Raw genomic sequence first — 51649 nt, forward strand, 5'->3', positions numbered from 1 at the left:
ACGACTTGCTCTTTGAATTCTTCGCTGTAATGCTGTCTTTGCTCCCCCATACCGGACACCTCATTTTCTTGTTGTATTCATTATCTGTCTGCTCTTATGAGGTGTCCACTTTTTATTCTAGCTCCAGACAGACCGTTATTCGCCCGCTCTGGGCGAAGCCCCTCGGTTATACGGTCTGGCAGACCGCTATTCGCCCGCTTTGGGCGAAGCCCCTCGGTTTTGCGGTCTGGCAGACCGCTATTCGCCCGCTTTGGGCGAAGCCCCTCGGTTTTACGGTCTGACAGAGCCCATAATCCGCTCCATCGGAAAAAAGCGCTCCATTTACGACAGAAATGTGTCAAACGGGCTTTTAATATAAGAATAGTTCGTCACAATGTGATTTATTTCACAAGAGAAATATGATCGTAGGATTATACTGGGATCATGAAGAGGAAAGGGATGTGATTCCATGGTGAAACTACACGTCGCTATCAATAATATCGAACCGAACGAGGAGATGCGCGATTGGTTGCTCGAATCCTCCGTCGCCCGCGCAAGACAAGAACATGAAGCGTTGAAGGAAGAGCTCAGGAGCATTTACGATCAAGCGTGCAACGTCCGCAACGACCGCGAAGAGAAGAGGCTGAACCGTGAAATCCGGCAACTCCACGATTGCGTCAAGCTGTTCATGAAGCATTGGGCCGCGCACACCAAGTGGGAAGATTCCGAGCTGTACCCGCAAGCGGCTACCTATCTCGGAGCCGAGCCCGACCTGTTCATGCTGATGGAGCAGGAGTACGAGCTGGCCGACCAGTATTTGCGAACGTTCATGCGGTCGCTGGAGAAGGCCGAATACCCGATCGTACGGGAAGAAGCGTGCAAGATGACTTCCTACCTGATCCAGGCTTACGCGGTGCTGAACAATCGCTTTCGGGAAGAGGACGAGATCATGCTGGATTTGACGGACCGTTCCAACGCTTACGGATTCTAGCCTAAGCGGGCAATCCCCATTACGAAGGGAGAGATTTCGATGCCTCATGCGGTCAATTCTCCGCTGTATGCACTGTATATGAGGTACGACCAGTGGAAGGAAGAGCACGACGCGCTGTACGGCAGGCTTCTCGAATTGTGCAAGCTGATGCGGTGGAACCCCGGCAACTTCGACTATCCGTTCTGGGGAACGCACCATCGCAACGTGCATGAGAAGTTCATCCCGTTCATGAACGACTGGCAAGCCCATCTGGCGAAAGAAAAGGAGATCATCTACCCGATCGCCAAGTCCGCCATCTGCGGAGGAAGAATGGGACCGGCGGCGGTGCTCGAGCAAGAGGACGCCATCGCGGGCCAGTTCTACGAAGCGTACTTGGCGGCGGTAAAGGCCGAGGAGTCGCCCGAAGATTGCTTGTCCAGGCTGCTTCAGGTGCTCATGATTATCGCCGAGCATTTCCGGGTAGAGAACGAGACGGTAGTCCCCGCGGCCGAACGCTTGCTGGAAGAAATCGAATACATCGGATCTTAACCAATTTAAGGAGGCAAATGCCATGGCAGCCAAGGAACAAGTTCAGGAAACTTTCGTCGCCGCGCAGAAAGAAGTCAATCTGTTGACGGAGAGAGCTAGGCAGGCCCAGGAGCAATTCATGCAGCTGGATCAGGACGCCGTAGATCGGATCGTTCAGAAAATGGCGCTGGCCGGGCTCGATAAGCATATGCCGCTGGCGAAAATGGCGGTCGAGGAAACCGGGCGCGGCGTATACGAGGACAAAATCACGAAAAACATTTTCGCCACCGAATACATCTACCACAGCATCAAAAAAGAGAAGACGGTCGGCGTCGTCGAAGACAACCCTTACGAGAACTACCGCGTCGTCGCCGAACCGGTCGGCGTCATCGCCGGCATTACGCCGGTGACCAATCCGACGTCCACGACGATGTTCAAGGCGCTGATCGCGGCCAAGACGCGCAACCCGATCATCTTCGCCTTCCACCCGTCGGCGCAGAAATCCAGCCGCGAAGCGGCGAAGACGCTGCTCGAAGCGGCGGTGGCCGAGGGGGCTCCGGAGCACTGCATCCAGTGGATCGATCATCCGTCCGTCGAGGCGACGCAGCAGCTGATGAACCATAAGGACGTGGCGCTCGTGCTTGCGACCGGCGGCTCGGCGATGGTCAAGGCGGCGTACAGCACCGGCAAGCCGGCGCTCGGCGTCGGTCCCGGCAACGTGCCGTGCTTCATCGAGCGGACGGCGGATCTGGATCAGGCGGTCACGGACCTCATCTTATCGAAAACGTTCGACAACGGCATGATCTGCGCTTCGGAGCAGGCGGTCATTCTCGACGAACCGATCTATGCGGCGGCGAAAAAGAAAATGATCCAGCTCGGCTGCTACTTCTTGAACAAGGAAGAGACGGAGAAAGTATCGGGACTGGTTATCAATTCCGAGAAATGCGCGGTGAACGCGGTCATCGTCGGCCAGCCGGCGGCGAAAATCGCGGAGATGGCCGGGGTCGCGGTGCCAGCAGGAACAAAGATACTGGTCGCGGAGTTGGCCGGAGTCGGAGACAAGTACCCGCTGTCGGCGGAGAAGCTGAGCCCCGTGCTCGCCTGCTATAAGGTCAAGAACGCGGAGCAGGGCATCGAGCGGGCTGCGCAGGTCGTCGCCTTCGGCGGCATGGGGCACTCGTCGGTCATCCACTCGAACGATCAGGACGTCATCGCGGCGTTCTCGGCCCGTCTGCAAACCGGCCGCATCATCGTTAACGCTCCTTCGACGCACGGCGCGATCGGCGACATCTACAACACGAACCTGCCGTCGCTGACGCTCGGCTGCGGCTCGTACGGCCACAACTCGACGACGTCGAACGTCACCGCGGTCAACTTGATCAACCTGAAGCGGGTCGCTTACCGCACGCTGAACATGCAGTGGTTCAAGGTGCCGCCGAAAGTGTACTTCGAACGCGGATCGACGCAATATTTGGAGAAAATGCCGGACATTACGCGGGTGATGATCGTCACCGACGCCGCGATGGTCAGCCTCGGCTACGTGGAGAAGGTCGAATACTACTTGCGGAAACGGGCGACGCCGGTCGCGATCGAGGTGTTCTCCGAGGTCGAGCCCGATCCGTCGACGGATACGGTGGAGCGCGGCACGCGGATGATGGCGCAGTTCAAGCCGGACTGCATCATCGCCCTCGGCGGCGGCTCGCCGATGGACGCGGCGAAGGCGATGTGGCTGTTCTACGAATATCCGGACACGAGCTTCGACTCGCTGAAGATGAAGTTCCTCGACATCCGCAAGCGGATCTACAAATATCCGCGGCTCGGCCGCAAAGCGAAGTTCGTCGCCATCCCGACGACTTCGGGCACCGGATCGGAAGTGACGTCGTTCGCCGTCATCACCGACAAGAACAAGGGCAATACGAAATATCCGCTCGCGGACTACGAGCTGACTCCGGACGTCGCGATCATCGACCCGGACTACGTCTACAGCCTGCCGAAGACGGCGGTCGCCGACACCGGCATGGACGTGCTGACGCACGCGATCGAATCGTACGTGTCGGTCATGGCCAACGACTATACGGACGGCTTGGCGCTCAAGGCGATCCAGCTCGTGTTCGAGAACCTGGAGGCCTCGTACCATAAGGCCGATCCGAGAGCGCGCGAGAAAATGCACAACGCCTCGACGATCGCGGGCATGGCGTTCGCCAACGCGTTCCTCGGCATCAACCACAGCTTGGCGCACAAGTGGGGCGGACAATACCATACGGCTCATGGACGCACGAACGCGATTCTGATGCCGCACGTCATCCGCTACAACGCGGAGAAACCGTCGAAGTTCGCTTCGTTCCCGAAATACGACCACTTCGTCGCCGACAAGCGCTACGCCGACATCGCCAGAGTGCTAGGACTGCCGTGCGGCACGACCGAGGAAGGCGTGGCCAGCCTGATCGACGCGATCCGCAGGCTGAACCGCTCCCTCGATATTCCGGAATCGTTCCAGGCGCTCGGCTTCGAACCGAACGACTTCGAGAGCAGAGTCGACTACTTGGCCGACCGGGCGTTCGAGGACCAATGCACGACGGCTAATCCGCGCATGCCGCTCGTTACCGAGCTGGCCGACGTATACCGCAACGCGTTTTACGGAAAATTCGCTTTGTAGACGTCCGACCTTCTCGGTGCCGAAAACCGAACTTTCTGAACACTCACTTTAATCTACTGGGAGGGAACGAACATGGCGATTACGGAGAAGAACTTGAACAGAGCGGCGGCTGCCGCCGCTCCTGCCGACGGCTGGAGAGGATTCCGCTCCGGGCGCTGGCAGCGGCATGTCGACGTGAACGACTTTATCGGGCTGAACCTGACGCCGTATGAAGGAGACGAGTCTTTCCTGGCCGAGCCGACGGAAGCGACGCTTGAGCTGTGGGACACGGTGCTGGAGCTGATGAAGCGGGAGCGGCAGAACGGCGGCGTGCTCGACGTGGATACCGAGACGGTGTCCACGATCGTCTCGCACGGTCCCGGCTACATCAAGCGCGAACTGGAAAAGGTTGTCGGCCTGCAGACGGACGCTCCGCTTAAGCGATCGATTCAGCCGTTCGGCGGCATCCGCATGGTCGACGACGCCTGCAAAGCCTATGGCTACGAGCTGCCGGAAGCGACGCGCAGGCTGTTCACCGACATTCGCAAGACGCACAACCAGGGCGTATTCGACGCCTACACGACCGAGATGAAACTGGCGCGCAAAGCCGGCATCATTACCGGACTGCCGGACGCGTACGGACGCGGACGCATTATCGGGGATTACCGGAGAGTCGCTTTGTACGGCGTTGACCGGCTGATCGAAGCGAAGAAGGAGGACCTGCTGCAGCTCGAGACGGATGTCATCGCCGAAGACGTCATCCGCGCGAGGGAGGAGCTGTCCGAGCAAATCCGCTCCCTCGCCGAACTGAAGACGATGGCCGCTTCCTACGGCTTTGACGTCTCCCGTCCGGCGGCCAACGCCCTTGAAGCGGTGCAGTGGCTGTACTTCGCTTACCTGGCGGCGATTAAGGAGCAGAACGGGGCGGCGATGAGCCTGGGCCGCGTATCCAGCTTCCTCGACGTCTACATCGAGCGGGACAAACGGGAAGGCACGCTGACCGAGGCGGAGGCGCAGGAGCTGATCGACCACCTCGTCATGAAGCTGCGGATGGTCAAGTTCCTCCGCACACCCGACTACAACGAGCTGTTCAGCGGCGACCCGACCTGGGTGACCGAGTCGATCGGCGGCATGGGCAACGACGGGCGCACGCGGGTGACGCGCAACTCGTTCCGCTTCCTGCACACGCTGTACAACCTCGGGCCGGCGCCCGAACCGAACTTGACGGTACTCTGGTCGACGCGTCTGCCGGAAGGCTTCAAAAACTACTGCGCCAAAGTGTCCGTGGACACGAGCTCGATCCAGTACGAGAACGACGACCTGATGCGGCCGGAATTCGGCGACGACTACGGCATCGCCTGCTGCGTGTCCGCGATGCGGATCGGCAAGCAAATGCAGTTTTTCGGAGCCCGCGCCAATCTGGGCAAGACGCTTCTGTATGCGATCAACGGCGGAAAGGACGAGAAGCTCGGCATCCAGGTCGGCCCCGCGCTTGCCCCGATGTCGGGAGATACGCTCGAATACGGGGAAGTGATGGAACGCTTCGACCGCGTGATGGATTGGCTGGCGAGATTGTACATGAATACGCTGAACGTCATTCACTACATGCACGACAAATACTGCTACGAACGCATCGAGATGGCGCTGCACGACCGCGAGATTTTGCGGACGATGGCTTGCGGCATCGCCGGATTGTCGGTCGTCGCCGATTCGCTTAGCGCCATCAAGCACGCCAAGGTAAAGCCGATCCGTAACGAGCAGGGGCTGGCCGTCGACTTCGAGATCGAAGGCGAATACCCGCAATACGGCAACAACGACGCCCGGGTGGACGACATCGCCGTCGCGGTGACCGAGTCGTTCATGAACAAGCTGCGCAAGCATCCCACTTACCGGAACGCGCTGCCGACGATGTCGGTGCTGACGATTACGTCGAACGTCGTCTACGGCAAGAAGACGGGCAGCACGCCGGACGGGCGCAAGGCGGGAGAGCCGTTCGCTCCGGGCGCCAACCCGATGCACGGACGGGATCGCAAAGGCGCGCTCGCCTCGCTCGGCTCGGTAGCCAAGCTGCCTTACGCCAGCTGCCTCGACGGCATCTCGAACACGTTCTCGATCGTTCCGAAGGCGCTCGGCCGCGAGGCCGACACGAGAGTGCGCAACCTCGTCTCGATGCTGGACGGCTACGCCGCAAGCAAAGGGCATCATCTGAACGTCAACGTGTTCAACCGGGAGCAGCTGCTGGACGCAATGGAGCATCCGGAGAACTATCCGCAGCTGACGATCCGCGTCTCGGGCTACGCGGTCAACTTCATCAAGCTGACCCGCGAGCAGCAGCTCGACGTGCTGAACCGCACGTTCCACGGATCGGTGTAACATCGGTCAGTCGTCGGTCGGTCGACAAGCAAGAGAGAGGGAGGCGGAGAACATGATGCATACGGGGAGAATCCACTCTCTTGAAACGTTCGGGACGGTGGACGGGCCGGGAATCCGGTTCGTCCTGTTCCTCCAAGGCTGCGCGCTGCAGTGCCGCTACTGCCACAATCCGGATTCGTGGGATACGCAGGCCGGCGAGCTGCGGAGCGTGGACGATATTTTGCGGGAGATCGAGCCTTACGTCGAGTATTATCGCCTTTCCGGCGGGGGCATTACGGTGACGGGAGGCGAGCCGACGCTGCAGGCGCCGTTCGTGGCCGAGCTGTTCCGGGCTTGCAAGGAAAGATGGGGGCTGCATACCGCTCTCGATTCTTCCGGCTTCTGCGAGCCGAGCCATGCCCAGGCTTTGCTGGACGCAACCGATCTCGTCCTGCTCGACCTGAAGCGCATGGACCGCGACGCGCATCGCGAGCTGACGAGTCAGCCCAACGATCGCATTCTGAGATTCGCCAAGCATTTGTCCGCCCGGGGGACGAAAATGTGGATCAGAAGAGTGCTCATTCCCGGATGGACCGACGGCGCGGACGAATTGCTGGAGCTGGGCCGCTTCATCGGCGGGCTGGAAGGCGTGGAGAAGGTCGAGGTGTTGCCGTACCACCGGATGGGCGTGTACAAGTGGCATCAGCTCGGCAAAGCGTATCCGCTGGAAGGCGTAATGGAGCCGGGGCCCGAGGAAGTGGCTCGCGCCGGGCGGCTGATCGGACAGGGAGTAGAGGAGGGGAAGCGGGAATTAACTCTCATGGTTAATACGTAAAAGCGCCCAAAAACCGTCGTGCCAGCGAATCGCGCTGTCCGACGGTTTTGCGCTTATCATCCGCCGCAAGCGGGTTACACCGTGATCACGACGTTTCCTTTTTTTCGGCCTTTATCCACGTACGCATGCGCCTCTGCCATACGTTCGAGCGGATAACGCCGATCGATCACCGCTTTTATTTTCCCCGACTCATAGAGCTCCTTCAGCAGCAGCAAATCCTCCGGAAGCTCCTTGGCGACGCCTTGGCCTTCGACCGTAATGAATTTGCCGTTCTTGGCCAGCACCTTCTTGCAAGCCGACCTGGTCGTTTTTCCGACCGCGTCGAAAACCACGTCGTACCGTTCCCGCGTCCCGGTGAAATCCTCTTGGGTATAATCGACGACCTTATCGGCTCCGAGAGACTTCACGAGTTCCGCGTTAGCGCCGCTGCATACGCCCGTAACCTCTGCTCCGAGCGCTTTGGCCAGCAGTACCGCAGACGTCCCTACGGATCCGGAAGCTCCGTAGACGAGCGCTTTCTGCCCGCCTCGAAGACGCGCTTTCCGGAAAAAGTGCAGCGCCGTCGTCCCTCCGAACGAAAGGGCGACAGCCTCCTCGTAAGTCGCGTTGGACGGCATGGGGGCGACGACTCCGGTTTCTCTCACGCACGCGTACTCTGCATATGCGCCCATCTTGAACCCCGTCATCGCGAACACCGAATCCCCCGGCTTGAATCGCTTGACGTTTCGACCGACCGCTTCGACCTCCCCAGCCAGCTCGACGCCGAGAATCGGATTTCTCGGTTTTCGCACGCCGAGAACGAGCCGCATGGGAAGCCAAAAGAGAAGCGGGCTTCTGAAGCCGCGAATGCGGCAATCTCCCGATGTGACCGTGGTCGCGCGAACCCTGATCAGCAGCTCGTCGGGCTTGGGCGCCGGCTTAGGGGCTTCTTTAAGCTCCAGAACATCCGGAGATCCGTATTTTCCGCATATGATCGCTCTCACGAAAAAGCCTCCTAAACGATGCTTATGCGATCATCATACAGGGAGAGCTCCCGGCCGAACAGATACTTAAGTACGGTTATTCGAAGAGGCGAATGCGTCTACGTCAACAAGCTGGACGACATCGATCTGAATTGTAAAAAGGAGCCCGAAGAAGCATGGCGGCGAAAGCCGCCCGGCTCTTTCGGGCTTTTGTCTTTACAGCTTAAACGCGATCTCCAGGTCGCGGATTTGCTCTGTACCGATATGCGCGATGTCTCCGAGGCAGCCGGCTGACAGGATCGCTTTGGCGCTGTATTCGGCGACTTCGAGCCGGTCGAAGGCGTTGAGCAGGTTCTGGCCGGTGACGATGACGCAGTTGTTCTCCACGATGGCAATCGGGGTATCTTTCGTGAAACGGGCCGCGGTGCCTTCCGTGTCGCGATAGACGGCGTCGAAGGGCAGCTTGGGCGTCTGCCGCATCAAAATGTAGCTTTCCGGAATCGTCCGCGAGTCCAACGAGCGATCGGTCACGGCGAAAGCCATCACGTTGGGCGGATGGGCGATAATGACGCTGTCGATGTGCGGGTGCAGCTCGTAGATGCGCCGGTGCAGATGAACGGAACGGCTCGGCGTCTTGCCGGCTTCGGCGGCTCCGCCTTCGACGCGCACGAGATCTTCCGGCTCCAGGTATTTGCGGTCGGCCCCGTATGGCGTGATGACGAACGAACCGTCGGCGAGCCTGTGGGAGAAGGTGCCCTGCGTGCTCGTGAACAGGCGCTGGTCGTAGGAGCGCTTGATGAGCGTGCACATGTCCCGGCGAATGGCAAGCTCTTCCGTTCCATACGATCCCGGGACGAACTCGCCAAGCTCCGGTTCGCCGCCGCCTTCGACGGCGCGGAATTGTTCGTCCGACAGCAGCGCCGGAGCGCCGATTCTGCGGGCGTTGATCTCCAGACGCGCGCAGAAATCGAGCGTCTCGAAGCGTTGGAACGCTTGGAACAAGTCCGTTCCCCCGACGACGACGCCGTGGTTTTCCAGCATCACCGAATCGATGCCGCGCTTGAATACGGCCGCGATGTTCTCGCCCAGCTCGCGGCTGCCCGGGAGCGCGTATTCCGCCATGCCGATTTCGCCGCAAATTTGCCGCTCATTAGGGAGCAGCCGCGTATCGGGAATGCGTCTGACGATGCTGAAGGAGACGAGAGCGGGAGGGTGCGCGTGCACGACCGCGCGCAGGTCCGGCCGCGCATCGTAGATGAGCCGGTGGAACGGAAACTCGCTCGAAGGGCGATGATGACCGACGACCGTTCCATCCGGTTTAACGCATACGATGTCGCTTCGCGTCAGAGCGCCTTTATCGATGCCTGCCGGCGTAATCCATATTTGATTTTGTTCGTCCAGGATCGACAGATTGCCCCCGGAGGTCGTCGTCATGCCGTACCCGTATATCCGGTCCATCATAAGAAGTATTTGATCCGCGGGATGAAGCAGATCGCATCGCATGCCAAGCTCCTCCTTGTGTAACGTGTGTTTTCTTCCCTAATGTACCATACAATCGGATTTCCGACTGTTAAGAAAGTCATAATCCCGCGCATCGTTCGAAAATTCGCCCAAAAGTGAGCAACACTACAGAAATCCGGACAAAGCGGGAATATACTATAAGCAACAAAGAGGAGGGGATCCGCATGACCTACCATCACGTACTGGCCGCTTACGATGGATCCAAGGCGTCGAACAAGGCGCTCAGCCACGCCGTCAAGCTCGTCGAAAGCCGTCCGGGCAGCAAGCTTACCGTCGCCCACGTCTCCGCGAGACCGCCGTACGCTTTCGCGGGATTCGGGATGGTGATGCCGAGCGGTTACGAGGAACGGATGAAGGAATACCAGGACGGCATGGTTCGTCAAGCAGAGGAGGCGATTAAGGGGCTGCCTTATGCGAAAGCGGTCGTTCTCGATGGCGCGCCGTCCGCGGCCATCCTGGAGTATGCCAAGGAATACTGCTGCGATCTGATCGTCATCGGCAACAGGGGGCTTGGACCGATCCGGGAGTGGATGCTCGGCAGCGTCAGCCACTCCGTCGTCCAGCAAGCCCAAATTCCGGTGCTGGTCGTGAAATGACGGCGCGGCATAGGAAAAAGAGTCCGTAACGAGTACGGACTCCGGGACGGCGTCTGTTCGGCTCACCGCCAGGATCTCGGATAGTAGCAGCAGAAGCTTTCTCCGGAGAATACTAGAGTATATGAGGGACCCGTCCGCATCGCTTGTACCCTAGGCCGACCCGGAGAAAAATGGAGGAATGCATAGCTGCGTCATGCGATTGAGGTCGGAGGCGGAGATGATCCGTTCCGCGACAAAGCCGCCCGGAGGCGGCTGAGAAACTTGCGTCTATCTCTTTCGTTCGATCAGAATCGTTAGACTGACTAGAGTGACGAATACAGTCGCGCCCATATCGGACAGGATGGCGAACCACAGCGTAAGCCATCCGGGCAGGGTGAGCAGCAGCGCGGCCAGCTTTAACCCGAGCGAGACCGCGATGTTGAACCGGATCGTCCGATTGACGCGCTTGGCCGTGCGGATCGCCTCCGGCAGTTTCCCGAGATGGTCCTGCATGAGCACGACGTCGGCGGTTTCGATGGCGCTGTCCGTTCCTTTGCCCATTGCGATGCCCAGACTCGCGGACGCGAGCGCCGGAGCGTCGTTGATGCCGTCCCCGATCATGCCCACGATCCCTTCCTCGGAGAGGCGTTTGACCTTCGCGACTTTCTCCTCCGGCAGCAGATTGCCGTATGCTTCGTCTACCCCGACCGCCTTGGCGACTTTCTCCGCGGTCTTCGCATGGTCGCCGGTCAGCATGACGGCGCGCCGGATGCCTTGGCGTCGCAGAGCGGAGAGGACGGAGGCGCTCTCCTCGCGGATTTCGTCGGCGATGCCGAACAGACCCAAGACGGAGGCGCGGTCGGCGACGAGCACAATAGTGAGTCCGTCTTGCTTGTAACTATCGATCTCCTCGCGTACAGGCGCGGGAATGTCGAAATGCTCGACGATATTCTCGTTGCCGAGCCAGTACGTCTCGCCTTCGCATTCGGCGACGGCTCCGCGGCCGGGAACCGCCCGCGCATCGGCCGCTTCGGGAATCGCCGCGCCGGCCCGTTCGACCTCTTTCATGATCGCCTTGGCCAGCGGATGGGAGGACGACTTCTCGATGGCTCCGGCGACGGAGAGGAAGCGCTCCTGGTCGTACGCGGTCATTCTCTCGACATGCGGCTCGCCCTTGGTCAGCGTTCCGGTCTTGTCGAACGCCAGCGTATCCAGCTTGCCGAGCTGCTCGAGATGAACGCCACCTTTGACGAGAATGCCGTTGCGGGCGCTGCGCGCGATGCCGGACAGGATGGCGATCGGGGAAGAGAGAATAAGGGCGCAAGGACAGCCTACGATCAAGACGGCCAACCCTTGATACAGCCATTTCGTCCAATCCCCGTCCAGCAGCAGCGGAGGAACGAGGACGACAAGCGCTGCAACGATCATGATGAGCGGCGTATAATATTTGGCGAAACGGTCGATGAACAGCTCGGTCGGCGTTTTCGTCTCCTGCGCTTCCTCGACGAGGTGCAGAATGCGGGCGAGAGAGGAATCTTTGTACGCCTTGCCGATGCGCACGCGAATGACGCCTTCGTTGTTGATGCTTCCTCCGAACACATGATCGCCTTCGGCTTTCTCCAACGGCAGCGATTCGCCGGTAATGGCCGCCTCGTTCACCGAGCTTCTCCCGAAGACGACCGCACCGTCCGAGGGGATCTTCTCGCCGGGCTTGACGACGACCGTATCGCCGGCCTGCAGCGCCGCGATCGGCACGATCGTCTCCGCGCCGTCTTCCAGCTTGGTCGCCTGTTTCGGCGCGACGCTGAGAAGACGTTCCATGGATCGCCGGGCTTTCTCCATGCCGAGCCCTTCGAGCAGCTCGTTGACGCCGAACAGAATGGCGACGAGCGTCGCTTCCTTCCATTCGCCGATCGAGACGGCGCCGACGAGCGCGACCGTCATCAGCGTATCGATGTTGAATTTGAGCCGGAGCAGGTTTCTGGCGCCTTTGATGAAAGTGGCGTATCCGCTGAGCGCCGCGGCGATCAAATAGAACGAGACGGCGACGAAGAATGGGACCCGGCCGTCCATGACCAGCGCGGCGACGTAGATCGCGGCGGAAACGGCCAATTGGACGATCATCCGCTTGTTGCCGTGAGCGTGGGAATGATCGTGTTCGTGAGCTTCGGCGCGGTTATGTTCATTAGCATCGCTTGCCTCATGTTCGCGGCTATGCCCGTGTCCGTGACTAGGGTTATGACCGTGCTCGTCGCTATGTCCATGAGAATGCGCGTGGCTATTCTCGCCGGCCATTCCGCTTACGGATTGCGCCGCGTCAGCCGCAGCTTCGACAAGATAAGCCCGGTCGCTCTTCAGAATCTGCCTCACGCGATCGAGCTGCACCCGTTCGTCGAGCTTAAGCTTGCCGCTTGCGAAGCTCAGCGTGGCCGACTTTCCGTGATCCAACCGCCTTATTTCCTCTTCAAGCGTCCGGGCGCAATTCCCGCACGACAGCCCCTGAACCCGGTATTCGATCATGGCGATCCTCTCCCGCTGATAAATGAATACTTGCTCATATAATAATCAAATGCAAGCGACAAAACAAGTCGAATCGCCCAAAATGTTCAAGAACGTTTGCCGTCGGATCGGAACGCGCCCGTTGCCAGACAACGAGCGGAATCGCGATGCCGAACGTCATGCCATAGTAATACGCCGATCGACAGCAAGGTCATGAACAGGAACATGCTTCCGCTGACGATGGCGCTTCCGGCCAGCAGCGATTTCCACTTTCGCACATTGCCGGCGTAAGGCGCGAGGAAGAGCAGAAAAGCGGTCTCGACGTAAGGAAATGCGAGCAAGGTTATCGAAGCATGCACCGGCGGCTTGACGACATCGGCCATCATGAGGAAGTATGGTATTTCGACAGGCGTCTCGGGCAATTCATGGAGAAACGACCCGGCATTCGTGATAGGATAGGGAGGATAACATTGACGAGGTGATGGCGGTGACGTCCGTTCGATGGATTACGGTATGATGCAGCCTATAGCGGAAGTCAGATCTCCGCACAACGACATTGCAATCTATGAAACGACGCAATTGGACGGGGAGACGGGCAAGTTCAGATGCATGCGCTTCGCCGACGAAGATGTGCAAGGAGCAATGGATTTAAGAAACCGGCAGCGCATCGTGCTGGGCTACCAGCAAGCGCTCGTTCGCTTGCTGGAGCGTCGCGATCCCTCGTTCCGGAGTCTGTTCGTGATCGGGCACGGCATCGGTTCGATTGCGGGGTATTTTCGCTGCAAAACGGTCAAGGTGGCGGAGATCGACGAGATGGTCGTGGAGCTGAGCAAACGTTACTTCGATTACGGGGACGACAACGTCGCGATCGGAGACGGGCGCCGTCTGCTCGGGGAGGAGCCTGCCCGGTCCCTGGATTATATTGTTCTGGACGCTTTTACGAGCAAGGGCACGCCTGCGCATTTTACGACGGAGCAGTTTTTTCGGCTTGCTGCCGATAAGCTCCGCCCGGAAGGAGCGCTCGTTATGAACATGATGGGAAGGCCGCGAGACGACAGGCTGACGGAAGCGATCGGCACGACTCTTCGGCGGGCGTTCGCCGACGTGCGCTGTTATTCGCTCCCCGCGGAACGGAATCGGGACAGGCGGAACATGATCTTCTGCGCCAGCGACGCCGCAGCCGAATTCGGGGACGCGGGGGCCGGCCTCGCCGAAGTCGAATTGGCGGAAGGGCAAGTCATCCGGGACGGCTTGGCCGGGTGAACGTGATACTTTCGCACGATTTGTGATAATTAGCCACCCAATGCGCCGCGGGTCGTAGACCGCCTCTATCCGGATTGGATACAATGTTTCCATTGTTTTCAACTTATAGAGGGATACGGGGGATGAAGATGGAGTCGACGCCAGCGGGATGGATTAAGCAGGAGGGGGCCGTGCATGCGGCACCGGAAGAGGTAGGGCTCGATTCGAGGCAGTTGCGCAAGCTGGACGCGCATTACGAGGAACTGATCGGGCAGGGCTTGCTTCAGGGAGGCGGCCACTTGGTGGCGCGCAACGGCAAGATCGCCGCATGGTCGACGGCAGGACGATTAAACGGGGTGACGGGCGAAGGGGACTTGCTGCCCGATTCGATCCGGAAGCTGAGCTCGCTGACGAAGGCTTTTACGACGGTCGCCGTCGTCAAGCTGATCGAGGACGGCAAGCTGGACCTGGATCAGCCGGTCGCGGCGGTGCTCGAAGAATTCAACAACGGCACCCACCGGGATATCTCGCTGTTTCACCTGCTTACGCATACTTCCGGCATTCAGCCGGTTCCGGGCTACTACAATGAGCCGTATCCGCGCGGCTGGTACGATCCCGGAAGCTCCAAGAGCTGGATCGTCCAGGCGTTGACGGGGCTGCCCACGTGCAAGCCCGGCGAAGCTTACAACTACACGTCGACCGGTTACGCGCTGCTCGGAGAAATCGTATCCCGCGTATCCGGCGAGCCGTTCGAGGATTACGTGATGAACCGGATCGCGCAGCCGCTCGGCCTGGAGCGCACCTGGTTCGACGTTCCGGCGGAGCTGCGCTCCCAAGTATGCGTCGTCGATCAATACGACGCCGATTCGCTCGACCGTCCGGCCGACTATTCGCAGGGCATTCCCCGAGCGGCCAGCGGCCTGCATTCGACGCTGTACGACCTGTGGAAATTCGGCCAGATGCTGCTGAACGGAGGCACGTTCGAAGGCCGGAGAATTCTCGGGCGCAAGTCGGTCGAGCTTCTCACGCGCAGACAGCTGTTCCAGGTGCCCGCTTATCACTGGGGCGGCCAGATCAAAGACAAGGGCCACGCGCTCGGCTTCGACTTGGCGATTCACTCGGCCTCCTATGAATCGCAAGGCACCTATCAGCTGGAAGGCGCGGGTCGGATCGGACTGTTCGTCGATCCCGCGGAGAACATGGTCGTCGTTCTGCTGGTGCCGTCGGTGCATTCCTGGGTTCCGCGGTCGGTTCTCGGCACGCGGCAGATCATCTGGTCCAGCCTGATTTGAAAATTTTGCGTTCGCTATGGAAGGGAGGGGATTCGGTTTTAGAAATGCAGCCAATCGGTTGACCGGGCGCGCCTTTCCGCCTTTGTCGTGGTGAAGCGGCAACGAATGCGACAAACGACGAAAGGCGAGTGAACGGATATGCGCATTGCAACGGATAGATTGATCGTGCGCCCCTTCGAGCCGGCGGATTGGCTGGAAGTGCTGGGGTATGCTTCGGACGAAGAGACGATGTTTTATATGCCGGAAGGAGTGTTCGACGAAGCGGCGGCCAAACGTTTCGTTCGCGACAACGAAGGGCCGGAAGCCCGCAACTTCGCGATGGAGCTGAAGGACGGGGGAAGGCTCGCGGGACATCTCGTCTTCCATCCCTGGTTCGGGGATCACACCTACGAGATCGGATGGGTGACGGCGCCCGGCTTGCAGCGCCGGGGTCTTGCGACGGAAGCGGCGCGGGCCGCGCTGCGGTTCGGCTTCGAGGAATTGAGGCTGCATCGCGTCATCGCGACGTGCCAGCCCGAGAACGCGCCGTCGAGCCGGGTCATGGAGAAGCTCGGAATGCGGCGGGAGGGCTTGTTCAAGCAGTGCATCCCGAGGGGCGGCGGCGTATGGTGGGACGAATACGTCTACGCCGTCCTGGCCGAAGAATGGAAGTAACCTGAATAACGTCGGAGAGCGCCCGGATTCCCGGGACCGCTTTCCGACGTTTATTGTCGTTGCCGTTACGAACCGGCATGCTTCTTGAGGGCGATGACGGCGTTATGGCCGCCGAAGCCGAACGAGTTGGAGAGACCGACGCTCAGCTCGGCCCGTCTGGCTTCGTTCGGCACGCAGTCCAGATCGCAATCGGGATCGGGCGTCTCGTAGTTGATCGTCGGCGGAATGAGGCCGATCTCCAGGCTCTTGACGAGCGCGATCGCCTCGACCGCGCTGGAAGCTCCGAGCAGATGGCCGGTCATCGATTTGTTCGCGGTCACCGGAACGCGGTAGGCTTGCTCGCCGAACAGCCGCTTGATCGCCAGCGTCTCCGAGCGGTCTCCGATCTCCGTGCTCGTCGCGTGGGCGCTGATGACGTCGACCTGTTCCGGCCGCAGATCGGCTTCCGCAAGCGCCGCTCTCATCGCCCGGTAAGCCCCGTCGCCTTCGGGATGCGTCGCCACCATATGGTACGCGTCCGAGCTGGCGCCGTAGCCGAGCACTTCGGCATAAATCCGTGCGCCGCGCTTCCTTGCATGTGTCAACGATTCCAGAATGACGATGCCCGCTCCCTCGGCCATGACGAAGCCGTCTCTGTCCGCGTCGAACGGGCGGCTGGCCCGGGCCGGTTCGTCGTTGCGCGAGGAGAGGGCGGTCGCGTTGCCGAAGCTGGCGAGCGCGATGTCGGTCAGGGCCGCTTCCGCTCCGCCGGCGATGACAACGTCGGCGCCTCCGCCGCGGATAAGCCGGAACGCTTCTCCGATCGACGTATTGCCGATCGAGCAGGCTGTCACCGGCGACACGGTCGGGCCGAGCGCGCCGAACTTCATGCTGATCAGGGCCGCGGCCATGTTGGAGATGATCATTGGCACGAGCGTAGGGCTGATTCGTTCCGGGCCGCGGTCGCGCAGCACCGCGGCCTGGTCCAGCAGCGTCTGCAATCCGCCTACTCCGGAGCCTACGTAGACGCCGAGCCGTTCCCCGTCGATCTGCCCCGAATGCAGCCCCGCATCCTCCCATGCCTCGCCGGCCGCGGCCATCGCGAACTGGCAGAAGCGGTCCATCCGTCGCGCCTCCTTGCGCCCGAACAGCGCTTCCGCGTCGAAGCCGCGAACCGATCCCGCGATCTTGGTCTTGAACCGGGCGGTGTCGAACGCTTCGATGCGGGACACCCCGGATTCCCCGCGGGCCAACCGTTCCCAGAAGCTTTCCACCGAATTGCCCAGCGGCGAAATGACGCCCATTCCGGTAATGACGACTTGTTCCATGCCGACTCCACTCCTTGTTCGTTACGAAGTACGTCCAGCATCTCATTTCACATATCCTATTACAAGTTGTCATTTATACTCGTATAATGAATACTACGATAACGGGTATCGAGATTACAGTTACCGCGGTAAGATTATATCGCATAGCGAACCGGGGGGAATGAGCGATGAATCATGAAGCGAGGTTGCTCGCTTTGTCGGCCTTTCTTAAGGCGAAAAGGGCGAAGATCTCGCCGGAATCGGCGGGGTTCGGCACGGGAAGCCGGAGAAGAACGCCGGGACTGCGCAGGGAGGAGGTCGCCCAGCTGGCGGGAGTCAGCCTGACCTGGTATACGTGGTTGGAGCAAGGAAGGGATATTCGCGTGTCGGCCTCCGTGCTGGAGTGCATCGCGTCGGCGCTGCAGCTTAGCGTGGACGAGCGCAAGTACTTGTATTCCCTGGCGCTGGAATCGGCTCCGGCAACGGCGCTGAAGGAGGAACTGCCTGAGATCAGCCCGTCGCTCAGGCGGATATTGCAAGAGCTGACCTACTGCCCGACGATTATAACGGACAGGCGGCATGCGATCGTCGGCTGGAACGAAGCCGCTGCTCATGTTTTCCTCGACTTCGAGCGGATTCCGCCCGAAGAGCGCAACATGATCCGGCTGCTGTTCGCCAGGAAGGAGCTGCGCAGGCTCGCCGTGAACTGGGAGCATTTTACGAAAGGTTTTCTGGCCATCTTCCGCGCTTATTACGGACAGTACGTCGAAGATCATTGGTACGACCGTTTTCTTGGAGAAATGAAGGCGGCACATCCCGAATTCGAAGCGCTGTGGGAGGACAGCGAAGTCCAGTCCGCCCCGGAGGTGCTGATCGAGTTCCGGCACGCCAAAGTCGGCAAGATGCTGTTCCACCTGACGTCGCTGCAGGTTCAGGGCAGCGTCGACCTGCGATGCAGCATCTACACGCCGGCTCCGGAATCGACGACCGAAAACAAGCTGAAGCGACTGATCGGAGGCGGAGCGACCGCCGGGGAGTAACGGGAGCCGGGATGCCCCGCAAGCAGAGTCGTGCAAGATTATCGAAGAAGAGAGAAGTACACAACGCTCCCTCATCGATAATCACGTCCCAATTCTGAATCGTTGCGCAACCTCATAGGGTAGAGAAGGACAGGCGAAGCCGCCGAATCTTCCGACAGGATGGGATGCCGCATGGATACGCTGCGTTTACAAGTGACGGGAATGACGTGCGCCGCATGCTCGGCCCGCATCGAGAAAGGGCTTGGCCGGATGGGCGGCGTTCGCAGCGCGACCGTCAACATGGCAACGGCGCAAGCGTTCTTACAGTACGATCCCGCGGTGACGAGCGAGGCGGATATCCGGCGGAAAATCGAGCAGCTCGGCTACGGCGCCGCGGAGCATGTCGATTCCCCCCAGAAGGCGCACGAAGCGGAAGTACGTCTCCTCCGGGGCAAGCTGCTAGTCGCCGTTGCCGTGTCGCTTCCTCTTTTCTGGGCGATGTTTGCCCATCTTCCGTTCATATCGTCTTTCGTATGGATACCCGAACTGCTCTTCCAGCCTTATTTGCAATGGGGACTCGCGACGGTGCTGCAATTTTACGTGGGCTACTCCTTCTACAGAGGCGCTTACCAAGCGTTAAAGCAAAGAAGCTCCAATATGGACACGCTTGTCGTGCTGAGCACTTCCGTCGCTTACTTTTACAGTCATTACAAGCTGATGCGTTACCCGGGGACGGTCTCGCACGACCAGCTCTATTTCGACGCGATCGCGATGATCTTGACCGTCGTTCTGCTCGGGAAGCTGTTGGAGGCCAAAGCCAAGGGGCGGGCGCTCAAGGACCTGAACGAGCTGTACGGCTTGCAAATCCGTTTCGTGCGCGTCGTCCGGGACCAGGGGGAGGAATGGATTCCGGCAAGCGAGCTGCGCCGGGGAGAGCAGGTCGTCGTGGCGGCCGGGGAATGGATTTCGACCGACGGGCGCATCGCTTCGGGCGCGGCCGAGATCGACGAGTCGCTGCTGACGGGAGAGAGCGTCCCCGCTCTGAGGCAGGCGGGCGACTACGCCTATAGCGGAACGCGCTGCCTGAACGGCTCCTTGCGGATTCGGGCAGAGTGCGACGCCGGGGAGACGCGATTGTCGCGCATGATCGCGATGGTGGAGGAGGCGCAGAGTCTTAAACCGACGATCGCGCGCAAGGTGGACAGGGCGGCCGCGGTGTTCGTGCCGGTCATGGCGCTGTGCGCGACGGCGACGTATGCGGGCTGGGCCTGGGCGGGCGGCGCTTCGTCATCGGACGAGGCGATCCGGTACGCGCTGGCCGTGCTGCTCATCGCCTGCCCGTGCGCGCTTGGCCTTGCGGCGCCGGTATCGATCGTGATCGCCACGGCGCAAGCCGCCAAACGGGGTATTCTGTTCAAGCACGGGAGCGCGATGGAGACGCTGGCGAAGGCGGACCGGATTTTGTTCGACAAAACCGGCACGCTGACCGAAGGCAAGCCGCGGCTGATCTCGGTGCGCTCCGTTCGTCATCCGAACGCCTATCTGCTGAAAATGGCCGCCGCCGTCGAGCGGAATTCCGCGCATCCGCTCGCCCAGGCGATCGTCCGGGAGGCGGAACGTCTGCGCGTGCTTGTTCCAGGCGCGTCGGACGTGCGGGAAGTGCCTGGCGGAGGGGTAGAAGGGCGGGCGGAAGACCGGCATGTCCGCATCGGCCATCCCGCATGGACGCTGGAGGGCGAGCGCAAGCTCGAACGCCCGGCGGCTCCGAAGCATGGGGCGGCCAGACCGGGCGAGACGGTGCTGTACGCGATGATCGACGGCCGCTTCGAAGGCGCGTTCACGTTCGCCGACGCGCTCCGGGACGAGGCGCCGGAAGTCGTGCGCCGGCTGGGAGCGACAGCTTCTCTCGGCATGGTAACCGGCGACCAGCCGGAGCCCGCGAACGCGATCGCCCGCCAAGCGGGCATCGGCGACGTCCGGGCCGCGTGTTCGCCGGATCGCAAGGCGGCGATCGTCGAGGAGGCGCGCCGCGGCGGCAAAGTCGTCGCCTTCGTCGGCGACGGCAACAATGACGCGGCCGCGCTCACGACGGCGGACATCGGAGTCGCGATGGGCGGCGGGGCGGGTGCCGCGATGCAGACCGGCGACGTCGTGCTGACGCGCGACCGGCTGTCGGGCCTTGCGGACGCGATCTCCATCAGCAGGGCGGCCTTGCGGAACATCCGCCAAAACATCGGCTTCGCGATCGCTTACAATACGGCGGCCGTGCCGCTTGCCGCGCTCGGCTATCTCGACCCGCGGATCGCCTGCGCGGGGATGGCCGCGAGCTCGCTGCTCGTCGTCGCCAACGCGCTGCGGCTCCAGCGCTCGGCGAGCTTCGGAGGGCGCGCGTGATGTTCGCGCAGAGCCTGCTGCTCGCGGCCGCAGCCGGACTGATGGGCGCGCCGCATTGCCTGATCATGTGCGGCGGCATTACGTCCTCGTTCGCGCTGAATGCGCCCGGGAATCCGCTGAAAGCCGCGGCTGCCTACCATGCGGGCAGAATTACGACGTACGCCGTCGCGGGCGCGTTCATGGGGCTGGCCGGCTCTTTCCTGAACGCGGCCGGAACGTTCGTCGGCCTGCAAAGCATCGCGAGCATGGCCGGCGGGGCGCTGATCATCGCCTGGACGTACTGGCGGTATACGCTGCCTTTCCCGCACGGCTTGGCCCCGTTCGGCAAGAAGGCGAACCGGATGCATGCGGCGGGCCAACGGGGAGACCGGTGGCTGGGAACTTACGCCTCGGGCCTGCTGCTCGGTTTTCTTCCGTGCGGCTTAACCTACGCGATGCTGATGAACGCCGCCGCTTCCGGGGCCTGGGCGGAGGGGGCGGCGCTGCTGCTCGCATTCGGATGGGCAACTTTGCCGGTGTTCGTCCTGCTTGCGCTGTTCTCCGGCAAGCTGGGCAGAGGCCGCAAGAGGGCGATGCGAGTCGCCGGAACCGCTCTGGCCTATACGATGGGGGCACTGGCGATCCTCAAAGGAATGGCCGCCAACGGCTGGATTCCTAGCGTGCATCCGTGGCTCTGGTGACAATTGACGATTAACGACATTAACTATATGGCCTTAAAGGGATGGGCCGCCCTCACCGAATCGCCGTCCGAGGAGACGGCGATTTCCGCTTCCCACTTGCCCGCCATCACGGGGATCGCCAGCAGCTCGTATTGGCCCGGCGAGACTGCCCGCGCCTCCGCCGGAATTCTCCCGCAGAACATGCCCGGCATGACGAGGTAGGCTTCGATGCTGGCCTGCTCGACCGGGTTTCCTTCTTCATCCCGCAGCGTCAGCCGAATGACGTTTTCCTCCATGACCGCCGCTCCGCTTCGTTCGGATCGGACCTCCAGCCGCAGCGTCGAACCGCTTGCCGAAGTGTCCGTTCCTTCTCCTCCGGCGCTTCCCCCGCTTATCCGCCCGCAGCCCCCGACGATCAGCAAGCCGACGGAACAGGCCAAGGCGATGAGCTTTTTGGACATTTTACCCCTTCCTTCTCAGTCCGTTCGTTCTTTATTCACGCTTATGCGCAGTTGTCACAATTATGTCAACGGATGTAGCCCTAACGAGTTATGTCAACGTTCGGATATCGGGCTAGAATAGGGAGGAAGTATTCGACAGGATAGGAGCGATCCGGATGACCAAAAAGAGACGTGGATTGCTGGTGTTGGTCGTGCTGGCGGCGATGGGCTTGTCCGCGTGCTCGTCCGCGAAGCCTGGAGATCAAGATCCAAGAGACGTGAAAGTGGAGCTCAGGACGGACCCGGCGCAAGCGCAAGCGGGAGCGGACGTCAAGCTGATCGCGACCGTGACGGGACTGGTGGACGAGAAAAACACGATCGTGCAGTACGAGATCCGCAAAGCGGACCACAGCGGTTTGCCCGAGCTGCTGGAGAACGTCGAGCGGGAGAGCGGGGGAACGTACTTCGCCGGCTACAAGTTTGCTGAGAGCGCGGCTTACGACGTGTACATCCACATCTATAACGGCGAACTGCACATTACGAAGAAAAAACCGGTGGAAGTGGGGCCATGAGTTTCCTGACTCGAAAGGCGGGCACGGAAAGACCGCGCCGTCGGAAGAGACAAGGCTATCCGGGAGAACAAGGCAGCTCAGGCGGGTGGCGAGGCCTGCGGGGAGCTGTAGGCAGGCTGCTGCTCGCCGGGCTGACGCTTGCGGCGGTCGGCTCGTCCGGGACGGCCGCTGCGGAGCCTTCGCTGGCGGCGACCGCGCTGCAGCCGATCGTCGACGCGGCCAAGCCGGGCAGCGAAATCGTGCTCCCGGCGGGAAGCTATTCCGGCCCCGCGGTCGTCGACAAGCCGCTGACGATCCGGGGAGAGGAAGGAGCGACGGTGTATGGCACGGAGGGGAAGACCGTCCTGACCGTCCGAGCGGACCAGACGACGGTGCGCGGGATCAAGATCGTCAGCGACGGAACGAACGATGTTGCCGCCATCGCCGTGGAAGCGGACGATGTCGTCGTCGAGCGGACGACGATCGAGTCGTCCGGCCTCGGCATCTCGCTTCGCGATGCCCATAGGGCGACGGTCGCCGGCAATGCCGTCTACCCGGCGGCGGACACGGCCGGCTCCGCCTCGGGTCCGGCGGCGCGCACCGGCAACGGCATCGACCTCTACGATTCGCACGATGCGGCGATCAGAGACAACGAAGTCCATGGCATGAAGGACGGCATTTACTTGGAGAAGAGCCATCGCGCGGTTATCGAAGCGAACCGGATCTACCGGTCGCGGTACGGCATTCACTGCATGTACACCGATGGCACATTGATCAAAGGCAACGAAGGAAAGTTCAACGTGACCGGAGCGATGGTGATGGGCGTCAGGGACGCCGTCGTGACGGACAATTCGTTCCGCAAGCAGAGCGAGAACGTCCATTCCCAAGGCCTTCTTCTGTTCGACGTCCAGACTTCGCGGATCGAGCGCAACACGTTCGAAGGCAACCGGGTCGGCATCTACATGGAGCTTTCCTCGAACAATCGGCTGGAAGACAACGACGTGCTGAGAAACTTCGTCGGCGTTCAGTTTCTGGAGTCGTCCGATAACGCCTTCTCGGGCAACGTCTTTCTCGCCAACGTCATCGAAGCGCAGGCGACGGACAGCGCCGGCAATCGGCTCGCCCACAACTATTGGGACGCCGCTCAGGCGCTGGACAAGGACGGGGACGGACTCAGCGACCTGCGCTATGCCATCAACCCGTTTTTCGAACGGGCGGCCGATCGTACGCCTGCGTATCAGTTGTTTTTTCAATCGCCGGGCATGACGTTCCTCAGCGGTCTGTTTACAGCCGACGCGGGCGAATGGTCCTTCGATTCCGCGCCGCTGATGAATATGCCGAAGGACACGGGGGCTCTAACGGAAGCATCGAACGGAAAACCGCGGGACGGAGGCGAAGCCGCCGTCGGGGCGATCGGCGCGGCGCTTGCGCTCGGAGCGATTTTAACCATCTACTTGGGGGTAAGGAAATGAAAAAACGGATGATGATTAGTGTGCTGGTTCTGGCCGTCGCGTTGCTCGCGGGCTGTGGAGGGAAGAAATACGAGGCGGTGCCGATCAACGAAGACGTCGACGTCTGCGCGATCTGCAAAATGCAGGTCAAGGACGACGCCTACGCGACGCAGCTGACGACGAAAGACGGCAAAACGTACAAATTCGACGACATCGGCTGCATGAACGAATGGAAGAGCAAAAACGGCACGGATAACATCGGCATGGATTACGTACGGGATTACAACGACAAGGAATGGATCGAGTTCGCGTCGGCGACCTACGTGTACGACGCTTCTCTCCGCACGCCGATGGCTTACGGGATCGTCAGCTTCAAGGACAAGAAGTCGGCCGAGGCGTTCATCGCCGAGCAAGGCGTCGGACAGCTGATGAGCGCGAAGGAGTTGGCCGGCCATTCCTGGGCGCAAAATAAGCAAGGCATGGAGATGGACATGGAGCACGGTCACGAGGCCGAAGGCGGCATGGACGGGCACGGCGAAGGAGAAGAGAAGACGGAATCGACGCAGCACGCGGGGATGTAACCGATGGCGGACATGCTGCAAGTCGCCGCGCGAGAAATCCGGATCGGGTTCCGCAACCCGTGGTCCTACTCCTTCATGGCGTTGTTTTCCGTCTTCAGCTTGAGCCTGCTGCTCATGAACGCCAGAGGCGTCGTGGACGGCTACTCCGGAACGACCGGCTCGATGATCAGCTTGATTCTGTATTTGCTGCCGCTGATGACGCTGTTTCTCGGATCGTTCTCGCTGACGGCGGAGAAGGAAGAAGGGAGCTGGCAGCTGCTCTCGACGTATCCGCTCGGCACGGTTTCCTACATCGCGGGCAAATACGCGGGCTTGTCGGTCGTGCTGCTGACGATCGTCGCCTTCGGCTACGGTTTGATGGGGGCGGTCGGTCTGGCCGCCGGAGCCGGCTTCGCGCTGCAAACGTATCTGCTGTTTCTCGCTTTCTCCGCCGGGCTCGTACTTTTGTTCCTGGCGGTCGCGATGATCGTCGGCTCGTTGTCCCGCAACCGGTGGCAGGCGATGACGATCAGCGTCGCGCTCTGGTTCTTCCTCGTGATCGGCTGGTCGACGATTCTGATCGCGCTGCTGGGAAGTCTGCCCTACGTCTGGATCAAGCCGGCGCTCGTCTTTCTGACGTTCTTCAATCCGGCCGAGCTCGTCCGTCTGTTCGTCGTCGTCAAGCTCGGCGGAGGCGCGGTGCTCGGTCCGGAGTACTACGATTGGGTGCAATGGGTGCAAGGCTCGGCCGGAACGCTCGTCTTCCTGGGAGGTTGCGCGGCGATGCTCGGCTTGTCCGGAGCGCTTGTATGCTGGATTTGGGAGAGGAGGCGACAGCATGGCTGAACCGCTGCTCGTCGCGGACGGCATTTCCAAGACGATCAAGAAGCAGGTTTTGGTCGAGTCGATCGACGTAAAGTTGGGCAAGGGAGAAGTGTTGGCTCTGTGCGGAGGCAACGGCGCGGGCAAGAGCACGATTCTCCGAATGATCGCCGGCATTATGCGGCCCAGCGGCGGCAGCGTCCGCGTGAACGGCTGGGACTGGACCCGCGACCGCTCGCAGTACGCCAAGCAGCTCGGATATATGCCGGACGATTATTCGTTCAGCCCGGGACTGACGGCGATGGAGGCGTTGAGCTTCTGGGCGGCGCTTCGGGGCGTCGGCAAAGAACGCGTGCTGGAAGCGCTGGAGCTGGTCGGGTTGGAGCAGAAGCGGAGCGGCAAGGTGCAAACGTTCTCCAAAGGGATGCGGCAGCGCCTGCTGTTCGCTCAGGCGATTCTGGCCGAACCGCCGCTGCTGCTGATGGACGAGCCGACCAACGGCTTGGACCCTTACTGGATGGACGAGTTCGTGCGCCTGCTGGGCGAGCTGAAACGGCGCGGCCACGCGGTCGTCTTCAGCACGCACCAGTTGCAGACGGCCGAGGAGATCGCGGATCGGGTCGTCTTCCTGATCGACGGCCGCAAATGCGGAGAAGGCTCGGTTGAATCGTACCGGCAGCTTCACGGAAAGCATCCTTTGCACGCGGCGTTTCGGGAGGCGCTCGGATGAAGCGGGAATCGACGTACCGGGGACCTCTGACCGGGATTATCGGGCTGCTGGCGCTGGCCGCCGTACTGGCCATTGCTTTCCCCGCTTTTCGTTCGGATTCCGAGGGCAAGGGCGGACTGTCGGCAGGTATGGAGGCTCCGCCGATCGAAGGCGTGGATACGTCCGGGGCGCAGGTGGACTTGCATCAGATGCGGGGACTGCCGGTCGTCGTCAATTTCTGGGCGTCGTGGTGCCAGCCGTGCGTGAAGGAGATGCCTCTGATCGACGAAGTGTACCGCAGCGCCTCCGATCGGTTCAAGCTGATCTCTATCAACGTCGGCGATACGAAAGGAACGGTGAACGAGTTTTTGGCGGAGCACGGCATATCGTTCCCGGTGCTGATCGACGCAGCCGGGAAAGCGGCCGAGCGTTACCGCGTATCCGCGCTTCCCGCCACGTTCGCGATCGACGCGGAAGGGCGCATCAGCCATGCGGGCGTCGGACAGCTGACCGATGCGGAGCAAATGTACTCGCTTATCCGATCCTCGAAGTAATTTCTTCTCGAAGTAATGGAGTCGAAGCGAATAATCGCGCTAATCATGTCCATGCTCATCCCTCATTCGATAGATCGAAATAATAGGTGACCCATTGTAGCATGCCGGTTCATGCAGGCGAAATTACATTCGTGGAGAAGCGCCTTGGCTGTCCGTTGTCAATAGGGGTAATATGACGATTTGGTGGATAACCTATAAGAAATCCGGTCGTTCAGCCCGTGTTTTCCAAAATAAATGTGACGTCCGCGGCTCTTCCCCGTATGAATTAAGATAATCATTTGAAAGGAAGACTGAATTGATACTCAATTTGTTTCTCGTCGCCATTCTTATCGTTTTAACCGCTTTTTTCGTAGCTACCGAATTTGCCGTCATTAAGCTTCGCCCCAGCCGCGTCGATCAGATGGTGATAGAGGGGAGAAAAAATGCGCTGGCGGTTCAGAAGGTGACGAACAATCTGGACGGTTATTTGTCCGCCTGTCAGCTCGGCATTACGATTACCGCGCTGGGACTCGGCTGGCTCGGCGAGCCGACGGTCGAGAAGATGCTGTACCCGTTATTCGAGCAACTGGCAATCGGAGAGAAGGCCGGCCACATTCTGTCGTTCGGCATCGCCTTCGTATCGATTACGTTCCTGCACGTCGTGCTGGGAGAGCTGGCGCCGAAGACGATGGCTATCCACAAAGCGGAAGCGATCTCGGTGTTTACCGCTCCGATGATCATTATTTTCTACAAAATCATGTATCCGTTTATTTGGGTCTTGAACGGCTCGGCGAACGCGCTCGTCAGAGTGTTCGGAATGAAGCCGGCCAGCGAGCATGAGGAGGCGCACTCGGAAGAGGAAATCCGCATTATTTTGTCGGAGAGCTACGAGAGCGGGAAAATCAACAATACCGAATACGGTTACGTAAACCGGATTTTCCAATTCGACGAAATGATGGCCAAAGAAATCATGGTTCCCCGCACCGATATGGTCTGCCTGTACGAGGACATGACCCTGGAAGAACTGATATCGGTCGTAAGGAAGGAGCAGTACACGCGCTTCCCTGTAGCCAGGGAGAACAAGGACCATATCGTCGGATTTATTAATACGAAGAGGCTGTTCCTGAAATACGACAACGATCCGGAATTCGATTTCCGGAAGCATATTCATCCCGTGATGACCGTACCGGAGGCGATTCCGGTCAAGTCGCTTCTGCTCCGAATGCAGGAGGAGCAAGTTCATCTGGCCATTCTGCTCGACGAGTACGGAGGCACTTCCGGGCTAGTGACGATCGAGGATATTTTGGAAGAAATCGTAGGGGAAATCCGCGACGAATTCGATAACGACGAGAAAAAGCCGATCGAGCAGTTGGGCTCCGGCCACTACTTGTTCGACGGATTAACGCCGATCGACGAGATTAATTTGCTGTTCGGCGCCTCGCTTGAGCAGGACGGCGTCGATACGATCGGGGGCTGGCTGTACAACAGGCAGCCGGATTTGGCCAAGGGCGGGGAATGGATTTACGGGGAGCTGCGCTTTACCGTGCGGGAGAGGGACAAGCACCGCATTCGCAAAGTGGAGATCCGGCAGGTCTAGAGATAGGCGGCTATTCGATTATCGTGTATAATAGGATCAATTCACTCGGAGGTGTAAAAATATGCAAAAAAACCAGACAATCGCTCGGACGGAAGCCAACGACAAGAAAGAGACGAGCAAGCGGTAGACAACGCGCGATCTCATCGCGTTAGACGATTGTCATTGTCGGCACGGGTATGACGAACGCGTTGATCTGCCGAAAATAGAGAGGCGGATTCGACGTTTTGAAGGAATTGGACGTATCACGGATTTATATGTTTATGGGTTTTATGACGTCGCTGGCTAACGCGACGATGTTTACGACCTATGCGATCTATCAGGTCGTTGCGCTAGGGTTTAATCCTCTCCAGCTTCTGCTGGTGGGGATGGTGCTGGAAGTCACGGTGTTGCTGTTCGAAGGCGTGACGGGAGTCGTGGCGGATACGTATAGTCGAAAAGCGTCCGTCATCGTCGGCATGTTCGTGCTCGGAGCCGGATTCGTGCTGGAAGGAAGCGCGATGTGGCTGGGAGACGGCAGCACTGCGATGTCGGCGTTCGTATGGCTGCTTATGGCGCAGGTTGTCTTCGGTATCGGGTTCACGTTCGTCAGCGGCGCCGATTCCGCCTGGATGGTCGATGAGGTGGGAGAGGAGCGCGCCGGCCGCGTCTTCTTGAAGGCGAAGAGAGTCGGCTTGATCGGAACGCTGCTGGGCATCGGGCTCAGCGTGGCGATTTCCACGATCGGCTACAACTTGCCCTACATTGCCGGGGGCTTGATGTACTTGGCTTTGGGCGCGTTTCTGATTGTTTATATGAAGGAGACGAACTTCACGAGACCGGAGAAAACGGAGGGAAGGTTCTCTCATTTTCGTAGCATGAAGGCGACATGGGTGACCGGTGCGCGGACGGTCAGAGGCAGCCGGATCTTGCTGATGATCCTGATTGTCACCCTGTTCAGCGGGGCGGCTTCGGAAGGCTACGACCGGTTGTGGCAGGCTTTCATTATCGGCGATATCGGCTTTCCCGCCGCCAGCGGATTCAATATGGCCACCTGGTTCGGCTTGATCGCGCTCGCGTCGACGCTGCTGAGTCTGGCGGCGGTCTGGGCGGCGGAGAAGCGGCTGGATAAGATCGGCGAGAGATTCGCCCGCCGAAGCCTGATCGTCCTGACCGCCGCGCGGGTGTTGGGCATAGCGGGACTGGCCTTGTCTCCGAACTTCGCGTACGCGCTGGCCGCCGTGCTGCTGATCGAGGTCGTCATGGCGCTGACCGGACCGGTCTACGACACATGGCTGAACCTGAACATCGAGAGCCGTTCGCGGGCTACCGTGCTGTCCATGCTGAGCCAGTCGGATGCGCTCGGTCAGACCGGAGGCGGGCCGTTCGTCGGCTGGATCGGCAGCCGCCTGTCCGTAAGGGCGTCGCTGCTCGCTTCCGCCGCGCTGCTTGTTCCGATTCTCGCGGTGTTCGCCCGGGCTCGAGGCCGGCAAAGCGACGTTTCCGCGGACAAACAAAATATAGCGTAATGTTCCGGAAGGTCTTCCCCCGATTCATGCGGCGGAAGGCCTTTTTTCGTCTTACAGCAGCTTCAGCGTTCCGCACAGCTCGATCAACCGATGAATGCCCTGCAGCTGGCTGCGGTTGCGGTCGTCGATGCTTCGCAGGGCTTCTTCCGTGACCTTTTTGGCATGCTCCAGGCTATGATGATCCAGCGCGTGTACGATTTCTTTCATGCTTTTCAGGAAGTAGATCGTGCTTCGAAGCGTGCGAATGAGCAAAATTTTTCGCAGGTGCTGGGGAGTAAAGACGCGGTATCCGTTGTCCGGATCACGATCCGGGGTGAGCAGCCCCTCCTTCTCCCAGTGCCGGATTGCGGATGTGGCTACTCCGGCTTGCCGGGCGACTTCTCCGATCGTCATGCTCTTCTTGGCTTTCGGATGGATGGCCGGAGCCGATTCAAGGGGATGCAGCAGCTCCAGCGTCTTATCGGCCGCCTGCTTCTCCTGCTGAAGAAGGGCCTGTTCCTTGTTGACCGTCCAGAAGGCCTCGTCGGTTCGCCCTCCTTGGATCATGACAAGGACGTCGCAGGTCGTTTTAACCCCGAAGCCGGGGAACATGGCGCGTAAGCAGCGGAAGTAGGCGAGATGCACGTCCGTATACAATCGGTAACCGTTGGGCGCTCGCTCGGGCGCGGGGACGACTCCCCAGGACTCGTAATGGCGCAGCGCGCTCGTGCTGATATGAAGCTGTCTGGCGATTTCGATTGGCTTGTAGGACCCCATGAATATCCCTCTCCTTCAGGTGAAGAGCTTGTTTTGGCTGCTCTACTATAGCAAAAGGTTTCCGGCTTCGCAATCGTCCGAAGGTACTGAGAGTTAGAAGTGAAAGCTTAAAGAAGGGTGACAATGTTTGTCAGCCGAGCGGAGCGGAGGAGGCGGGACGGAGCGGGAACTTTAGCACTTGCATGAATGTAGTAAAGTAAGATTGTGCAAGCCATTCACCGGAAAGAAGGGATTTAAGTTGCCGATCATTCATGAACTGCCGGGAGCTGAAGAAGTTGCGGTTTTAAGAGCTGAAGCGGGTCTGAGCCCGCAAAGTCCGTCCGCCGTCGAAAGGGCTCTTCGCCATTCGTTGTTCGTTGCCTGTGCGAGAGACGAACGGAACAAGCTGTTGGGAACGGGCAGGGTAATCGGAGACGGAGTTTATCATTTCCAGATCGTGGATATTGTCGTTCGCTCGGATTGTCGGGATCGTTCTGTCGTGCATGAGCTGATGGAAGAGCTGATAGATTACGTCGACCGCAATGCGGAGCAAGACGCCAATCTCGTCGTCATCTCCGACCTGGAGGAGATGAAACTGTATGCGAAGCATGGCTTCGCACTGATGTACCCGAACTTCTACGGAATGAGCAGAAAGCTTTAATTCGGTTCCCGCCGGCGGTTGATGGATAGCCGTTTTATACCTCTGTTTCATGACACCTGAGTAAAGTGCAGATAGGTGCAGGATTGAGATGGCGTGAGATGGCGCTAAGGCTGGAGGCGGGCGTGGGTGAAATGGAGCTATTGACGGAGGTCTTGGGAGAGAACACCGAAAAAAATGAAGATTTCTTAAAAAAAGTACCGGGTATCTGCACATTACTCAGGCAGCGCGAAATGGAGATAGAGAGCAGGTCCGCAAGGCTGAAGGCGAGGAAGGAGGAACATGCGGCACGGGGTGAAAGAATTGGGCGAGGATGAAGCTTGACAGGCGGATGGTTTTCCCCTAAGATGGGTTTCAAAGTTCAAGCGACGATCAAGGACATGAGCGCGTGCGGATACCGCCCAGAGAGAGGGGGCATGGCTGAAACCCCCTTCGGAGAGAGGCGTGCGTTTACCCCCTTGTAGCTGCGATTCGGAAATTGCGCCGAGCGATGCGGGGCAGGAGTATGAGTCGACGGGAGCTCCCGTTACAGAGCGCCGAGGATTCGCGAACGTGCCGATAGCATGGGGCGGATTGAATTTGGGTGGAACCACGAGCGCGCTCGTCCCTTTGCGGACGGCGCTTTTTTATTTTCATAACGGCTTGGATCAAGGACATGAGCGTTTGCGGAAACCGTACAGAGAGAGGGGGCGCGGGCTGAGACCCCCTTCGGAGAGAAGCATGCGGTTACCCCCTTGTAGCTGCGATTCGGAAATTGCGCCGCGAGCGATGCGGGGCAGGAGTATGCGTCGACGGGAGCTCCCGTTACAGAGCGCCGAGGATTCGCCGGACGTGCCGAGGGCATGGGGCGGATTGAATTTGGGTGGAACCACGAGCGCGCTCGTCCCTTTGCGGACGGGGGCGTTTTTTAGTTCATACGCAAAATAAAAAAGGAGATGCTGGACGATGTGCAATTCCAAACAAGAGCAAGCAAGAGCAAGCGCCGCCATGCTGTTGGCACAAGCGGTGCAAAGGAAGTTCGAAGGAGTCAAGCTGGGAGTCGGGGCGGTATCGGAGCAAGGGTTCTACTACGATTTCGAGGTGCCGGGCCTGTTCGCGGAATCGGACCTGGCCGCCGTCGAGGAGGAGATGCGGAAGCTGGCGGCTAACGGGGCTCGGGCGAAGCTGGAATGGATACCAAGGGCGGAGGCGGCAGAGCTGTTCGAAGCAAGAGGGGAAAGCTGGAAGGCGGAATGGCTGCGGGAGGAAGCGGAACTGGATCCGGTGCCGGTATTCTGGAGGGGAGAGTTTGCCGATGTATACCCGGACGGCTGCGCGCGAGAAGCCGGGATGGACGCCCGGTGTTCAAGCTGCTTAGCGTGGCGGGAGCTTACTGGAGAGGGGACAGCGGCAATCCGATGCTGCAGCGCGTCTACGGAGCGGCGTTCGCGAACGAATCGGAGCTGAAGCAGTTTCTCGTCTGGCAGGAGGAGGCTTCGCGGCGCGACCATCGCAAGCTGGGCAAGCAGCTCGAGCTCATTCATTTCTCGGAGGAGGCTCCGGGCATGCCGTTCTACTTGCCGAAGGGGGCGGTCGTACGGCAGGAGCTGGAGAACCTGTCGAGGGAGTTTTTGCGAAAATACGAATACGAGGAAGTCCGTACGCCGCTTATCATGAACAGGCAAATGTGGGAGCAGTCGGGGCATTGGGAGCATTATCGGGACAATATGTATTTCTCCGAGCTGGACGGTCATCAATTCGCCGTTAAGCCGATGAATTGTCCGGGGCACATGCTGATCTACAAGAGCCGGCTGCGTTCGTACCGGGATCTGCCGATCCGGCTGGCCGAATTCGGACAGGTGCATCGCCACGAATACAGCGGAGCGTTGAACGGCTTGTTCCGGGTTCGTACGTTTTGTCAGGACGACGCGCATATTTTCGCCCGTCCCGATCAGATCGAGTCGGAGATCGGGCGGGCGATCGCGATGATTCAGGAGATGTACGGCCTGTTCGGCTTCGAGTACAGCCTGGAACTGTCGACGCGGCCGGACGATTCCATGGGCAGCGACAAACAATGGGCCGAAGCCGAGGCGGCGCTGGCCAGGGTGCTGGAGAACAGCGGCCTTCCCTATCGGATCAACCCGGGAGACGGTGCGTTCTACGGTCCGAAGATCGATTTCCACATCAAGGACGCTCTGAATCGTAGCCATCAATGCGCGACGGTTCAACTGGATTTTCAGATGCCGGAGAAGTTCGGTCTTGCGTACGTGGACGAGAGGAACGAGAAGCGCGTGCCGATCGTTATTCACCGTGCCGTATACGGGTCGATCGACCGGTTTATGGGGATTCTGATCGAGCACTATGCCGGAGCGTTTCCGGCGTGGCTGGCTCCCGTGCAAGCGATGATCATTCCGGTAGCGGACAGTCACGGGGCGTATGCAGAGGAAGCGTGCCGCATGCTGAAGGAAGCGGGAATACGGGCGGAGACGGACTGCCGGAACGAGAAGCTCGGCTATCGCGTCCGAGAGGCGCAGCTTATGAAAATCCCGTATGTCGCGGTCGTCGGAGACGCGGAGCGGGCTGCCGGCACGGTTCAGGTCCGCATGTACGGCCGGCAGGGGCAGCAGCAATTCGGCTTGGCGGACCTGGCGGCGGACCTATGCGGCAAGGTCGGGAGAAGGGAAATCTGACGGCGGAGGAAGCGGGAGGAGCGAGGAGGTGCAGCCGCATTTTTATAGCCGGGATGTACCGGCTTCGGTTCCAAAAAGGATGAAAATGCTCCTTTTGTCGCAACCTGTTAATTAAACGAACCTTAACGAAGGAGCGGGGAGCATGAAGGACGCAATCGGCAAAGCGATGTCGCTGGGATTGGGATTGGTCGTAGCAGGCAAGGAGCAGGTGGAAAGGACGATCGAAGAGCTGGTGAAAAAAGGGGAGCTAAGCCGGACCGAGTCGGGCTCGCTGACGGAGGAGCTTGTGCGCAAGGGGGAAGAGGCGAGAGGGCGGGTGGAGGAGCTCGTGCGAACCCGCATTCATGCGCTGCTGGGGGACGGCACTTTGGCGACGAAGGAGGATATCGAACGCCTGGAACAACGTCTGAGCGACTTGGAGCAGCGGATGGCCGGGGGTTAACGGAAGGCGGGGACGGAGGATGAACCTGCGACAACGGATTCGAAGGCTGCGGCGCTATCGGTCGATCGCTTCGGCGCTTGCCCGGAACGGGCTGGGCTACGTGGCGCACGACATGGGGCTGACCGACAAGCTGCTGTTTTTCCGCAGCGAGGAGCGAAGGGGCGTCAAGGGCAAAAGCCTCGGCGAGCGCATTCGCTTGCTGCTGGAAGAGCTGGGTCCGACGTTCGTGAAGCTCGGGCAGATTGCCAGCTCGCGGCCCGATCTGCTTCCCGCGGATATCGTGCGGGAGCTGGAACGGCTTCAGGATCAGGTGACGGCGTTCCCGTACGAGCAAGCGTCGGCCATTATCGAGCAGGAGCTTGGGGACTCCGTGGACCGGCTGTTCTCGAGCTTGTACGAGACGCCGATCGCGGCCGCTTCCATCGGGCAGGTGTACCATGCCCGGCTGAAGGATGGCCGGGACGTCGTCGTCAAAGTGCAGCGCCCGAACATTCTGCGGTTGATCGAAACGGATCTCGGCATATTGGCGGATTGGGCCAGGCTTGCGGAGAGCCGGTTGGAGTGGGCGAGGAACTACCGGTTGGCCGATGTGGTGGAGGAGCTGGGACGCGCGCTGCGGGACGAGCTGGATTTCGACAAGGAAGCGAGGCATGCCGAGCGGTTCGCACAGGCGAACCAAGGGGCGAAGAAGATGCGAGTGCCGGCCGTGCACCGGGAATTCAGTTCAAGCCGCGTGCTGACGATGGATTACGTCGAAGGGATCAAGCTGTCCGAGCTCGGCCGCTTGGACCGCGCCGGACTTAACAGGAAGGAACTGGCGGAGCGCTACGCGCGGATGATTTTCCAGCAGGCGCTGGTCGATGGTTTTTTTCACGGGGACCCGCATCCGGGCAACGTGCTGGCGCTGCCGGACGGCACGCTGGCCTGGCTCGATTTCGGGATGATGGGCCGCTTGTCGCCGGAGACGAAGAGAAGCTTCGCTTCCTTCGTCATCGCGCTGCGCAACCAGAGCTCCAAAGGCGTGCTGCGCGCCATTTCCCGCATGGGCGCCGTGCCCGACGAGGCGGATCGGGAGCGGCTGCTGTCCGATATCGAAGAGCTGAGGGAGAAGTACTACCAAGTTCCGTTCCATCGGCTTCACCTCGGAGAAGCGGTTCACGATCTGTTTTCCGTGGCGCTGCGGCACCGCATTTCGATTCCCAAGGAGCTGACGCTGCTCGGCAAAACGTTCCTGACAATGGAGGGCGTCGTCACTACGCTTGACCCTTCGTTCAGTATTTTCGACGTGGCCGAGCCATTCGGGAAAAAGCTGTTCCTGGAGCGGCTGAACCCGCGGAATTGGCTGAGCGGCTGGGCCGAGGACATTCCCGACTATGTCGATCTGCTCGGCGAGCTGCCGTCCAATCTGAAGCTCGCGTCGCGTCTGCTGAGCCAAGGAAAGCTGCGGATCGAGGTCGCGACGCCGCAGATCGAAGCCATTATGGCCAAGATGGACCGCATCGGGAATCGACTGTCGTTCAGCATTGTGCTGCTGTCGCTGAGCATCGTCATGCTCGGCTTGATCGTCGGCGCGGCGCTGAGCCATTCCAAAACGCTGCTGTGGCGCATTCCGGTCATCGAGATCGGGTTGGGCATCGCGTTTTTCATGCTCATCTGGCTGATTTCCTCCATTTTCCGATCGGGACGGTTTTGATAGTTGATCAAGGACGCGAGTATGTTAAAATGAGTTCATCCTTGACCTTCAGCGGAGGTAGACAGATGCAACTCATTGATCCATCAATCGTACAGACGAGGCTTGACCGTCTCAGAGACCAGGAGCTTTACATCCACCTGGAGATGACGAGCGGCGCCTATGCGGCGCATTTCGACAGTTCGAAGCATCCGGCGGCGACCTTTATTACGAATGCGTTCGTCAAATACAGCCAAGGCTCGATATCCGGGGAAGGCCCGTACCGCGTCGGTCTGAAGACGTCGCAAGGCTGGGTATATTCGGAAGGGCTGACCCATTACGAAGAGTCCGAACAGGAACGGCTCATTCTGGCCGGCCACGACAGTCAGGGCAAGCTGGTTGTCGCGCTGCAGCTCGGTCGGGAGCCTTTTTAATTGGAAATGGAGAGGAATGAGCAGATGAATCGCCGTATATTGGTCATATTGCCGCACCCGGACGATGAGGCGTTCGGGCTGTCGGGCGCGCTTGCCAAGCATGTAGACGAAGGAGCGCAGATCACGTACGCCTGTCTGACGCTCGGTGAGATGGGAAGGAATATGGGCATTCCGCCGTTCGCCAACCGCGTCACGCTGCCGTCCGTCCGGAAGAAGGAGCTGGAGAAGTCTTGCGAGGCGATCGGCATTCAGGATTTGCGCCTGCTGGGCTTCCACGACAAGACGATCGAATTCGAGGATCAGGAGCAGCTGGACGGGAAAATCCAAGCGCTTCTGGACGAGCTCCAGCCGGAGCTGGTCTATACCTTTTATCCGGGCTACAGCGTTCATCCCGATCACGACGCAACCGGAGCCGCGGTCGTTCGCACGATCGGGAGGCTTCCCGAGGCGCGCAGGCCGGCCGTTCGCTGCATCGCGTTCGCCAACAATCACGAGCAAGCGATCGGCAAGCCGGATATCGTTGTAGACGTAACGCGGTTTCTCGATTCGAAGCTGGCGTCCATTCAGGCTCACCGCTCGCAATTCCAAGCGGCTGAATTGTTGGGCAAGAACCAGCTGAGAGACGAGGAAATCCGGCAGCGGTTCGGCACGGAACGGTTCTGGACTTATCGGTTTGCTTAATTTTCTACAAATAGAGGATGTCCCATAAGTAAAAAAGGCGTACCGAACGATTATCGATGGATGCAGGGTAATGGGCATTTATCTCCTTCCGATGCTATACGATCCTGAAATTTTGAATGGAAAGACCCGTGACAGGGTCATTTCAGGACCGTATGAGGCAGTCTCCAGGAGATAGATGCCCTTCATTTTTCATCGATTATCTTGTACGCCCCTACTTACGGGACAACCTCTTCTTTGCATAATCGGGGCCGAAAGCGCCCGACAGGCTTCGACTTGCCTGACGGCAACTTATTTTGATGCGGAAAGCTTAATTGTTCTCCCTCTACTCTTGGGTTCGGCTGCAACACTGTTTCTCTAGACCCACACGAAGTTCGTTCGGTATGCTTAAAGCGTTGGAGTCAGGAGGGGACCGCGCATGGAAGCTTATCAGGACATTAAACAGGGAGAGAAAGGCGCTTGGGTAAGCATCTGCGCCTACATCGTTCTATCGACGTTAAAACTCGCCGTCGGCCACGCATCGGGCTCGGAAGCGCTGCTGGCAGACGGTTTCAATAACGCAACGGATATCGTCGCTTCGATCGCGGTGCTCGTCGGCTTGAAAATATCGCGCAAGCCGCCGGATCGCAACCATCGATACGGGCATTTTCGGGCGGAGACGGTGGCGGCGCTCGTCGCTTCGTTCATTATGATGGCGGTGGGCGTGCAGGTGTTCGTCCAGGCGATCTCCAAAGTTTCGGCGCCGAACCTGGAATCGCCGGATATGATCTCGGGATGGACGGCGCTGCTGTCCGCGGCGGCCATGTTCTTCGTCTACCGGTACAACGCCCGGCTGGCCAAGCGCATTAACAGCCAGGCGCTGATGGCGGCTTCTCAGGACAACCGGTCCGACGCGCTCGTCAGCATAGGCGCGTTCGCCGGAATCGTCGGCTCGCAGTTCGGAATTGCCTGGCTGGACCCGGTGACGGCGCTCATCGTCGCGGCTATCATCTGCCGGACCGCTTGGCACATTTTCAGAGACGCCACACACGCGCTGACCGACGGCTTCGACGAGACCGAGCTGAACAAGCTTCGCAAGACGATCTACGACAGTCCCGGAGTAAAAGGAGTCAAAGATATTAAAGCGCGGGTTCACGGCAACAACGTTCTCGTCGACGTCACCATTAACGTGAACAAATACTTAAACGTGATAGAGAGCCATGCGATAACGGAGAAAATCGAAGAGAGAATGAAGACCGATCACAATATTTCGCATATTCACATTCATATCGAGCCTTACGAGGCAAGCTAGAAGCTCCCGGCCGGGACAAGGGGATAGCGCGGAACCGGCGGCCCCGATTGCCGATTCCGTCATCTTTCTGTCATTCGGTTGTGACTGTTCGTCTATTGAAGAGAGGATGCGGATTCAATAGGATAACACTGAAAGACTCGACGCGATCCGCTATATCATTTTCGCGGCGATATCGGACAGCGTCAGGATGTAACCTTTACCGCGGATGTTCTCGATCGAGAGCGCGGCGTTCGTCTTCCGGCGAATCCGATACAGCAGGGAGTTGAGCTCCTCTGGGCTGGCCGGCGGAAGCTGGTCGTCCTCCGAGCGTTCCGGCCATACATACCGGATGATGTCTTCTTTGGGAACGAACTGGCGCTCTTTGGCCAGCAGCAATTCCAGACATTTGTATTCCTTATCGGAAAAGGCGTAGCTCAGATCGCGAAGATGAAGCTGCCGTCTGACGGGGTCCAGCTCGTAACCGGCGGCCGAGGGGGACAACTGGGACGCCGGACCGAAATCCAGCGTTTCCTCCCACATGCTCGTAGAGAAGGTCAGAATAACCATCCCTTTGGCGAAGGAGATCGTATCCGACGATTGCAGCGGATGGGGCGAGAACGGAGCAAGCCTGACGCCATTCACTTCCGTTCCGTGTTTGCTCTCGAAATCGGTAATGGAGTAGCTGCCGCTCTCCCAGCGTATCGCGGCTTGCTTGCGGGATACGTATGCGTTCTCGAAGCCGATGTCCGGCTCCCAGCCGACGTCCTTGCGGCCGATGATCACTTTCGACTGAGCGATCTGAAGCGTCGAGCCTTCATCATAGGGGAATCCTCGTATGACTACGAGGCAAGAGTTGGGCTTCATTATCGTTAACCTCATTCCTAATTAAGATAAGTCCGAAGAAGGTTATACCGCGTATAACGAAAAATTATGGGGCAAGATTCCCCAAATTGCAACAAGCGAGGAGAACCGCATGAAACAAATCGTCGTTAATCCCGGCTCGCCGTTCGGCGGAGCCGTGTCCGTTCCGGGGTCCAAGAACAGCTCGCTGGCGCTGATGGCCGCCGCTTGCTTGTCGGACGAGCCCGTTCTATTAAGAGGAATACCGAAAATTACCGATCTTGACGTCTTCTCCCGGATCGGGGAAGACATCGGATTGATCATTTACCGCGACGAGGACAACGCGGTGCTGATCGACCCGCGCGGCATTCGCAGCACGGTCGTCGATCCGGCGCGCGCCTCCGCGTTCCGCACCGCTTATTATTTCATCGGAGCGCTGCTGGCCAAGCATGGCAAAGTCAGCATGGGCTATCCGGGAGGCGACGACTTCGTCAGCCGTCCGATCGACCAGCACATTAAAGCGATGATGGCGATGGGGGCCAAGTTCGTCTTCCATACCGACTATTACGAGGTGGAATGCGCAAATCTGCGGGGAGCGGACATCTACTTCGACACGATCTCTTCCGGAGCGACGATCAACGCGATGCTGGCGGCGGCAAGAGCGACGGGCCGAACGACGCTGCGCCAGGCGGCCAGAGATCCGGAAGTCGTCGATACCGCGCAGCTGCTGATCAAGATGGGCGCCAAAATCAGGGGAGCGGGCAGCGACACGATTACGATCGAAGGCGTCGGCCACTTGCGCGGCTGCACGTACACGGCTATTCCCGACCGCCTGATCGCGGGGGCGTTCCTCATTGCTGCGGGCGCGACGAAGGGCATCGTCACGGTGAACGACGTCATTCCCGAGCATCTCGGCTCCTGCATGGCGAAGCTGCGGGAAATCGGCATGGAAGTGGAGGAGGGGGACCAATCCGTTACCGCCTATGCCGCCGGCAGGCTAAGGCCGACTCGGGTAAGAACGGCCATGTATCCCGGGTTTCCGACCGATCTGCAGCAACCTCTCACCGCTCTGCTGACGCGAATTCCCGGCACAAGCCTGGTGGCGGACCGGATCTATCCGAAGAGATACCAGCATGTGCCTCAGCTGAATCGGATGGGAGCGCGCATCGACGTCCGGTCCGGTGTGGCGAGAATCAAGGGAGGGACGCCGCTGCGCGGCACGCTCGTGCACGCTTCCGACGTTCGCGCGGGCATCTGCCTGCTCGTTGCCGCGCTGACGGCGGAGGGAACGACTTCGATCGCGGGCGTTCGCCATATCGAGCGCGGCTACGAGAATATCGCCGCTTCGTTCCGGGCGCTCGGAGCGGACGTGACGATGCGGGACACTGCGGACGCTTTCGGTTCGTATACGAGCCTGGGTTCGTAAAACGGACTATCGGTCTGCGGGCGGCGGCCCGGTCGTGGTCCCTTCGACAAGGAATGGCTCCAGCACGACTTGACGATACTCGCCGGGGCCTTCGTTCAGAGCGTCGAGCAAAATACGCGTAGCCTGCTTGCCGATTTCTTCTTCGGACTGAGCGATATGCGTGAAGCGCGCCCGATTGTCCAGTCCTGGAGACGGATCGTCGAAGGTGACGATGGAGAGGTCTCCGGGCACGCTCATGTTCAGCTTGTCCGCGATGGCGGCGATATGCGAACCAAGCGTGGAGTTGAGCGTAATATAAGCCGTCGCCAGACGGCTGCCGATGTAGCGGTGCAGCATATGGCCGCCCTGCTCCACGTCATGGGCGCCGATCGAAAATTCGGTCAGCATCAGGGCGGGGTTGATCAGAGCGCCTTTTTGCTTCAAGGCGTCCATATAGCCCGCGATCCGGTCCTGCACCGGAATCGTCTGCAGGGGCGAATCCGAGCAGACGGCGATATCCCGATGCCCGAGCTCCCACAGGCGGGAGACGGCGAGCTCCGCGCCTTTGCGGCTGTCGGAGCAGACGAAGTGGGTTTCCACTCCCGGGAAGTAACGATCGATGAGCACGAACGGAAACCGATTCACCTTCAGCGCCAAAATTTCCTCGTTATAGGCTTCGGCGTCAACCGGGAAAATGATCAGCCCGACCGCTCCCATCCGGATCAGTTCGGAGATCGCTTCTTGCTCCCGCTCCTTGGACTCGTTCGTCAGCACGATATTCAAGAAGTAGGGAGTGCCGCGAAGCACGTCGTTTATTCCCCGAATGAGACGCAGCGCGAAAAAGTCGTTCACCGACGGCACGATAAACCCGATCATTTTCCCGGACGAAGCGGCAGCTTCGGCGCCCCGCGACGGGAAATAGCCGGGTTTACCGGCGTTTTCCGCCTCCTTGCCCCGATCCGTTTCCTGCGCGATGCCGAGGCTGGAGACGTCTTTGCCCACAAAGCTGCCCTTCCCCGGAACCCGATAGATCCAGCCTTCCTTGGCCAACTGCGCCAGCGCGTTCGCCACCGTAATTCGGCTGACGCTGAACGCCTCCATCAGCTCGCGCTCGGTCGGAATTTGGTCGCCGGCCAGCAGCTGCCCCGAGTTTATCCGACGTTTGAAATGATTCTGGATTTGCATATATAGAGGCTGCCGCTCGTTGTTCATTTATCCGGCTCCTGTAAATTGGATTATATAGCTATTATATCAAAGGGGAGCGCGGATAGAATAGATTTTATTAGGGTTTTTGGTGTAAATGACATATATGATATAAAATTTAATCTTTATATTGAATATATCATTTCGTGATGGTATATTCGTTGCAAAAGCCATGCGGCGATAAGGAGAGAGACCGATGCCCTACGAGACAGCGCCGATCATGACCGGTCGGGCCAAGCATACGCTGGAGAAAATTCGGGAGCACATCTATATGAAGGTGGCTTCCCTTGAAGTTAACGCCTGGAGAACCCAGGAGCCGGTTCCATACGAGCAGAGAACGTCCGGAGAGCCGCTGGCCCTTCGGCCGGGAGACAAATGGGGCGAGCTATGGGACTGCGCCTGGTTTCGGTTTGTCGGCTCCGTGCCCGCGAGCGCCGCGGGCTGCAAGGTCGTGCTGCTGATCGACGTGAACGGGGAGCTGTGCCTTGTCGACGAGGACGGCGCGCCGATCCAGGGGTTGACCAACATCAATTCGGAGTTCGACTTTTCGCTTGGGCTGCCGGGCAAAAGAGTGGTCGACGTGACCGAACGCGCCCAAGGCGGCGAAGCCGTCGACCTGTGGGCGGACGCGGGCTGCAACGACTTGTTCGGCCGCTACCGCAGCGGCACGCTGAAGGAAGCGGACATCGCGATCTGCCATGAGGAGACGCGCCGTCTCTACTACGACTACGAAGTTCTGCTGGAGCTGGCCGAACAGCTTCCGGAGCAAAGCGCCCGCCGGACGAAGCTGCTGCACAAGCTGTACGAGGCATCGTACCTGCTGGAGACGATAGACGAAAGCGCGGTTCAAGCGGCGCGCGAGCTGCTGCGGCCCGAACTGGACAAGAAGGGCGGAGATCCCGACATTACGGTCAGCGCCGTCGGACACGCGCATATCGACCTTGCCTGGCTGTGGCCGATTCGGGAGACGATTCGCAAGGGAGCAAGGACGTTCTCCACGGTGTTGAAAAACATGGAGAAATATCCCGACTACGCGTTCGGAGCGAGCCAGCCGCAATTGTACCAATGGATGAAGGAGCATTACCCGAAGCTGTACGGACGCATCAAGGACAGAATCGCCGAAGGCCTCTGGGAGGTTCAGGGAGCGATGTGGGTCGAGCCCGATTCCAACGTATCGGGCGGAGAGGCGCTCGTCCGGCAAATTTTGTACGGGAAACGGTTCTTCAAGCAGGAATTCGGCGAGGACGTGCGCGTGCTGTGGGTGCCGGACATTTTCGGCTACAGCGCCAGTCTGCCCCAGTTGCTTAAGAAGGCCGGAGTCGATTACGTGATGACGCAGAAGCTGAGCTGGAGCGTCTACAACGATCACCCGCATCACAGTTTCCTGTGGGAGGGCATCGACGGTTCGAAGGTGCTGACCCATCTTCCTCCCGAGGATACGTACAACAGCCCGGCCGCTCCGCGGTCGCTGGCGAAAATCGAGAGAGAATACATGGACAGCGGCGTCTCGGACCATGCGCTTCTGCTGTTCGGCATCGGCGACGGCGGAGGCGGGCCGGGCGAGGAGCATCTGGAGCGGCTGGGCCGCTTGCAGAACCTGCAGGGCCTTATCCCGGTCGTTCAGGAACCATCCAGTGCTTTCTTCCGCAAGCTGGAGCGGGAGCAGGAGCGGTTCGAGACATGGCGCGGCGAGCTGTATTTGGAGAAGCATCAGGGGACGCTGACGTCGCAAGGCCGCAACAAATGGTATAACCGCAAGCTGGAGAAGGCGCTGAGGGAGGTCGAGTTCGCGGCTTCGCTCGCGATCTCCCGCGGCGCGCCGGCGTCTAACTATCCGCAGGACGAGCTGGAGACGATCTGGAAGGAAGTGCTGCTCTATCAGTTCCATGACATTTTGCCGGGCTCGTCGATCGGCAGGGTGTACGACGAATCGTTGGAGCGCTATGCGGCTCTGTACGAGCGGGTGTTGCAGCTGGCCGAAGAGGCGTACGCAACGGCTGCGGCCTTTGCGGGACTGAAGCCGGGCGAGGCGTTCGTCGCCAATTCGCTGCCGTGGGAACGGCGGGAATGGGTGAGCTGGAACGGCAAGTCGCACCTTGTGACGGTTCCTCCGATGAGCGTTGCCCCGCTGGAGCAGGCGGCGAGCGCAGCGAGCGCGGAAGCGCCTGCCGCGAACGAGAACGGTCTGGAAAACGAGTTTTTGAGCGTCAAGCTCGGCCCCGACGGCAGCATCGTCTCTCTCTACGACAAGCAGGCAGGTCGCGAGACAGTGGCGTCCGGCGAGCGGGCCAATCTGCTGACCGTCTATCACGATCGCGGGGACGCGTGGGATTTCGACCGCAACTACCGTCAGGCCGTCGCCGGCCGGATGGAGCGGGAGACGGTCGCCGCGTACGCGGACGGGGCCAAAGCGGTCGTGGAGCAGCGGTTCCGGTTCGGCGAGTCGACGTTGACGCAGAAAGTCGTTCTCCATGCAGGCGAACGGATCGTTCGTTTCGAGACGGAGGCGGATTGGCGGGAGTCGGGCAAAATGCTGCGAGCTTCGTTCCCGGTCGACGTGCGCGCGGACCAGGTCAACTGCGAAATTCAGTTCGGCAGCCTGCAGCGCCAGACGCACCGCAATACGAGGCACGATTTCGCCAAGGACGAAATCTGCGCGCACCAGTATATCGATCTGTCGCAGCCGGACTACGGCGTCTCGCTGCTGAACGACTCCAAGTACGGCTTTAGCGCGCTCGGAAACGTGCTGGACATCCATCTGCTGCGCAGCCCGTCCTATCCCGATCCGCAAGCCGACCGGGCGGTTCATCGGTTCGTCTACGCGCTATACCCGCATGAAGGGGATTACGTCTCGGCGCTCACTTACCGGAAGGGCTACGAGCTGAACTCTCCGCTGACCGCATTCGCGGCGGGAAGCGCAGATCGGCAGGAACCGTCGACCGTTGGGGGCTCGCTCGTGCGGATCGATTCGCCGCACGTTATGCTCGAAGCGGTCAAGAAGGCCGAGGATTCCGACGATCTGATCGTGCGTCTGTACGAAACGTCGGGAACGAGGGCCGAAGCGAACTTAACGTTCGGCACGGCGTACGCGGCGATCGACGAAGTCGACCTGATGGAAAATCAAGTCGCGAGATTGGGAGAAAATACGGACGCGGCGAAGCTGCCGTTCGGTCCGTTCGAAATTCGCACGCTGCGTCTGACGCTGCGTCGGTAGAAAGCTGGCCGGTCCCTATGCGGGGACCGGCCTTTTCGCGAGCAAACGCCATCATAAATGGAAGTCCAATCGCGTAAAAATAGACTAAAGGTCCGGAGACAACATCCATTGTCCCAAATCTGTCGCGGAAACCCGCGGCTTTTTTTGTTCTCGGAGCCGGACCGGAGAGGGGGCGAAGCCTACGAAGCTCATCAAGCTGCTAGCGTTGGTCGCCGCAGTCTCGATCTTGAACGTCGTTGTGCTGTCGCCCGGGTTGGTCGGCGTCGGATTCGGCGAGAGCGCGCTGGAGACGGCGATCGGGGTGACGCTGCCGCTCGCCAGCGTCGTCGCGCTGTTGCTGGGAAGCTACGCAATCCTTCACAAGCCGCAGGAGCCGCCGCCGCCCCTTCGGCAGCTCCAATCGCACGAGGACTTCGCGGCGGCTCTGTCCCGCTACAAGCGGGTCAGTATGCTGGAGGAGGATATCGAACACGCCGCCGAACAGCTCGACCGCATCCGCAAGAAGAAAGAAACGCTGCTTCAGGTGCTGTCGCAAAGGTTTCAACCGGAAGAGTTGAGTTACTCGAAGTTCGCTTCCGCCATCGCGGGGGCGGAGTCCTTATTTTACCGCAACGTCAGAAGCGTCCTGAACCGGCTGCAGGCGTTCGACGAGTCCGAGTTCGAGAGCCTCGGCTCCCGCAGAGCCGCGCGCATGCCCAGAGAGCTGCTGCAGATGCGGGCGGAAATGCTGAACGAGTTTCTCGGCTTCGTGAAGTATTCGATCGGGATGAACGAAGAAATTTTGCTCAAGCTGGACCGGCTGCTGCTGGAAATCACGCGCCTTGACGCCTTCGAGCCCGGCGATATCGAGGAGATGCCCTGCATGAAGGAGATCGACGCGCTGATCAGACAGACGAAGCATTACAGATGAAGAGAGGTGGGGGAGTTGGCTAAACCGCGCAAATTTGCTTTGGTATCCGTATTCCTGCTGATTATCGTGTTCGCATTGGTGTATTGGGGAGTCAGTCTGACGTCCGATCTGGGAAAATCGAAGGCGGAGATGACCGCGGAGAACGCGGAGAAACGGCTGAACAAGCTGATCTCGGACATCTCCGTGAAGACCGCCGAGCCGGTGAAGGGGCAGATCGATCTCGATCCGGCGGACGTGGCGGAGGCGCTGCCGGACATCTCCAAGTTTCCGGTGACGGTGGACAATACGACTGGCTTCTACGTTGAAATCTTCTCTTCTACGGAGAAGTCCGGCTCCGGCGTCGACGGCTGGCTGACCGAAGTCGCCTCCGAGTTCAACCGGGCGGGAATCGAAGTGAACGGCCAAGCCGCATCGGTCAAGGTGAGAAATATCGCATCGGGGACGGCGACGGATTATATCGTGTCCGGCAAATACATACCCGACGCTTTCACTCCTTCGAACGAGCTGTGGGGAGAGATGGCGAAGGCGAGCGGCGTCAAAACGGAGCTGATCGCGAAGCGACTGGCCGGGAACGTGCCGGGCATCGTCATCGCCAAGGCGAAGTACGACTCGCTGGTCGGAAAATACGGAGCGGTGAACGTGAAGACGGTAACGGAGGCGATCGCGGGCAACGAGTTTTCGATGGGCTATACCGACCCGTTCGCCAGCTCCACGGGCCTGAACTTCCTGCTCACGGCGCTCGATTCGTTCGACAGCTCGAACCTGCTGGGGGAGAAGGCGGTCGCCGGCTTCGAGAAGTTCCAAGCCAACGTGCCGTTCATCGCTTCGACGACAATCCAGATGCGCGACGCGGCCAAGTCCGGCATGCTGGACGGGTTCGTGCTGGAGTACCAGACTTACGTCAACGCGGCCGACTTGAAGGGCGGCTACGTGTTTACGCCGTTCGGCGTTCGGCACGACAGCCCGCTGTACGCGCTGGGCGATCTGCCGCCGGAGAAGGTCGAGCTCGTTCGGCGGTTCGCGGAATTCGTGCAGCAGGAGCAGTACCAGCAGGCGGCGGAGAAGCTGGGCTTTAACGGGCTGGAGGAGTATACGCCGGAGCTGGCCGTTCCGGACGGCGCTCTGCTCGCTTCCGCGCAGAAGCTGTGGAAGGAGAAGAAAAACGCCGGCAAGCCGATCGCGGCCGTATTCGTGACCGACGTGTCCGGCAGCATGGACGGGGAGCCGCTGAATCGGCTTAAAGAATCGCTGCTGAAAGGGCAGAAGTATCTCGGACGGGACAACAGCATCGGCCTGGTGGCCTATTCAAGCGACGTCACTATCCACCTGCCGATCGCGAAGTACGACGCGAATCAACAATCGATGTTCGTCGGAGCGGTGAACAGCCTGCAGTCCGGCGGGGGGACGGCAACGTTCGACGGCATCGTCGTCGCGCTCAAGATGCTGCAAGACGAGCTTCGCGTTAATCCGAACAGCAAGCCGGTCATCTTCGTCCTGAGCGACGGGGAGACAAACGAAGGGTATTCGCTTAATGACATTAAAGAACTCGTCGAAGCGTACAAAGTTCCGATCTACACGATCGGCTACAACGCAAATATCCAGGCTTTGCAGAGCATTTCAGGCATTAACGAGGCGGCCAGCATCAACGCGGATACGGACGATGTCGTCTACAAGATCGGCAACTTGTTCAACGTGCAGATGTAACGATTCGCGAGGTGCGCGAACGCAGCTTGATATCGAAGGGGGATTCGGATGTCATTTTCGATGGAGATCGCCAGCCCGGACCAGATCAAGGCGGTTATTGAGCAGGAGGTAAAGCCCGTTCCCGAGGAGGTCGCCAAGCTGAAGCAGCTTGCGGACGCGAACGTGGCGGCGATCATGGCGCTCGACGTCGAGTCGCTGGATAAGCGCAAGGAGATCGTGCAGTCGATCGAAGGCTTCGGCCTCGGCACGATGAAGTCGTCCGCGGACAAAAACAAGCTGCTGGAAGTATCCGTCGGCAATCTGGCGCGAACGGGGGATGAAGGCGGCCAGGTCGCCAAAGGGCTGGCCGAGCTGCATACGCAGCTTAAGGACTTGGACCCGAGCGCCGTCGACTTCGCCAAGCGCGGCGTGCTGGGCAAGCTGTTCAACCCGCTGCGCTCCTATTTCTTGAAGTATCAGAAGGCCGACGGCGTCATCGCCGACATCGTCGTCTCGCTGGATAAAGGCAAGGCGACGCTCAAGAACGACAACACGACGCTGGAGCTGGAGCAGCAGTCGCTGCGCGAGCTGACCAAGAGGCTGCAGAAGGAGATCCAGCTCGGAACGCTGATGGACGAATCCATCGAGGCGCAGATCGAAGCGGCGCGGCAGCGGGGCGAAGATCCCGACAAAATCCGCTTCATTACCGAGGAGGTGCTGTTTCCGCTCCGCCAGCGAGTGATGGACCTGCAGCAGATGCTCGTCGTGAACCAGCAGGGAATTATGGCGATCGAGGTCGTCATCCGCAACAACAAGGAGCTCATTCGCGGCGTGGACCGGGCGAAGAACGTGACGGTGTCGGCGCTGCGCATATCCGTGACGGTCGCCAGCGCCCTGTTCAATCAGCGGATCGTGCTGAAGAAGATCGAGCTGCTGAATCAGACGACGAACGAGCTGATCGCCGGCACTTCGCGCATGCTGAAGGAGCAAGGAGCGGTCATTCACAGGCAGGCGCTCGAGACGAGCGTATCGGTGGAGACGCTTAAGCAGGCGTTCACCGACGTGCTTGCCGCGCTCGATTCGATCAGCGCCTACAAGCAGGAAGCGCTGCCCCGCATGCGGGACACGATCAGCCAATTCCGCGAGCTGGCCGACCAGGGCGAACAGCAGATCCGGCGCTTGGAGAAGGGGCAGAAGCTGGGGATTTAGGTTGGCGGCGAGTGGGCAAGTGGGCTTGCGGGGTTTAGGCGATCGAAGGAGAAGGTTGTCCGGACTAACGGCGGCCTTCTTTTTGTGTCAGGGGATAGCGTGTTGGGCAGGGTTTGGAGAAATCGAGCATTGACTTGGTGGAGGTGGCGGTCAGTCGGAACGATACTCTAAAAAATTTAACAACGAGCAGGCGGAAGCGCTTAAAAAGGGAGAGATGATCCAAAATTTCGTGCAACGGCCGCGAGATAGCGCTTTCATTCGGGGCGATATTCTAAAAAATCGTACATCGCGGCAATCGCCATCCAGCTAAGCGCAACCGATCTCGAGGGAAATGAGGGTCCGACCAATGGAGATGGCACGGCGTTCGTTCCGAGATCATGACTTTCCTCCCGATCAATGATAGAATTTCGGTATTACGGAACATGGGGGAATCGGTCTTGACCCTGCAGCAACTGAAGTATGTCATCGAAGTGGCGAATCGCGGCTCTATTAACGAAGCGGCCAAGCGGCTGTTTATTTCGCAGCCGAGCCTGTCCAACGCGATCAAGGATTTGGAGGAGGAGCTGCAGATCGCCATCTTCGAGCGATCGAACAAAGGCATCTCGCTCTCCAAAGAGGGAGTGGAGTTTCTGAGCTACGCCCGCCAGGTCGTTGAGCAAGCCGAGCTGCTGGAGAGCCGGTATCTCAACGCGAAGCCGTCTCCTCAGCATTTCTCGGTCTCGACCCAGCACTACGCGTTCGCGGTTAACGCCTTCGTCAGCCTGGTCAAGGAGTACGGACAGGAAGAATACGAGCTGACCTTGCGCGAGACGAAAACGCACGAGATCATCGAGGATGTCAGCAAGCTGCGCAGCGAGATCGGCATTTTGTACGTGAACGAATTCAACGGCAAGGTCATCCACAAGCTGCTTAGAAGCGCCAATCTGCAGTTTACGAGCCTGTTTACGGCCAAGCCGCACATTTTCATCAGCATACACAATCCTCTGGCCCAGCATGACATCGTCACCATCGACCAGTTGCAGGACTATCCGTATCTATCTTTTGATCAGGGGGAGTACAATTCCTTTCATTTTGCCGAAGAGATATTGAGTACATTGTCCCGTAAAAAGAGCATTCGCGTCAGCGACCGGGCGACGCTCTTCAACCTGCTGATCGGTTTGAACGGCTATACGATTTCGACGGGGGTGCTGAGCAAGGATCTGAACGGCAACGAGATCATCCCCGTTCCGCTCGACTGCAACGAGACGATTAACGTCGGATGGATCGCTCACCGCAACGTGGCGCTCTCCAAGCTCGGCACGGCATACATCGAAGCGTTGGAACGGGCGATCGGCCGCTGAGCCAAGACTCTGAGTCGAAACGGACAGTGGGAAACCAAGCGGAAACACGTATGGCCGGCAGCAGGAATCCGGGGAGAGACGCAAGGCCGGGAGCGGAGAATTCGAATAGAAACGCACAGGAGGGGAGAGGACAGCGGCCTAGTGCGGTCAATGATATAGCCGGAGGCTATAACCAGATATAGGATATGTGAGTTACGCTATACCCGGAATTCCATGGTATCTTCTACGTAACAACTTGTATAGGAGTGTTACGAGATGGCGCAAAGCAGTATTTTGGGATACCCGCGAATCGGCGCGGATCGGGAATGGAAGAAAGCGCTGGAGGCGTTCTGGGCCGGCAAGCTGGAGGAAGCGGAATTTCAAGCCAAGCTGCAGGAAATTCGGTTGACCCATCTCGAGAAACAGAAGGACAAAGGAATCGACCTGATTCCGGTCAACGACTTCAGCTATTACGATCACGTACTGGATACCGCGACGATGTTCGGCATCGTTCCGAAGCGGTTCGCATACGAAGGCGGAGAAGTTCCGCTGTCGGTCTACTACGGTATCGCCCGGGGCACGAAGGAAGCGGCGGCCAGCGAGATGACGAAATGGTTCAATACGAACTACCACTATATCGTGCCGGAGCTGGACGGAGCCAAGCCGACGGTTACCGAAAACAAACCGCTGAAAGCTTATCGCGAAGCGAAGATGAAGCTCGGCATCGAAGGCAAGCCGGTGCTGGTGGGACCGCTGACTTTCCTGAAGCTGTCCAAGGGCTACGACAAGTCGGAGACCGATGTCTGGCTGGATCGTCTGATTCCGCTGTACGTGCAAGTGCTGCGCGAGCTGGCGCTTGAAGGCGTGCGCTGGGTGCAGATCGACGAGCCGATCGTCGTGACGAAAATCGGGAACGACGACGTTCGCCGCCTGAAGGCGATCTACGAGACGTTCGCCGCCGCCGTGCCGCAACTGAACATCCTGCTTCAGACTTACTTCGAATCGACCGAGCGTTATTCGGATATCGTGTCGCTCCCTGTCAAAGGAATCGGTCTGGATTTCGTTCACGGACTGGCGGGCAACCTGGCCGCGGTTCGCGAGCACGGCTTCCCGGCGGACAAGGTGCTGGGGGCAGGCGTCATCGACGGACGCGGCATCTGGAAAGCGTCGCTGGGCGAGAAGCTTGACGTGCTGGAGCAATTGACCGCTATTGTCGGCTCCGACCGGCTGATCGTGCAATCGTCGTGCAGCCTGCTTCACGTCCCGGTTACGGTAGTCGGCGAGACGAAGCTGGCGCCTGAGCTGAAGGGAGCGCTCGCGTTCGCGGACGAGAAGCTGGAGGAGATCGCGCTGCTGACCAAGGCCGCGACCGAGGGCAGAGCGGCAATCGCGGCAGAGCTCGCGAGCAGCGAGAGCGCGGTGCAGGCGCTGAGACAATCCGCGGAGCGCAATCGCGCCGACGTGCAGCAAGCGGTCGCCAAGCTGAGCGCGCAGGAGCCCTTACGCAGCCGGCCGTTCTCCGATCGCAGGGTCGCGCAGCAGAACAAATGGCAGCTGCCGATTTTCCCGACGACGACGATCGGAAGCTTCCCGCAGTCGGCGGAAGTGCGCAAAGCCCGCCAGCTGTGGCGTAAAGGCGAATGGGACGGAGAGCGTTACGCGGCCTTTATCCGCGAGCAGATCGATCTGTGGATCAAGCTGCAGGAAGAGATCGGACTGGACGTGCTCGTGCACGGCGAGT

General features: G+C 59.7%; 42 protein-coding genes and 2 pseudogenes. 35 read left to right on the forward strand and 9 right to left on the reverse strand.

The window, feature by feature from the left end:
* The 6 genes and pseudogenes from ACESLM_RS15395 to pflA all read left to right on the forward strand — a co-directional run.
* On the forward strand, positions 1–281 hold a 281-nt coding region (locus ACESLM_RS15395; protein WP_372632464.1), incomplete at its 5' end, for a hypothetical protein.
* A gap of 167 nt (positions 282–448) precedes the next feature.
* Complete coding sequence (locus tag ACESLM_RS15400; RefSeq protein ID WP_372632465.1) at positions 449–970, forward strand: hemerythrin domain-containing protein; 522 nt, start codon at positions 449–451, stop codon at positions 968–970.
* Between the two features lie 78 nt (positions 971–1048).
* Entirely contained in the window at positions 1049–1498 is a 450-nt protein-coding gene (locus tag ACESLM_RS15405; protein ID WP_372632505.1) for a hemerythrin domain-containing protein, read from the forward strand.
* Positions 1479–4133, forward strand: a pseudogene (gene adhE, locus ACESLM_RS15410) (bifunctional acetaldehyde-CoA/alcohol dehydrogenase); the annotation flags it as partial. The gene ACESLM_RS15405 and the pseudogene adhE, both read left to right, overlap by 20 nt.
* A gap of 72 nt (positions 4134–4205) precedes the next feature.
* Positions 4206–6485, forward strand: a complete 2280-nt coding sequence (gene pflB / locus ACESLM_RS15415) for a formate C-acetyltransferase (RefSeq protein ID WP_372632466.1) — start codon at positions 4206–4208, stop codon at positions 6483–6485.
* Between the two features lie 55 nt (positions 6486–6540).
* Complete coding sequence (gene pflA, locus ACESLM_RS15420; RefSeq protein ID WP_372632507.1) at positions 6541–7299, forward strand: pyruvate formate-lyase-activating protein; 759 nt, start codon at positions 6541–6543, stop codon at positions 7297–7299.
* A 74-nt stretch (positions 7300–7373) separates the two neighbouring features.
* Here pflA and ACESLM_RS15425 read toward each other — a convergent pair whose 3' ends face one another.
* Both ACESLM_RS15425 and ACESLM_RS15430 read right to left on the reverse strand, forming a co-directional pair.
* Positions 7374–8282 (reverse strand): NAD(P)-dependent alcohol dehydrogenase, encoded by a 909-nt coding sequence (locus tag ACESLM_RS15425; RefSeq protein WP_372632467.1) that lies wholly within the window; start codon positions 8280–8282, stop codon positions 7374–7376.
* 195 nt (positions 8283–8477) lie between these two features.
* A complete protein-coding gene (locus ACESLM_RS15430; protein ID WP_372632468.1) occupies positions 8478–9764 on the reverse strand; it encodes a class II aldolase/adducin family protein in 1287 nt (428 codons plus the stop codon).
* 182 nt (positions 9765–9946) lie between these two features.
* Here ACESLM_RS15430 and ACESLM_RS15435 point away from each other — a divergent pair, with 182 nt between their 5' ends.
* Complete coding sequence (locus ACESLM_RS15435; RefSeq protein ID WP_372632469.1) at positions 9947–10378, forward strand: universal stress protein; 432 nt, start codon at positions 9947–9949, stop codon at positions 10376–10378.
* A gap of 267 nt (positions 10379–10645) precedes the next feature.
* Here the strand turns inward: ACESLM_RS15435 and ACESLM_RS15440 are convergent, their stop codons facing one another.
* A complete protein-coding gene (locus tag ACESLM_RS15440; protein WP_372632470.1) occupies positions 10646–12877 on the reverse strand; it encodes a heavy metal translocating P-type ATPase in 2232 nt (743 codons plus the stop codon).
* 86 nt (positions 12878–12963) lie between these two features.
* Positions 12964–13242, reverse strand: coding sequence for a hypothetical protein (locus tag ACESLM_RS15445; protein WP_372632471.1), 279 nt, complete (start codon positions 13240–13242; stop codon positions 12964–12966).
* A 115-nt stretch (positions 13243–13357) separates the two neighbouring features.
* On the opposite strand from ACESLM_RS15445, the gene ACESLM_RS15450 reads away from it, so the two are divergent.
* The 3 genes from ACESLM_RS15450 (at position 13358) to ACESLM_RS15460 (ending at position 16044) form a co-directional block, all read left to right on the forward strand.
* Positions 13358–14119: a spermidine synthase gene (locus ACESLM_RS15450; RefSeq protein WP_372632472.1), complete on the forward strand. Its 762-nt coding sequence runs from the start codon at positions 13358–13360 to the stop codon at positions 14117–14119.
* A gap of 128 nt (positions 14120–14247) precedes the next feature.
* Positions 14248–15390 (forward strand): serine hydrolase domain-containing protein, encoded by a 1143-nt coding sequence (locus ACESLM_RS15455; RefSeq protein WP_372632473.1) that lies wholly within the window; start codon positions 14248–14250, stop codon positions 15388–15390.
* A 138-nt stretch (positions 15391–15528) separates the two neighbouring features.
* Entirely contained in the window at positions 15529–16044 is a 516-nt protein-coding gene (locus ACESLM_RS15460) for a GNAT family N-acetyltransferase (RefSeq protein ID WP_372632474.1), read from the forward strand.
* Between the two features lie 65 nt (positions 16045–16109).
* Here the strand turns inward: ACESLM_RS15460 and fabF are convergent, their stop codons facing one another.
* Positions 16110–17351 carry a beta-ketoacyl-ACP synthase II gene (gene fabF, locus ACESLM_RS15465; protein ID WP_372632475.1) on the reverse strand — a complete coding sequence of 414 codons (1242 nt, stop codon included), beginning with the start codon at positions 17349–17351 and terminating at the stop codon, positions 16110–16112.
* 167 nt (positions 17352–17518) lie between these two features.
* Between fabF and ACESLM_RS15470 the strand changes: the two genes are divergently transcribed.
* The 3 genes from ACESLM_RS15470 (at position 17519) to ACESLM_RS15480 (ending at position 21423) form a co-directional block, all read left to right on the forward strand.
* The gene (locus ACESLM_RS15470; protein WP_372632476.1) at positions 17519–18370 is read left to right on the forward strand and encodes a helix-turn-helix transcriptional regulator; all 852 of its coding nucleotides are present in this window, start codon (positions 17519–17521) and stop codon (positions 18368–18370) included.
* A gap of 171 nt (positions 18371–18541) precedes the next feature.
* A complete protein-coding gene (locus ACESLM_RS15475; protein ID WP_372632477.1) occupies positions 18542–20743 on the forward strand; it encodes a heavy metal translocating P-type ATPase in 2202 nt (733 codons plus the stop codon).
* Complete coding sequence (locus tag ACESLM_RS15480) at positions 20743–21423, forward strand: sulfite exporter TauE/SafE family protein (RefSeq protein WP_372632478.1); 681 nt, start codon at positions 20743–20745, stop codon at positions 21421–21423. The genes ACESLM_RS15475 and ACESLM_RS15480 overlap by 1 nt, the downstream gene beginning before the upstream one ends.
* A 23-nt stretch (positions 21424–21446) precedes the next feature.
* Here ACESLM_RS15480 and ACESLM_RS15485 read toward each other — a convergent pair whose 3' ends face one another.
* On the reverse strand, positions 21447–21863 hold the full coding sequence (locus tag ACESLM_RS15485) for a FixH family protein (protein ID WP_372632479.1): 417 nt from the start codon (positions 21861–21863) through the stop codon (positions 21447–21449).
* A 155-nt stretch (positions 21864–22018) separates the two neighbouring features.
* Between ACESLM_RS15485 and ACESLM_RS15490 the strand changes: the two genes are divergently transcribed.
* The 8 genes from ACESLM_RS15490 to ACESLM_RS15525 all read left to right on the forward strand — a co-directional run bounded on the left by ACESLM_RS15490 (position 22019) and on the right by ACESLM_RS15525 (position 29570).
* A complete protein-coding gene (locus ACESLM_RS15490; RefSeq protein WP_372632480.1) occupies positions 22019–22414 on the forward strand; it encodes a hypothetical protein in 396 nt (131 codons plus the stop codon).
* Positions 22411–23865 carry a right-handed parallel beta-helix repeat-containing protein gene (locus tag ACESLM_RS15495; RefSeq protein ID WP_372632481.1) on the forward strand — a complete coding sequence of 485 codons (1455 nt, stop codon included), beginning with the start codon at positions 22411–22413 and terminating at the stop codon, positions 23863–23865. Before ACESLM_RS15490 ends, ACESLM_RS15495 begins: the two co-directional genes overlap by 4 nt.
* Positions 23862–24425, forward strand: coding sequence for a nitrous oxide reductase accessory protein NosL (locus tag ACESLM_RS15500; RefSeq protein ID WP_372632482.1), 564 nt, complete (start codon positions 23862–23864; stop codon positions 24423–24425). The genes ACESLM_RS15495 and ACESLM_RS15500 overlap by 4 nt, the downstream gene beginning before the upstream one ends.
* 3 nt (positions 24426–24428) lie before the next feature.
* Positions 24429–25250 carry an ABC transporter permease gene (locus ACESLM_RS15505; RefSeq protein ID WP_372632483.1) on the forward strand — a complete coding sequence of 274 codons (822 nt, stop codon included), beginning with the start codon at positions 24429–24431 and terminating at the stop codon, positions 25248–25250.
* Positions 25243–25956: an ABC transporter ATP-binding protein gene (locus ACESLM_RS15510; RefSeq protein ID WP_372632484.1), complete on the forward strand. Its 714-nt coding sequence runs from the start codon at positions 25243–25245 to the stop codon at positions 25954–25956. The genes ACESLM_RS15505 and ACESLM_RS15510 overlap by 8 nt, the downstream gene beginning before the upstream one ends.
* A complete protein-coding gene (locus tag ACESLM_RS15515) occupies positions 25953–26489 on the forward strand; it encodes a TlpA family protein disulfide reductase (protein WP_372632485.1) in 537 nt (178 codons plus the stop codon). Before ACESLM_RS15510 ends, ACESLM_RS15515 begins: the two co-directional genes overlap by 4 nt.
* A gap of 295 nt (positions 26490–26784) precedes the next feature.
* A complete protein-coding gene (locus ACESLM_RS15520) occupies positions 26785–28065 on the forward strand; it encodes a hemolysin family protein (protein ID WP_372632487.1) in 1281 nt (426 codons plus the stop codon).
* A gap of 260 nt (positions 28066–28325) precedes the next feature.
* Positions 28326–29570: an MFS transporter gene (locus tag ACESLM_RS15525; RefSeq protein ID WP_372632488.1), complete on the forward strand. Its 1245-nt coding sequence runs from the start codon at positions 28326–28328 to the stop codon at positions 29568–29570.
* A 51-nt stretch (positions 29571–29621) separates the two neighbouring features.
* Here ACESLM_RS15525 and ACESLM_RS15530 read toward each other — a convergent pair whose 3' ends face one another.
* Positions 29622–30326 (reverse strand): TioE family transcriptional regulator, encoded by a 705-nt coding sequence (locus ACESLM_RS15530; protein ID WP_372632489.1) that lies wholly within the window; start codon positions 30324–30326, stop codon positions 29622–29624.
* Between the two features lie 238 nt (positions 30327–30564).
* Between ACESLM_RS15530 and ACESLM_RS15535 the strand changes: the two genes are divergently transcribed.
* From ACESLM_RS15535 to ACESLM_RS15565, 7 genes and pseudogenes are all read left to right on the forward strand, one after another.
* Positions 30565–30966: a GNAT family N-acetyltransferase gene (locus ACESLM_RS15535; protein WP_372632490.1), complete on the forward strand. Its 402-nt coding sequence runs from the start codon at positions 30565–30567 to the stop codon at positions 30964–30966.
* Positions 30967–31935: 969 nt separating this feature from the next.
* Positions 31936–33560, forward strand: a pseudogene (gene thrS / locus ACESLM_RS15540) (threonine--tRNA ligase); the annotation flags it as partial.
* 214 nt (positions 33561–33774) lie between these two features.
* On the forward strand, positions 33775–34074 hold the full coding sequence (locus ACESLM_RS15545) for a phasin family protein (protein WP_372632491.1): 300 nt from the start codon (positions 33775–33777) through the stop codon (positions 34072–34074).
* 19 nt (positions 34075–34093) lie between these two features.
* On the forward strand, positions 34094–35767 hold the full coding sequence (locus ACESLM_RS15550; RefSeq protein WP_372632492.1) for an ABC1 kinase family protein: 1674 nt from the start codon (positions 34094–34096) through the stop codon (positions 35765–35767).
* Between the two features lie 65 nt (positions 35768–35832).
* Positions 35833–36177 carry a YojF family protein gene (locus tag ACESLM_RS15555; protein ID WP_372632493.1) on the forward strand — a complete coding sequence of 115 codons (345 nt, stop codon included), beginning with the start codon at positions 35833–35835 and terminating at the stop codon, positions 36175–36177.
* 24 nt (positions 36178–36201) lie between these two features.
* Positions 36202–36858 (forward strand): bacillithiol biosynthesis deacetylase BshB2, encoded by a 657-nt coding sequence (gene bshB2, locus ACESLM_RS15560; protein ID WP_372632494.1) that lies wholly within the window; start codon positions 36202–36204, stop codon positions 36856–36858.
* A 415-nt stretch (positions 36859–37273) separates the two neighbouring features.
* Positions 37274–38146, forward strand: a complete 873-nt coding sequence (locus ACESLM_RS15565; protein WP_372632495.1) for a cation diffusion facilitator family transporter — start codon at positions 37274–37276, stop codon at positions 38144–38146.
* A gap of 150 nt (positions 38147–38296) precedes the next feature.
* Here ACESLM_RS15565 and ACESLM_RS15570 read toward each other — a convergent pair whose 3' ends face one another.
* Positions 38297–38989 (reverse strand): FHA domain-containing protein, encoded by a 693-nt coding sequence (locus ACESLM_RS15570; RefSeq protein ID WP_372632496.1) that lies wholly within the window; start codon positions 38987–38989, stop codon positions 38297–38299.
* A 109-nt stretch (positions 38990–39098) separates the two neighbouring features.
* Here ACESLM_RS15570 and murA point away from each other — a divergent pair, with 109 nt between their 5' ends.
* Entirely contained in the window at positions 39099–40391 is a 1293-nt protein-coding gene (gene murA, locus ACESLM_RS15575; RefSeq protein WP_372632497.1) for a UDP-N-acetylglucosamine 1-carboxyvinyltransferase, read from the forward strand.
* 6 nt (positions 40392–40397) lie between these two features.
* Here murA and ACESLM_RS15580 read toward each other — a convergent pair whose 3' ends face one another.
* On the reverse strand, positions 40398–41582 hold the full coding sequence (locus ACESLM_RS15580; protein ID WP_372632498.1) for a GntR family transcriptional regulator: 1185 nt from the start codon (positions 41580–41582) through the stop codon (positions 40398–40400).
* Positions 41583–41769: 187 nt separating this feature from the next.
* On the opposite strand from ACESLM_RS15580, the gene ACESLM_RS15585 reads away from it, so the two are divergent.
* The 6 genes from ACESLM_RS15585 to metE form a co-directional block, all read left to right on the forward strand.
* A complete protein-coding gene (locus ACESLM_RS15585; RefSeq protein ID WP_372632499.1) occupies positions 41770–44787 on the forward strand; it encodes an alpha-mannosidase in 3018 nt (1005 codons plus the stop codon).
* A gap of 226 nt (positions 44788–45013) precedes the next feature.
* Positions 45014–45697 carry a hypothetical protein gene (locus tag ACESLM_RS15590; RefSeq protein ID WP_372632500.1) on the forward strand — a complete coding sequence of 228 codons (684 nt, stop codon included), beginning with the start codon at positions 45014–45016 and terminating at the stop codon, positions 45695–45697.
* A gap of 15 nt (positions 45698–45712) precedes the next feature.
* A complete protein-coding gene (locus ACESLM_RS15595) occupies positions 45713–47401 on the forward strand; it encodes a vWA domain-containing protein (RefSeq protein WP_372632501.1) in 1689 nt (562 codons plus the stop codon).
* A 48-nt stretch (positions 47402–47449) separates the two neighbouring features.
* Positions 47450–48589, forward strand: coding sequence for a toxic anion resistance protein (locus ACESLM_RS15600; RefSeq protein ID WP_372632502.1), 1140 nt, complete (start codon positions 47450–47452; stop codon positions 48587–48589).
* 437 nt (positions 48590–49026) lie between these two features.
* Positions 49027–49929 (forward strand): LysR family transcriptional regulator, encoded by a 903-nt coding sequence (locus tag ACESLM_RS15605; RefSeq protein ID WP_372632503.1) that lies wholly within the window; start codon positions 49027–49029, stop codon positions 49927–49929.
* Between the two features lie 255 nt (positions 49930–50184).
* Positions 50185–51649, forward strand: a 1465-nt coding sequence (metE, locus tag ACESLM_RS15610; RefSeq protein WP_372632504.1) for a 5-methyltetrahydropteroyltriglutamate--homocysteine S-methyltransferase, incomplete at its 3' end; no start/stop codon positions are given.

This window comes from Cohnella sp., assembly GCF_041641335.1.
Taxonomy (GTDB): Bacteria; Bacillota; Bacilli; order Paenibacillales; family Paenibacillaceae; genus Cohnella.

Excerpts from the sequence above, each read along its gene's own strand:
- ACESLM_RS15515 (WP_372632485.1), top strand. The coding sequence starts at position 25,953 with ATGAAGCGGGAATCGACGTACCGGGGACCTCTGACCGGGATTATCGGG.
- ACESLM_RS15450 (WP_372632472.1), top strand. The coding sequence starts at position 13,358 with ATGGATTACGGTATGATGCAGCCTATAGCGGAAGTCAGATCTCCGCAC.
- ACESLM_RS15430 (WP_372632468.1), bottom strand. The coding sequence starts at position 9,764 with ATGCGATGCGATCTGCTTCATCCCGCGGATCAAATACTTCTTATGATG.
- pflA (WP_372632507.1), top strand. The coding sequence starts at position 6,541 with ATGCATACGGGGAGAATCCACTCTCTTGAAACGTTCGGGACGGTGGAC.
- ACESLM_RS15570 (WP_372632496.1), bottom strand. The coding sequence starts at position 38,989 with ATGAAGCCCAACTCTTGCCTCGTAGTCATACGAGGATTCCCCTATGAT.
- ACESLM_RS15510 (WP_372632484.1), top strand. The coding sequence starts at position 25,243 with ATGGCTGAACCGCTGCTCGTCGCGGACGGCATTTCCAAGACGATCAAG.
- ACESLM_RS15545 (WP_372632491.1), top strand. The coding sequence starts at position 33,775 with ATGAAGGACGCAATCGGCAAAGCGATGTCGCTGGGATTGGGATTGGTC.
- ACESLM_RS15500 (WP_372632482.1), top strand. The coding sequence starts at position 23,862 with ATGAAAAAACGGATGATGATTAGTGTGCTGGTTCTGGCCGTCGCGTTG.
- fabF (WP_372632475.1), bottom strand. The coding sequence starts at position 17,351 with ATGGAACAAGTCGTCATTACCGGAATGGGCGTCATTTCGCCGCTGGGC.
- ACESLM_RS15495 (WP_372632481.1), top strand. The coding sequence starts at position 22,411 with ATGAGTTTCCTGACTCGAAAGGCGGGCACGGAAAGACCGCGCCGTCGG.
- ACESLM_RS15490 (WP_372632480.1), top strand. The coding sequence starts at position 22,019 with ATGACCAAAAAGAGACGTGGATTGCTGGTGTTGGTCGTGCTGGCGGCG.
- pflB (WP_372632466.1), top strand. The coding sequence starts at position 4,206 with ATGGCGATTACGGAGAAGAACTTGAACAGAGCGGCGGCTGCCGCCGCT.
- ACESLM_RS15585 (WP_372632499.1), top strand. The coding sequence starts at position 41,770 with ATGCCCTACGAGACAGCGCCGATCATGACCGGTCGGGCCAAGCATACG.
- ACESLM_RS15580 (WP_372632498.1), bottom strand. The coding sequence starts at position 41,582 with ATGAACAACGAGCGGCAGCCTCTATATATGCAAATCCAGAATCATTTC.
- ACESLM_RS15440 (WP_372632470.1), bottom strand. The coding sequence starts at position 12,877 with ATGATCGAATACCGGGTTCAGGGGCTGTCGTGCGGGAATTGCGCCCGG.
- ACESLM_RS15435 (WP_372632469.1), top strand. The coding sequence starts at position 9,947 with ATGACCTACCATCACGTACTGGCCGCTTACGATGGATCCAAGGCGTCG.
- ACESLM_RS15460 (WP_372632474.1), top strand. The coding sequence starts at position 15,529 with ATGCGCATTGCAACGGATAGATTGATCGTGCGCCCCTTCGAGCCGGCG.
- ACESLM_RS15530 (WP_372632489.1), bottom strand. The coding sequence starts at position 30,326 with ATGGGGTCCTACAAGCCAATCGAAATCGCCAGACAGCTTCATATCAGC.
- bshB2 (WP_372632494.1), top strand. The coding sequence starts at position 36,202 with ATGAATCGCCGTATATTGGTCATATTGCCGCACCCGGACGATGAGGCG.
- ACESLM_RS15400 (WP_372632465.1), top strand. The coding sequence starts at position 449 with ATGGTGAAACTACACGTCGCTATCAATAATATCGAACCGAACGAGGAG.
- ACESLM_RS15405 (WP_372632505.1), top strand. The coding sequence starts at position 1,049 with ATGAGGTACGACCAGTGGAAGGAAGAGCACGACGCGCTGTACGGCAGG.
- ACESLM_RS15600 (WP_372632502.1), top strand. The coding sequence starts at position 47,450 with ATGTCATTTTCGATGGAGATCGCCAGCCCGGACCAGATCAAGGCGGTT.
- ACESLM_RS15485 (WP_372632479.1), bottom strand. The coding sequence starts at position 21,863 with ATGTCCAAAAAGCTCATCGCCTTGGCCTGTTCCGTCGGCTTGCTGATC.
- ACESLM_RS15470 (WP_372632476.1), top strand. The coding sequence starts at position 17,519 with ATGAATCATGAAGCGAGGTTGCTCGCTTTGTCGGCCTTTCTTAAGGCG.
- murA (WP_372632497.1), top strand. The coding sequence starts at position 39,099 with ATGAAACAAATCGTCGTTAATCCCGGCTCGCCGTTCGGCGGAGCCGTG.
- ACESLM_RS15525 (WP_372632488.1), top strand. The coding sequence starts at position 28,326 with ATGGGTTTTATGACGTCGCTGGCTAACGCGACGATGTTTACGACCTAT.
- ACESLM_RS15445 (WP_372632471.1), bottom strand. The coding sequence starts at position 13,242 with ATGATGGCCGATGTCGTCAAGCCGCCGGTGCATGCTTCGATAACCTTG.
- ACESLM_RS15475 (WP_372632477.1), top strand. The coding sequence starts at position 18,542 with ATGGATACGCTGCGTTTACAAGTGACGGGAATGACGTGCGCCGCATGC.
- ACESLM_RS15565 (WP_372632495.1), top strand. The coding sequence starts at position 37,274 with ATGGAAGCTTATCAGGACATTAAACAGGGAGAGAAAGGCGCTTGGGTA.
- ACESLM_RS15550 (WP_372632492.1), top strand. The coding sequence starts at position 34,094 with ATGAACCTGCGACAACGGATTCGAAGGCTGCGGCGCTATCGGTCGATC.
- ACESLM_RS15455 (WP_372632473.1), top strand. The coding sequence starts at position 14,248 with ATGGAGTCGACGCCAGCGGGATGGATTAAGCAGGAGGGGGCCGTGCAT.
- ACESLM_RS15480 (WP_372632478.1), top strand. The coding sequence starts at position 20,743 with ATGTTCGCGCAGAGCCTGCTGCTCGCGGCCGCAGCCGGACTGATGGGC.
- ACESLM_RS15555 (WP_372632493.1), top strand. The coding sequence starts at position 35,833 with ATGCAACTCATTGATCCATCAATCGTACAGACGAGGCTTGACCGTCTC.
- ACESLM_RS15505 (WP_372632483.1), top strand. The coding sequence starts at position 24,429 with ATGGCGGACATGCTGCAAGTCGCCGCGCGAGAAATCCGGATCGGGTTC.